The following is a 57,671-nucleotide window of genomic DNA, read 5'->3' on the forward strand; positions in this document are numbered from 1 at the left end:
CATTGTCTGGTGGTTACGGCGAAGAGGTCACACCCGTTCCCATCCCGAACACGGAAGTTAAGCTTTTCAGCGCCGATGGTAGTAGGGGGCTTCCCCCTGTGAGAGTAGGTCGTCGCCGGGCAATGTACATATTTTGAAAACACTAAACGATATAAGGTTTGGTGTTTTCTTTTTTTGAGAGCTAATTCTTTGCAATTAGGCTCTTTTTTTTAGTATAATTAAAGTCAAAAATAGTCAAAGTCAGTGCAATGAAAGGAGTGCATCCTTATGAAGAATATATCGGATATTATTGAGGCTTATTTGAAACAGGTTCTGGAGGCAAGTGAGGCTGTTGAGATTAAGCGGAGCGAGATGGCGGATCAGTTTCAATGTGTGCCTTCGCAGATTAATTATGTGATTAATACGCGCTTTACGATGGAACGTGGTTATTTGGTTGAGAGTAAGCGTGGTGGTGGTGGCTATATTAGGATTATTAAGGTGAAGATGAATGATAAATTACAGTTGTTAGATGCCATTATTGTGATGGTGCATGAGAAGAAGGTGTCGCAGAACTTTGCGGAGGATGTTTTACTCAGATTGTTGGAGGAAGAGGTTGTTTCGAAGAGAGAGGCGCGTTTGATGCTGGCTGCGATGGATCGGAATGTGATTGCATTACCTTTACCGGAGCGTGATATTATTCGAAGTCGGATGCTTGAGGCGATGCTTGAGGCATTGAAATACGAGTAGGAGGCGTTTTATGATTTGTCAGAGTTGTGGGGAGAATGAGGCGAATATTGAAATTAGGCATGAGTTTAATGGCCAGACTTTCTCGGTATTTTTGTGTAAGGGGTGTGCGGAGGCGCAGAGTATGGCTTATATGGAGGAGCAGGTGGCTGAGAATAGTGTGGACTTCTTGAGTTTATTGCAGAAGACGCCGGAAAAAGATGTCGAGATGCTGGAGTGTGAGTATTGTGGGATGTCTTTACAGGCGGTGATGGATTCTTCTAAATTAGGCTGTGAGCATTGTTATGGTAAGTTTGCGGAGAATGTGATGCAGATGGTGGAGCGGGCTCAAAATGGGAATAAGGGGCATGTTGGGAAGGTTCCGCTGGCTGAGAAGGAAGTTTTGGCGGTGGAGGAGCAGTTGCGGGTTTTGCAGGACCGGATTGTTTCACTGGTTGCTGAGGAGGCTTTTGAGGAGGCTGCGGTTGTTCGGGATCAGATTAGGGCTTTGAAAGAGGATGGAGCTGGTTTGGATGGGGAATGAGCATTTATTTGAGCCAGTGCTGAGTTCTTGGTTGAAGTCGGACGGGCCGGAGAGTGATGTTGTAATTAGTTCGCGAGTGAGGTTGGCTCGGAACTTTAAGGACTGGAATTTTTCTGGGGCTGGTTTGGAGCTTTTGGAGCGGGTTCGTGAGGTGTTTGGTGATGATGAATTTCCGCTTTTGGAGATGGGGGATTTGTCGTTGTTGCAGCGCGGGATGTTGGTGGAGCGGCACTTGATTAGTCCTGAGATGATGCGTCGGCATGAGTTTGGTGCGGTGATGATTAGCGAGGATGAAAAGGCGAGTGTGATGTTTAATGAGGAGGATCATATTCGGATTCAGTGTTTGGCGCCGGGGCTTCAGTTGGAGCAGGTGTTGGATGCGGCTTTTAAGTTGGATGATGCGTTTGAGGGGAAAATGCCTTATGCTTTTGATAAGCGGTTGGGGTATTTGACGACGTGTGTGACGAATGTTGGGACGGGTCTGAGGGCTTCTGTGATGGTGCATTTGCCGGGATTGGTTGCAACAAAACAGTTACAAAAAACGATAGAAGCGATTAGAAGGTACGGTTTTGTGGTAAGAGGAATGTATGGGGAGGGAAGTCGGCCTGCGAGCAGTATTTTTCAAATCTCAAACCAGGTGACATTGGGGAAGACGGAGCTGGAGATTGTGCAGGATTTGTCGGATGTGATGGAGCAGGTAATTATGCAGGAACGGGTTTGCCGAACCAAATTGAAACAAAAATTCCATATTGTGATGGAGGACAGAATTTTCAGAGCATATGGGATGTTGAAACATAGTCGGATATTGGCGCAGAAAGAGGCTGCGGACGCTATTTCTGATTTGCGGCTGGGTGTGCAGATGGGATATATTGAGCATATACCTAGTCAAAAGGTCAATGAACTGATATTATTTTCGCAACCAGCTTTTTTACGAAAGTTTGCGCAGCGGGATATGAATGAATTGGAAGAAAAAGTGATTCGGGCTGCGGCTATCCGAGAAATTTTGGATACATACTAGGCTTCGAAAATTAGAGGAGGAAACTACCATGATGTTTGGGAGATTTACACAAAGAGCGCAGAAGGTATTGGCTTTGTCACAGGAAGAGGCTATGAGATTGAAACATAGCAATTTGGGAACGGAACATATTTTGTTGGGATTGGTTCGTGAGGGTGAGGGTATCGCTGCGAAGGCGTTATATGAGCTTGGAATTAGTTCGGACAAGGTGCAAAAGGAAGTAGAGAGTTTGATCGGCGAGGGTGAGACTGCTGTTCAAACGATTCAATATACGCCGCGTGCGAAAAAAGTGATTGAGTTGTCGATGGATGAGGCGCGGAAACTTGGTCATACGTATGTTGGGACGGAGCATATCTTGCTTGGCCTGATTCGTGAGGGTGAGGGTATTGCGGCTCGTGTGCTTGGAAATCTGGGTGTGAGCTTGAATAAGGCGCGTCAACAGGTATTGCAATTGCTTGGTGGCGGGGACGGGGCGGCTTCTGGTCGTTCGACGAATACGCAAGCGACGCCGACTTTGGATAGCTTGGCGCGGGACTTGACGGTGATTGCACGGGAAGAGAATTTGGATCCTGTGATTGGGCGTTCGAAGGAGATTCAGCGTGTGATTGAGGTGCTCAGTCGCCGGACGAAGAATAATCCGGTTTTGATTGGGGAGCCTGGTGTTGGTAAAACGGCGATTGCGGAAGGGTTGGCGCAACAAATTGTGCATAATGAGGTGCCGGAGACGTTGCGCGGGAAACGTGTGATGACGCTCGATATGGGAACGGTTGTCGCTGGAACGAAATATCGTGGTGAATTTGAAGATCGCTTGAAAAAGGTGATGGACGAGATTCGCCAAGCTGGGAATGTTATTTTATTTATTGATGAATTGCATACGTTGATTGGTGCTGGTGGCGCGGAAGGTGCGATTGATGCGTCGAACATTTTGAAACCTTCGCTTGCTCGTGGTGAGTTGCAATGTATTGGTGCGACAACGCTTGATGAGTATCGGAAGTATATTGAAAAGGACGCAGCGCTTGAAAGACGTTTCCAACCGATTCGTGTCGAGGAGCCAACTGTGGATGAGTCGATTCAAATTTTGCGGGGGCTTCGGGATCGTTATGAGGCGCATCATCGGGTTGCGATTACGGATGCTGCGGTTGAGGCTGCGGTTAGATTGTCGGATCGTTATATTTCGGATCGGTTCTTGCCAGATAAAGCGATTGATGTGATTGATGAGGCGGGTTCGAAGGTACGTTTGAAGGCTTATACGACGCCGGCAAATGTGAAGGAAATGGAATCGAACTTGGCTGAATTGAAAAAAGAGAAGGATGCGGCGGTGCAAGGTCAAGAGTTCGAGAAAGCTGCGTCATTGCGTGATAAGGAACAGCGGTTAAGACGTGAGCTTACGGAGAAGAAGAAGGATTGGCATGCGAAACAAGGTCAGGATAATAGTGAGGTAACGGAGGAGATTGTTGCTGAGGTTGTGGCAAGTTGGACGGGTATTCCGGTTACGAAGCTAGGCGAGACGGAGACGGATAAATTGTTGAATATGGAGTCTTTACTTCATAAGCGTGTAATTGGTCAAGAGGAAGCTGTTAAGGCGGTTTCTCTAGCTGTGAGACGTGCGCGTGCGGGGCTTAAGGATCCGAAGCGTCCGATTGGTTCGTTTATCTTCTTAGGACCTACTGGTGTTGGTAAGACGGAATTGGCGCGAGCGGTTGCTGAATCGATGTTTGGTGATGAGGAAGCGATGATTCGGATTGATATGTCGGAGTATATGGAGAAATTTTCGACGGCGCGTCTTGTTGGGGCTCCTCCAGGCTATGTTGGTTACGAAGAGGGCGGCCAGTTAACGGAGAAAATTCGCCAAAAACCTTACTCGGTTGTACTTTTAGATGAGATTGAAAAAGCGCATCCTGATGTGTTTAATATGTTGTTGCAAGTGCTCGATGATGGGCGTTTGACGGATTCTAAGGGGCGGGTTGTGGATTTCCGAAATACGGTTATTATTATGACGTCGAATATTGGGGCTCAGGAGCTGAAGGATGATAAGTCGGTTGGCTTCAACGTTTCTGATATGACGAAGGACCATAAGGCGATGCAGCACCGGATGTTGCAGGAGCTTAAAAAGGCATTCCGTCCTGAGTTTATTAACCGGATTGATGAATCGATCGTTTTCCATTCGCTGGATGATAAGGAATTGAAACAAATCGTGACATTGCTTACGGAACAGTTGACGAAGCGTCTTGGCGAGCGCAATATCCATGTGAGTTTGACGGAGAGTGCGAAGGCTAAAATTGCGAAGGATGGTTATGATCCGGAGTATGGTGCGCGTCCGTTGAAACGGGCGATTCAGAAAAATGTCGAGGATCGTTTGTCGGAAGAGTTGTTGCGTGGAACGGTTAAAGTTGGTGATACGGTCGTGATTGGGACTAAAGCTGGTGAATTAACGGTTCAGGTGAAGGAGAAAAAGAAAGCAGCGATTCCTAAGAAGAAAACGACGACAACAGCTACGAAGGCAAAAGCGAAGGCGAAACCTAAAGCAAAGACGGCTAAGCCTGCTAAATCGGAGTGAGTGAAATTTTGAAAAGTGATGGGAATCTGAAACTGGGTTCTCATCGCTTTTTTATTCTTTTTGCTTGTGTTGGAGTGGACTTTAAGGTTTATACTTGATGAGATGAAATAACTTTTTTGGAGGGGAATATAGATGGAGTATGTGAAATTTGGTAATACGGGTATGGATGTTTCGCGGATTTGTTTGGGTGCGATGGGATTTGGTGATGTGGAGAAGTGGACGCATAAGTGGGTTTTGGATGAGGAGCGTAGTCGGCCGGTGATTAAGAAAGCGCTTGATTTAGGGATTAATTTTTTTGATACGGCGAATATTTATTCGATGGGTGAGAGTGAGAACATTCTTGGGCGTGCGCTGAGAGATTATGCGAATCGGGATGATATTGTGTTGGCGACGAAAGTGCATCAGATTATGCGTCCTGGGCAGCCGAATGGTGGCGGGCTTTCTCGGAAGGCAATTTTGAGTGAGATTGATCATAGTTTGGAGCGGTTGGGGACGGATTATGTGGATTTGTATATTATTCATCGTTGGGATTATGATACGCCGATTGAGGAGACGATGGAGACGCTGCATGATGTGGTGAAGTCGGGGAAGGTTCGGTATATTGGGGCGAGTGCGATGTATGCGTGGCAGTTCCAGAAGGCGCAGCGTGTGGCGGAGCGCAATGGTTGGACGAAATTCGTTTCGATGCAGAATCATTATAATATGATTTATCGGGAGGAGGAGCGTGAGATGGTGCCGTTTTGTCGGGATGAAAAAATTGCGTTGACGCCGTATAGTCCGCTTGCTTCTGGTCGTTTGACGCGTGATTGGTCGGAAACGAGTCTGCGTTCGGAGACGGATCAGGTGCAACATTCGAAATATGATGGGATGATGGAATCGGATCGTGGAATTGTGGAGCGATTGGCGGAAGTTGCGGTGAATCATGGTGTGACGCGGGATAAGATTGCGCTCGCTTGGTTGTTGAATAAGGATCAAGTCGTTGCGCCGATTGTTGGTGCACAAAAAGAAAGCCATCTCGAGAGTGTGGTGGCTGCGCTTGATATTGAGTTGACGCTTTCTGAGATGCGTTATTTGGAGGAATTGTATGTACCGCATCCTTTGGTTGGACTGATTCCAGATCCGAAAAGCGTTTTGTGACCTTTCCTTACTTTAATTATAGCATGAAAAAAAGTAATAATATAGACTGTTTATTCCTAAAAATTACTGCTAGAATGAAGCGTATAGTAACGGCGAGGAGAGATGTATGATGGGTGAATTGGTTCTCGGTTTTCAGGAGATAGAGGAGTCGCAGCTTTTTTTAGTTGGTGGAAAAGGATTGAATCTGAGTAAACTAGCAAAAATGGACGGGATTCGTGTGCCGGAAGGTTTTTGTGTTACAACGGTGGGATTTCAGAAGACTGTTGATGAAAATGAGCGGTATCATGATTTAGTGGGGCGTTTGGATTCGCTCCGTGTGGATGATCGAGAGCAAATTGGCGAAATCAGCGGCGAGATTCGGGAGCTTATTGTCGGGTTAGAGATTCCTCGGGATATTTCGCGAGCTGTGACGGATTACATTTCTAAGTTTGGCGCGGAGCATGCGTATGCGGTTCGTTCTAGTGCGACGGCGGAGGATTTGCCTTCTGCTTCTTTTGCGGGGCAGCAGGATACGTATTTGAATGTGATTGGTGTGGACGCGATTTTGCAGCATATTAGGAAGTGTTGGGCGTCTTTATTTACGGATCGGGCGGTTATTTATCGGATGCAAAATGGGTTTGATCATCGGGGTGTTTATTTGTCGGTGGTCGTTCAGCGGATGGTTTTTCCAGAGGCTTCGGGGATTTTGTTTACGGCTGATCCGATTACTGCTGACCGAAAAGTGGTGTCTATTGATGCGAGTTTTGGATTGGGGGAGGCGCTGGTTTCTGGATTGGTTTCGGCGGATTCTTACCGGGTGCGTGACGGTGCGGTTATTGAAAAGGTGATTGCGACTAAGAAGCTGGCTATTTATGGACTCGTGGCTGGTGGGACAAAGACGCTGGAATTGGATGTGGCGCAGCAGCGGATGCAAACGTTGACGGAGGCGCAGATTTTGGAATTGGCGCGGATTGGGCGGTTGGTTGAGGCTTATTTTGGGTGCCCGCAGGATATAGAGTGGTGTTTGGTCGGGGATGATTTTTATATCGTGCAAAGTCGTGCGATTACGACGCTTTATCCGATTCCGGAGGCGGGGGATCAGGGGAATCATGTGTACGTGTCTGTTGGGCATCAGCAAATGATGACGGATGCGATGAAGCCGCTAGGTTCGGATTTTTATTTGATGACGACGCCTGCGCCAATGTGTGTTGCTGGTGGACGATTGTTTGTTGATATTACGGGGATGTTGGCGACTTCGGCGGGGCGTGATAATTTGGTGAATAATTTGGGGCAGTCGGATCCGTTGATGAAAGATGCGTTTGAGACGATTATAGCGCGTGATTTTATTAAGGCTGTGCCGGGTGATGTGGCTGCGCCGAGTGTTGACGTGGAGGTTTCTGACGTGTTTGAGGCGCGGATGGAAAATGATCCGGAGGTTCCGGCGGCGTTGATGCGGGATAGCGAGGCTTCGATTGCGGAGTCGGCGCGTGAAATGGAGACGAAATCGGGGACGGATGTTTTTGATTTTATCGTGGCGGATTTTCAGGTGTTGAAGCAGTATTTGATGGATCCTCGGAGTAGCGCGGTTTTCATGACGGCGATGGAGGCTTCGGCTTGGCTGAATGAAAAAATGGAGGCGTGGCTGGGTGAGAAGAATGTGGCGGACGCGATTTCTCAGTCGGTGCCGAACAATATTACGTCGGAAATGGGATTGGCGTTGTTGGATGTTGCGGATAGGATTCGGCCGTTTCCGGAGATTGTTGCGTATTTGCGGGATGTGACGGAGGAGGACTTTTTGGCTGAATTGGAGCGTTTTGATGGTGGGTCGGAAGTCGTGGATACGATTCAGGATTATCTCCGTAAATATGGGATGCGTTGTGCGGGCGAGATTGATGTGACGAAAGCGCGCTGGATGGAGAAGCCGACGACGCTGATTCCGATGATTTTGAGTAATATTAAAAACTTTGAGGCTGGCGCGAGTGTGGAGAAATTTGAGCAAGGTCGGCGCGAGGCTTTGGACAAAGAGCGGAATGTTTTAGAGCGGTTACGCGTTTTGCCGGATGGTGCGTGGAAGGCGGGTGAGACGGAGCGTGTGATTGGTCTGATTCGGAATTTTATGGGCTATCGGGAGTATCCAAAATATGCGATGATTAGTCGGTATTTTATTTATAAGCAGGCGTTGATGCGGGAGGCTCGGAAGTTAGTGGAATTGGGGATTCTTCGTGATAAGGAGGATGCGTACTATCTTCATTTTGAGGAGTTTCGTGATGTGGTTGCGACGCGTGACGTGGAATATCGGGTAATTGAGGAGCGTAAGGTTGCACATGAAGTGTATGAAAAACTGACGCCGCCGCGGATTATTACGTCGGATGGAGAGGTTATTTCGGGTAGTTATGCGCGTGAAAATATGCCAGAGGACGCGATTGTTGGATTGCCGGTTTCGGCGGGGACTATTGAGGGGCGTGCGTGGGTTATTTTGAAGATGGAGGATGCGGATTTGGAGGCTGGCGATATTTTAGTCACGGCTTTCACGGATCCTAGTTGGACGCCGCTTTTTGTGTCGATTAAAGGACTGGTTACGGAAGTTGGCGGGGTCATGACGCACGGTGCGGTGATTGCGCGGGAGTACGGATTGCCGGCAGTTGTTGGCGTGGAAGGGGCTACAAAACTGATTCAAGATGGACAGTGGATTCGTGTGCATGGAACGGAAGGTTATATTGAGATATTGTAAAAATGGGAGGCGTGATTGCCTTCTTTTTTTGCGCGAAAACGGGAGAATCAGGCTTGGAAATGGAATTTTGATGTTGGGTGATTTTTGTGGTGGGAAGTGTGGTAGAATAGGGACAGATATGAAATTTGGAAGGTGATTTTTAAAATGGCAAAAGCGAAGCGTAGTGTGAAATTTATGTGTCAGGAATGTGGATATGAGTCGCCGAAATGGATGGGGAAATGCCCGAATTGTGGGGCTTGGAATCAGATGGTGGAGATGCTCGAGCCGACGAAAAAGGGGCGCTCATCGTTTACGCATACGGATGAAGCGGCTGCGGCTGTGCCTATTACGAAAATTACGAGCGATAATGAACCGCGGTTTTTGACGCAGATGCCGGAGCTTAATCGGGTGTTGGGTGGCGGGGTTGTGCAGGGTTCGATGGTGCTTGTTGGTGGGGATCCGGGAATCGGGAAATCGACGTTGTTGCTACAGGTTTCGGCGCAGTTGACGACGACGGGAAAACGGGTGCTTTATATTTCTGGTGAGGAATCGGTGAAACAGACGAAGTTGCGGGCGGAGCGGTTGCTTGTGACGGGGGATAATTTGTATGTGTACGCGGAGACGAATTTGGAGGCGATCCAGCAGACGATTCAGCATGTGAAGCCGGATTTCGTGATTATTGATTCGATTCAGACGGTGTATCATCCGGATGTGACGAGTGCGGCGGGAAGTGTGTCGCAGGTTCGAGAGTGTACGGCGGAGTTGATGCGAATCGCGAAGGGCGGCAATATCGCGGTATTTATCGTGGGACATGTGACGAAGGAAGGCGCGATTGCTGGGCCCAGGATGTTGGAGCATATGGTGGATACAGTGCTTTATTTTGAAGGCGAGCGGCATCATGCGTACCGAATTTTGCGGGCGGTGAAGAACCGGTTTGGATCGACGAATGAGATCGGGATTTTTGAAATGCGCGATATTGGATTGGTGGAAGTCGCGAATCCGTCGGAGGTTTTCTTGGAGGAACGGCTGGACGGGGCTTCGGGCTCGACGGTGGTTGTTTCGATGGAGGGCACGCGGCCGATTTTGGTGGAGATTCAGGCGCTTATTTCACCGACGATGTTTGGGAATGCGAAACGGATGGCGACGGGGATGGATCACAACAAGGTGTCGCTGATTATGGCGGTGCTTGAGAAGCGGGTCGGTTTGTTGTTGCAAAATCAGGATGCTTATTTGAAGGCGGCTGGCGGTGTGAAACTGGATGAGCCGGCGATTGATTTGGCGGTGGCGGTGAGTATTGCATCGAGTTGTAATGATAAGCCTACGAAAAGTACGGATTGTTTTATCGGTGAGATCGGCTTGACTGGTGAGATTAGACGGGTGTCGCGGATTGAACAACGCGTGCAAGAGGCTGCGAAATTAGGCTTTAAGCGGATCTTTATTCCGGCGAACAATCAAGGGGAGTGGAAGCTGCCGAAAGATGTGAGTATTATTGGGGTGACGACGCTTGGAGATGCTCTGAGTAAGGCGTTGCCGAAGTAATTTTAGCTGAAATTTAAATATATTATTATACTTCGAAATATGAAAAAGGCTCCTGTTGTTTACAGGTGTCTTTTTGTCGTGCATATAATTTATCAAAGTTCATGAAGTTGTCACAAAACTAGAGCCAGAAGTATAAATATAGAGAAAAGGGGTCGTAGTACTAAAAATATGTATATGTTATGTTTAAATTGTTACATAGAATAATTTATGGATGGAGCGAGCGATTATTATGGTTTTGATTAATGTAAAAGATATAGGCGCCGTTGGGGATGGGGTAGCAGACGATACAAGTAAAATTATAGAAGCGATAAGCATGCTACGTAAATCTTCGTGGACGGGTCTAGAGGGTGGAGGTACTCTGTTCTTTCCGGCAGGGAAATACAGAGTCACAAAAACGATACGATTTGTGAATCATGGTATAGAAATAATCGGAGAACAGGCGGTAAATACGTTAATAATTCCTAGTAATAATTTTGTTGGAGATACTGTATTTGATTTCGCTTTTAATGGTGATGAGACGGAATGGAATTGGAGCTATATACGAAATATTAGAATTCGCAATCTTGGTTTTTTGGGGAAAGAAAGTTCTGTATTAGCTAATCCGCCAGATATGATTCGAATGGATAAAGGCTATGACTTAAATAGGTTTGAGAGTTTATATTTTGAAGATATTTTTAGTACAGCTATAAAATTAATTAATACTATTGGTGTGTCCCCAACGGAAACTGTGGGGCAAGGAACTACTATTCAAGACCTAATGATAATCAATAAGACGGAGAAACTTTCTAAGGCTACAAAACCACTCATTTCAATGGAGAATCAGAATGAGTGTTATCTAAATACAATTAAAATATTAGCTGGTGATAAAAGCTGGTCTGAGTATCCTAAAAGAACAGGCCTACAATTAGCAGGTTGTCAAGGCATCACATTACAAGCCAACTCATTTTCAATCATGAGTTCTCCCGCCATTTTGATTACTACTGCTAAAACGAATTATCAAACGCAATGTAAAGGTATATTTATTGGATCAAATACATTTGAAGATATTAAGGAAGAGGCCATCAGCATACTGGGGGAGCCTGATATTACGACGAGTGGTGGAGAGATATTACGATACAATAAAATGGAGAATGTAGTTATATCTGAAAATAGGCATTATGGTCTGAGAGGAGAATATCCAATTAAGGTAAATTATGCCGTGGATATCATCATTCGTGACAGCGTTCCTATTACATTGGGAAGTGAGGCTAGGAAAACACTTATTTATAATAATCAGGCACAAAATATTTTAGATAAAGGAGTCGCTACAATTATTTACGGTGCTTTTGATGATGGTTCTTCTCAGAATTGGACGGTTCAAAATGATGTTTTATTAAATAAAGTGAATCCAGGCATTACACTTCAAGAAAAAGCGGCAAATCAAAAGTTTATATTAAAAACTGGCTATAAAGGCGTTGCAAAATATGGTTTCGACTTTAAACACATCCATAGTAATGGTCAAGAAGCTTCCATACTGGCTTGGAAAGATATTGTTTTGTCTATCGACTTCATGTTTAAGATGAATCCTAGAACTGCACTTCCAGCAGCAAAAGAAGATAAACAAGGCTCACTTTGTTTTATAAAAGCAGATGCTACAAAAGGTGAAACGAAAGATTCTTTATATATTTGTATGCAAGATGGTGGAGTAGGTATTTATAAATGGAACAAACTCATGTGAGGGAAGTGGAGTAATGGCTCAACGACTGACTTGGATAGATAATTTAAAAGCGTATGGGATAATTTTAGTTGTTATTGGTCATTCTATTGTACTGTCAGCAGATTATGCATACACGGGGTTACTGATGAAACTGATTTATTCTTTTCATATGCCATTGTTCTTTTTTATCTCAGGATTTTTATTCCGTGGGAAAGGGACTGGGAATTATTTTTATAAAAAATGGAAGACTTTACTTGTGCCATATTTTGTGTTTCAGATTATTTCTGTGGTTTTTATTAATAGTTTTTATTATGTTACAACGGGGCAATTGGAACGGGATCCTTTAAGTACATTGCTAAGTATTTTCTACTTGAATGGTAGTGTCGGGTGGAATGCGCCGTTATGGTTTTTAGTGGTTTTATTTATCCTAGATGTGTTGTATTATTTCTTTAGTAAGTGGAGTAAACGAACAGGGATACAAATGCTACTTGTTTTGTTGAGTTGTATAGTTGGCTGGTTGCTGAGTGAGACGGGTATCAAATTCCCATTTGGATTGCAGATTGTGTTTTCTTGTTTTCTGTTTTACTACTTAGGAAACATGACGAAGAAGTATAAAGTGTTAAAATTATTATCAAGAAACTTGGGCGTGTATACGTTGATTGTAACGTTAGCTGGTAGTTTTCTCGTTGGAAGTATGTTCTGGCTTAACGGGTCAAGGCTTGTCAGTATGTATGATAATTATTTTGGGACGAATTATGTGCTTTTTGTATTAACTGCTTTAAGCGGGATTGTGTTTTCTGTATTGCTTTTTCAAATGGTACAGGAAACGGGCATTTTTACGATATTTGGAAAAGAGGCTATTATTCTCCTTGGAACGCAGTATTTTGTTTTACTGGGGTTTGATACGGTTTGCAGAATGATTGGCATCTATTCGCCGGTAGTGTATTATTTGATTATAAAAGTAGTTTTTATTGTAGCGGGATATATGATGAGCTTATATATATGGGAGAGAATAAGGTCGAGGCGAGAAGTTGTGATGAAATAGAATACTGTTTCTTTAGTGATGCGGAATCTGGAAAATGATTTTGTGTCACTATTTTTGTGAACTTTACAGGGCCTTTTATTTTCTACTCGTTTTAATTGCCGTAGGGGCTTTAAGTAGTGTAGAATGAAGGGGTATGAACATAAATAGAAAGATGGGAAAGGAGGAGAAATAATGCTGAAATGGGTAATTAGAATTTGTTTTATGATTATTGGCGGTACGATCGGCGTGATTAGTTTGCCTGAACTTTGGGAAGCTGTTGGTGTGGATCATATTTTTGTCATTAATAATCCTTATACAGACGCTTTGGTTGGTGCACTTATATTTTATCTTATTACTTTTTGGGCGGTGAAGTATGTTGTTGCTGCTCTGAACTGGTTGGAGAATGGGCTTACGAGCACTTCTAACACAGTGATTATTTATGGCGGTCTGGGGCTTATGATTGGTTTAGTGCTTGCTTTTTTTGCGGGAAATGCATTGACGCAGACAAAAATTCCGATTTTGAATTCGGTTGTGCCGATTATTTTGACGCTGGTGCTTGGGTATTTGGGCTTCCGGGTTGGGATTAGTAGGCGCGCGGAATGGGGCAACTTATTTGCGAATCGTGGTGTGAAGAAGAAGACTCCTGAGGAAGTGAAGGAAGAGGCTACGGCAGCGCGTGAGTATAAGATTCTGGATACGAGTGTCATTATTGATGGCCGGATTGCGGACATTTTGGCAACAGGATTCCTTGACGGGACGATTGTGATTCCGTTGTTTGTTTTGGCGGAGTTGCAGCATATTGCGGATTCGTCGGATACATTGAAGCGGACGCGTGGTCGTCGTGGTTTGGATATTTTGAACCGATTGCAAAAAGAGGAATCGATCAAGGTCGAGATGTATGAGGGCGATTTTGAGGAGATTTCGGAAGTCGATAGCAAACTTGTGAAACTGGCAAAAGTGATGCAAGGGAAAGTCGTGACGAATGATTATAACTTGAATAAGGTTTGTGAGTTTCAGAATGTCGCGGTTTTAAATATTAATGACTTGGCGAATGCGGTGAAACCTGTCGTGTTGCCGGGTGAGAAGATGACGGTTCTCGTTGTGAAGGACGGTAAGGAGCACAATCAAGGTGTGGCTTATTTGGATGATGGCACGATGATTGTTGTTGAGGATGGTCGCAAGTTTATTAATGATACGATTCAGGTGGAAGTAACAAGTGTGTTGCAGACTTCTGCTGGTCGGATGATTTTTGCAAAACCGGCTTAATTTGGACTTTAGGAGTAATGCTAGATGAAATATGAATTGATTCTTTTGGCCGCGGGTCAGGGAAAACGGATGGAATTGGGACGGAATAAAATGTGGCTGGAACTTTCGGGGCATGTTTTGTTTTTGCATACGATTCGGACGTTTTTAGAGGATGATGCTTGTTGTCGAATTGTCGTTGTGGTCAAGGAAGATGAGCTTGCGTATGTGCAGGAAATGGTTAATGCGCTTCATGTGGAAAAGGAGATTTTGATTGTGATGGGAGGCTCGGAGCGACAGTATAGTGTGGCGAAGGGGCTTGCGGAATGTGGTCAAATGGCGGACGTTGTGTTGGTGCATGACGGGGCGCGGCCTTTTGTGGATCAGGCGATGATTGATCGGTTGTTGGCGGACGTTGCTGTGCATGGCGCGACGATTTGTGGGATGCCTGTGAAGGATACGATGAAACGGGTGCGTAATGGTATGGTGGAAGAGACGATTGACCGCTCGGTGTTATGGCAAGTGCAGACACCGCAAGCTTTTCGGACGGAAATTTTGAAGCAGGCGCACGAAATTGCGGCAGCCGCGGAATTTTTAGGAACGGATGAGGCGAGTTTGGTGGAACGGCTTGGTGTGACGGTTCATATGGTTGAGGGCAGTTACAATAATATGAAGGTGACGACGCCAGAGGATGTTGCTTTTGCGGAAGCGATTTTGCAGGAGAAATGGAGGAATCGGGTATGATTCGAGTGGGGCAAGGGTATGATGTGCACCAGTTAGTGGAAGGCCGCAAGTTGATTATTGGCGGGATTGAGATTCCGTATGAAAAAGGTTTGCTGGGGCACAGTGACGCGGACGTGTTGTTGCATACGGTGACGGACGCGGTGATTGGTGCGGTTGGCAAACGTGATATTGGTCATTTTTTCCCGGATACGGATATGGCTTATAAGGATGCGGATTCGGCGGAATTGTTGCGTGTTGTTTGGGCGGAGATTGAGGCGGATGGCTATAAGTTGGGCAATATTGATTGTACGATTATAGCGGAGAAACCGAAAATGGCGCCTTATGTGGACGCGATGAAAGCTCGGATTGCGGAGTTGCTGCACGCGACGCCGGAACAGGTGAACGTGAAGGCAACGACGTCTGAAAAATTAGGATTTACAGGGCGTGGCGAAGGAATCGCAAGCCTTGCTGTTGTACTTTTAGAAAAATAAAGGAGTGGTAAATATGAGTGGAGCTAAAAAAGTGCGTGTTCGTTATGCGCCAAGTCCAACGGGGCATTTGCATATTGGGAATGCGCGTACGGCGTTATTTAATTATTTGTTTGCAAGACATAATGATGGGGATTTCGTGATTCGCATTGAGGATACGGATTTAAAAAGAAACATCGAAAATGGTGAGTCGAGCCAGTTAGAGAATTTGGCGTGGCTTGGTATGGATTGGGATGAAGGCGTTGATAAGGGCGGCAAGTATGGTCCTTATCGTCAAAGTGAGCGTCAAGAATTATATAATCCGCTGATTGAGCAAATTGTTTCAGAAGGCAAGGCGTATAAGTGTTATTGTACGGCTGAGGAGTTGGAAGCAGAGCGCGAGGAGCAAAAAGCGAACAGTATGATGCCTCGTTATAGTGGGAAATGCCGTCATTTGAACGCGGAACAACGCGCGGAAAAAGAAGCGCAAGGTTTGGAGCCAAGTATTCGTTATGCGGTACAACCTGGCAAGACGTATACATTTAATGACATGGTGAAAGGCGATGTATCGTTTGAATCAGACGGTATTGGTGACTTTGTTATCGTGAAAAAAGACGGGATTCCGACGTATAATTTTGCGGTAGCGATTGATGATTATTTGATGAAAATGACGCACGTATTGCGCGGTGATGATCATATTTCGAATACGCCGAAGCAGTTGATGATTTATGAAGCGTTTGGTTGGGAGCCACCGGTATTTGGCCATATGACGCTAATTGTGAATGAAAGCAAGCGTAAATTGAGTAAGCGTGATGAGTCGATTATTCAATTTATCGAGCAGTATAAAGATTTGGGTTATTTGCCAGACGCGTTGTTTAACTTTGTGGCGATGCTTGGTTGGTCACCGGAGGGCGAAGAGGAAATTTTCACGAAAGACGAGTTTATCAAAATTTTCGATCCGAAGCGGTTGTCTAAATCGCCGGCGTTGTTTGATACGCATAAGTTGACGTGGGTGAATAACCAATATGTGAAAAAATTAGATTTGGATCAAGTGGTGAATTTGAGTTTGCCGCATTTAGTGAAGGCAGGCGTTGTTTCGGCGACTGCTGACGCGGATGAATTGGCTTGGGTTCGTAAACTTGTGGCACTTTATCATGAGCAAATGAGTTATGGCGCGGAAATCGTGGAGCTTTCGGCGATGTTCTTCACGGATGACGTGACGTTTGATGCGGAAGAGAAGGAAGTTTTGGCGGGAGAGCAGGTTCCGGAGGTTTTGGCGGCGTTTAAAGAAGAAATGGCAACGATTGAGCCGTTTGCTGCGGATGAAGTGAAGGCTGCGATTAAACGTGTGCAAAAAGCGACGGGCGCGAAAGGTAAGGGCTTGTTCATGCCGATTCGTATTGCGGTTACTGGCGAGATGCATGGTCCGGAATTACCACAATCGATTGAAGTTTTAGGTCGTGAAAAAGTCGTGAATCGCTTAGAAAATCGTTTGAATGAAGCGAAATAGTATTTTTGAGGGAGGCTTATCCATTTTTGTGGGTAGGTCTTTTTTGCCGGTGAGATAGCTGAAGATAGTGTATAATCAGATTGTTAGAAAATCAGCTTTGGGGGTATGGCGAATGACAGAGAGAATATTGGAATTTAGATATGCGGTGGAGCGGGATGTGCCGCTTATTTTGGAGTTTATTCGGGAATTGGCGGATTATGAGGAGATGCTGGATCAAGTCGTGGCGACGGAAGAGATGTTGCGGGAATGGCTTTTTGTGAAGGAGAAGGCGGAGGTTATTATCGGGGAATATGATGGGGAAGCGGTTGGATTTGCGTTGTTTTTCCACAATTTTTCGACATTTCTTGGGCGAGCGGGGATTTATTTGGAGGACTTGTATGTTCGACCTACTGTGCGCGGAAAGGGATTTGGGAAGGCTTTTTTGAAGCGGTTGGCGGAGATTGCGGTGGAGCGTGGATGCGGGCGGTTGGAATGGTGGTGCCTGGATTGGAATCAGCCGAGTATTGATTTTTATTTGGCGATGGGCGCGGAGCCGATGGAGGATTGGACGGTGTATCGGATTGCTGGGGGTACGCTTGTGGAATTGGCGAAATGAGGAATGATTTTAAAAGTAATTTTTGATGGCGGTGGGTGTGCTTCTGTGGTACAATGATTCTTAATAAGTTAAAATGTTGATGAGAAGAAGTAGGAAATATGGCGGCTTCATAGAGAGAGCTACGTTGGCTGGAAGTGGCTTAGCGCGCGTATTCTGAAATGCATCTCGGAATCTTTGCGGGAAAATTGGAGTATCGCAGAGCGGTGACTGACCGTTATTCAATTGAGATAGGTTTAGGTGATAGATTCTTAATGTGAAACATGGATGGGGCAGGGAACTTCTTTAAAGGGAAGGGAGCGCCGAATGATGTTTTCACGCAAATCGAGCGAAAGCGTTTGAAGTCAGTCAGCTTTTCGAAAGCCGGAAGCGGAGCGTACTTGCGTACGTGATAACTGAAAACAGGGAGGGGTAGTTTCCCCGACCATGTGAGAAGTTATGCGAAGCGCAGCGTAGAAGAACCGGAAGTTCGGAAAGCTGGCTGAGTGCGAACGCTTGTCGCCGATTACTAAGAACGGACCGCTAAACTTGAATCAGAGTGGAACCACGCGAAGACGTCTCTGTTGAGGGGTCTTTTTTTGCGTTTTAATTCGGAGTAGATGAGGGGGGATTACAATGGCTAGTCGCATGAAAGAGGATATGAAATCAGTGTTGGAGAATGACCCGGCGGCGCGCGGGTATGTGGATGCGTTTTTGAATTATCCGGGTTTGCACGCGATTTGGTGGCACCGGTTTGCGAACTTTTTTTATAGGCACGGGATGGTTGTGTTTTCGAAGTGGTTGTCGCAGGTGGCGCGTTTTTTGACAAATGTCGAGATTCATCCGGGGGCAACGATTGGACGGCGTTTATTTATCGATCATGGGGCTGGAATTGTAATCGGCGAAACGGCGGAGATTGGCGATGATGTGGTACTTTTTCATGGGGTGACGCTCGGTGGAACGGGGAAGCATAAGGGGAAACGCCATCCTACGGTGAAAAATGGGGCGCTGATTTCGGCTGGTGCGAAGATTCTGGGGCCAATCACGATTTGTGAGAATGCAAAAGTTGGTGCGGGCGCGGTGGTTATCAAGGATGTACCGCTGGGCGCAACGGTTGTGGGTGTTCCTGCAAAAGTGGTGCGGCTGAATGGGCGCGTGACGCAACATACGGAGCCGCAAGTCGCGGAATTGAAGCGCAGACTTACTGAAATAGAAGTGGAATTGGAGAAATTGAAAAATAATACACAAAAAGGAGAAGATGAACAATGACTTTGCAAATTTTTAATACATTGTCTCGTGAGAAGGAGGCATTCACGCCGCTGGAAGATGGGAAGGTCAAGATGTATGTTTGTGGGCCGACTGTTTATAATTATATTCATATCGGGAATGCGCGACCGATTATTGTGTTTGATACGGTGCGTCGTTATTTGACGTATCGCGGATTTGATGTGAATTTTGTGTCGAATTTTACGGATGTGGATGATAAGTTGATTCGCGCGGCGCATGAGTTGGAGCTTACGGTGCCTGAGGTTGCGGAGCGTTTTATTGGGGCTTATTTTGAGGATGTGCATCAGTTGAACGTGCGGGATGCGAATGTCCATCCGCGGGTGACGCAGGATATGGATGATATTATTGCGTTTATTGACGCGCTGATTGAGAAGGAATATGCGTATGAATCGGCTGGCGATGTGTATTTCCGAACAAAGCGGTTTAAGGAGTATGGCAAATTGTCACAGCAACCTTTGGACGAATTGCAGCACGGGATTCGTGTGGAGGCGAATGATCGCAAGGAGGATCAGCTTGATTTCACGTTGTGGAAGGCGGCTAAACCGGGCGAGATTTCGTGGGAAAGTCCGTGGGGAGCGGGACGTCCGGGCTGGCATATTGAGTGCTCGGCGATGGCGCGCAAATATCTCGGGGACACGATTGATATTCATGCAGGCGGGCAAGATTTGATTTTCCCGCATCATGAGGATGAGATTGCGCAGTCGGAGGCGCTTACGGGCAAGCCGTTTGCGAATTACTGGATGCATAATGGTTATATGAATATTGATGGGGAAAAAATGTCGAAGTCGCTGGGGAATTTTATTACGTTGCATGAGGTTCTGGAAAAGCATAATGCGAATGTGGTGCGGTTTTTCATGTTGTCTGTGCATTATCGCCGACCAATTTCTTATAGTGAGGCGTTGCTTTTGGACGCGGAAAATGGATTGGATCGGTTGCGGACGGCGTATCAGAATGTGGATCACCGAATTCAGGTGGCGGAAGAGGATTATTCTGGAACGCCGGAAGAGGATGATTGGCTGGAGCAATTGACGGAGTTGATGCACCAGTTTGAGGACGAGATGGATGATGATTTTAATACGGCAAACGCGATATCGGTCTTTTTCGAATTGGCAAAACGGGCGAATATTTATTTGACGAATGAGCGGATTTCGATTACGGTTCTGCGTGAATTTTTAGGGATGATGACATTGTTCGCGGATGTGCTCGGATTTAAGTTGGATGTGGACGCGGCGGATATTAGTTTGAGTGATGAAGAGATTGAGGATTTGATTGAGGAGCGGATTCAGGCGCGGAATGAGCGTGATTTTGCGAGATCGGATGAAATTCGCGATATGTTGAAGGAAAAGCAGATTATATTGGAAGATACGGCTCAAGGTACGCGCTGGAAAAGGGGTTAATGGATGGCGACTGTGAAGGATTATAAACAGCTAAATGGCCTGGCGCTTGCTTATATGGGTGACTCGGTATACGAGCGTCATATTCGCGAATTGTTGTTGGCAGAAGGTAAGACGAAGCCGAATCAGCTACACAAAACAGCGACGCAATACGTTTCGGCGAAAGCGCAGGCTTATATTTTGCAGGCGATGTACGCGAAGGCGTTTTTGACGGAGGAAGAGGACCGAATTGCGAAGCGTGGTCGGAATGCGAAGTCGAATAGTGTGCCGAAAAATACGGATTTACAGACATATAGTTTGTCATCGGCTTTTGAAGCGGTGATTGGTTATTTATATTTGGGCGGCGAATCGGAGCGCTTGAATGAGTGGCTGGATTTGGCGACGGAAATTATTAAAGCGAAATAAGGAGGCAATGGCAAAATGGAGCAAGATCAAGAGTGGATTGCTGGGCGGAATCCTGTGAGTGAGGTACTGAAATCAGAGCGTGATATCCATAAAATTCTCATTGCGGAAGGCTCGCAAAAAGGAAGTATGCAGCAAATTATTGGTGCGGCGAAGGAACGCAAAATTCAAGTGCAAATCGTGCCAAAATCGAAAATAGATAAAATAGTAGAAGGTTCGCATCAAGGTGTGGCGGCTCAAGTGGCGGCATATCAATATGCGGAATTAGATGATCTTTTTGCGAAAGCGGAAGAACGCGAGGAAATGCCATTTTTCATGATTTTGGATGAATTGGAGGATCCGCATAACTTGGGCTCTATTATGCGTACGGCGGATGCGGTTGGCGCGCACGGAATTATTATTCCAAAACGACGCGCGGTTGGCTTGACGCAAACGGTTGCGAAGGCTTCGACGGGTGCGATTGAGCATATTCCGGTGGTGCGTGTGACGAATATTACCCGTACAATGGAAGATTTGCAGAAGCGTGGTTTGTGGATTTTTGGTACGGATGCGAGCGGAAGTAGTGATTACCGGACGATGGATGCGAATATGCCGCTTGCCTTAGTAATTGGCAGTGAAGGTTTTGGTATGAGTCGCCTCGTTCGGGAGAAATGTGATTTTCTAGTACATTTGCCAATGTGTGGGGCGGTAACGTCGCTGAATGCATCGGTTGCTGCGAGTGTCTTAATGTACGAGATTTATCGTAAACGTCTGCCGCTCGGTGAATAAAGATGAATCGCGTTATGCTAGTGGATGGCTATAATGTCATTGGGGCATGGCCAGAACTAGCGCGTTTGAAAGCCGGAGATTTAGAGTCGGCGCGCAATCAACTGGTGGAGTGGATGGCGGAATACCAGAGTTACACTGGCTACCGAGTGATTGTCGTGTTCGATGCTCAATACGTCCGTGCCAAAGAGCGCAAATATAAGAAAAATAAAGTCGAAATTGTATTCACAAAAGAAGATGAAACGGCGGATGAATATATCGAGCAAAAAGCAATTGAATACAAAAATGTCAAAACGCAAGTCATGGTCGCGACGAGTGATTACACGGAACAGTGGGCGATTTTTGGGCAGGGCGCGTTACGGGTTTCGGCGCGTGAATTAGTTTTTGAAATTAAGGAAATGACCCATCAAATCACCCGCAAAGTGAAGCAAATCCAGGAAAATCAGCCTAAAACAGGTCTAAATATCGATTTTGAGACAATTCAGGCCTTGGAAAAGCTGCGAAGAGGCCGAAAATAGTCATTGACGAGCACTCGGAAACCCTTGTATAATGGGATTTACAAAGGAAATACGAAGCGTGACAAAGGAGGCTTTCTGAGAGTTCCATTGAAAACAAATGACAGTAAACAAGCAGAGATGAAAATGTTGCAGCTCGCGAGATCAGGCGATACGGAGGCCATTGAGCATTTTTTTAAGGCATATCAGTCTATCATTTATTGGAAAGCCACACAGTATTTTTTGCAAGGAGCAGAGCGCGATGACCTGATTCAAGAAGGTATGATTGGCCTGTTTAAAGCGATTCGGGATTACAAAGAAGATCGGGAAGCGTCTTTTCGTTCGTTTGCAGAGATTTGCATCAATCGGCAAATTTTATCAGCGGTCAAGCGGTCGATGCGACAGAAGAATTATGCGCTCAACAGTTCGGTGTCTATTGATACACCAGTAGAAGACGGTGATGCGATTGACTGGACATTGCTTGATGTCATTTCGGAAAAAGAAGCCATGACTCCAGAAGATTTCCTGATTCAGAATGAGAATTTAGCAGGCGTCGCACAAAAACTGGAAGAAGTAACAAGTGAGTTCGAGCGCGAAGTCCTCTATCAATATTTAGAAGGCAAAAGCTATCAAGAAATGGCCGCGCACTTCAATAAAAAAGAAAAAGCGATTGATAACGCGATTCAGCGGGTAAAGAAAAAGATGATGAAGCAAGTGGATGAATCGTTGTGATGCTAGTAACCGAATTGGGAATCCATTGGTTTGAGATAGACGCTTTTTTCAGTCTTGACTCTAATCAGCATTTAATGGTATATTATTATAGATGTAAAGTGTTGAATGGAGAGTTTGACGCTAAAAGCATAGAAATAAGCGGAGTTGATTGTGATTATGAAAAAGAAAACATCACTTGCCTGTTCAGAGTGTGGATCACGAAACTATTCCATTGGTGTCGGCGGCACAGCGCGAACAGAACGGTTAGAAGTGAAGAAATTTTGCAGACACTGTAATAAGCATACACTTCATCGCGAAACAAAATAGTGGATTTGGAGGGGTATAACATGTCAGCAGTTTCAAGGTTTTTCCGTAATGTAAAGTCTGAAATGAGCAAGGTTACGTGGCCAACTGGTAAAGAATTAAGAACGTATACGATTACTGTAATCATCGCTGTAGCTTGTATGGCTGTGTTCTTTATGGTTGTGGACTTTTTAATCGAAATGCTTATTCAGTTTATGCTATAATACTAGGCTTTTTTAACAAAGAATGCTATAATACAATTATTGAGATAGAACCCGGGACGTTTTTCGGGTTTTTTATTTTGGGTAGTTTTTATATCTGAAATTAATATCAAAGAGGAGGATGACCCCAATTTGGTGGCGGTCAAATGAGACAAATGGATAAAAGTTGGTATGTTGTACACACCTATTCTGGTTATGAAAATAAAGTCAAAGCAAACCTGGAGAAACGTGTGGAATCAATGGGGATGTCGGATAAGATTTTCCGCGTCATGGTTCCCGAAGAAGAAGAAACAGAAGTAAAGAACGGCAAAACAAAAACATTGAAGCGTAAAGTTTTCCCAGGTTACGTGTTAGTTGAAATTATTATGACGGACGATTCTTGGTACGTGGTTCGTAACACGCCCGGCGTAACAGGCTTCGTTGGTTCGGCAGGCGCTGGCTCAAAACCGACTGCGCTACTTCCGGAAGAAGCGGATCGGATTCTGAAGAGCATGGGCATGAACGAACGCCGTCAAGAAGCGGACTTCGAGCTTGGCGAAACAGTCATGGTCAAAGAAGGACCGTTTGCTGAATTCTCCGGTAAAGTAGAAGAAATCGACAACGATAAAGCAAAAGCGAAAGTCATGGTCAACATGTTCGGCCGCGAAACACCGGTTGAAGTTGATTTTGACCAAATCGAAAGACTGTAAAACAAGTGAGTTTCGGTCTAACTGCAGCTATTGTTTCAGCCCTAATTGTGGTCATTGGAGTTATCGCGATGTTTGTCTGCGGTTCTATCATATGGCGCGCGTTAAAAAAATAAACAAGAAAGACTTGGATCAAATGCGTCCAGGTCTTTCTTCGTCTCAAGGAGGTTCTGCGAATGCCAGACTACGCGAAGTCAATCTATCTACAACTAAAAAGTATCGCATCGCTTTATGACATTGATTTTCACCTTTATGTCAAAAGCTCTGGCGGTTTCGGTGAGCTTTGTATGGATTGGAACGAAGCGGAGGGTTATCTTTTATACGGCGACGAACGTGGCGAAAAGGTTAGTCTGTTTAAAACGCAGGATTTCGATACCTTCCAATACGAAGTTTTTCTACACCTCGCTTTTCGAATGGGACTAGAATATGAGCTAAAACACCGCGATCTTACTTATACCCGCAAAAACGACGACGACCTACAGGGCGATACAAGAAAAGTGGCGTTTGAAGAAACCATCAGGATACTAGCGACGATCAACACCGATTGGGCCAGAAAAGCAGCAATCCATTACGCCGAATACCTCAACATATGGCGCACCGAGAAAAACGTCCGATACGATTTTGACACCGCGACATTTACCACCAAGAAATTTTAAAAGAGAACAGACAAAAAAATCTTGCAATCCCGCGAGCTTAGTGTTATTCTATATGAGGTACAATTTGTGCTGTTTTAACGTGGGAGGGGAAATGATTAACCCCATTAAACCACATCACGGACTTAAGGAGGTGTGTCTCGTGGCTAAAAAAGTAATCAAAGAGGTAAAATTGCAAATTCCAGCAGGTAAAGCTAATCCAGCTCCACCAGTTGGTCCAGCACTAGGTCAAGCGGGTGTTAACATTATGGGATTCTGTAAGGAATTCAATGCGCGCACAAGCGATCAAGCTGGTCTAATTATTCCTGTTGTGATTTCTGTGTATGAAGATCGTTCTTTCACATTCATCACTAAAACTCCGCCAGCAGCAGTCTTGCTTAAAAAAGCAGCTAAAGTTGAAAAAGGATCAGGTGAACCAAACCGTAATAAAGTTGCGGTTGTGAAACGTGCTCAAGTACAAGAAATCGCTGAACTAAAAATGCCGGATCTAAACGCAGCAAGTGTTGAATCTGCAATGCGTATGGTTGAAGGTACTGCGCGCAGCATGGGTATTACGATCGAAGACTAATACCAATCATGTATTACGCGTATCAGGAATAAGAAAAAGAACAACTGAACGAAGCGGGTCGAACCGTTTATCATATTAGAGTAATACGTTCATCTTTTCTTATTTCAAATCAGATTTCGCATCTGATTTACGTGGGAGGAAATTCCGATATAACCACAGAATAGGAGGAAAAAAGAATGGCTAAGAAAGGTAAAAAGTATCAAGATGCTGTTAAGCTAATCGATACTGACAAAGCTTATTCCGTTGAAGAAGCTGTCGAACTTGCTCAAAAAGCAGACTTCGCTAAATTCGATGCAACTGTTGAAGTAGCATTTCGTTTAGGCGTTGACCCTAAAAAAGCAGATCAACAAATCCGCGGCGCTGTTGTACTTCCGAATGGAACAGGTAAAACACAACGCGTATTAGTATTTGCAAAAGGCGAAAAAGCAAAAGAAGCTGAGGCTGCTGGCGCTGATTACGTTGGAGAAGGCGATTACGTAACTAAAATTAACCAAGGTTGGTTTGATTTTGACGTTATCGTAGCAACACCTGATATGATGGGTGAAGTTGGTAAATTAGGCCGTGTCTTAGGACCAAAAGGTTTAATGCCAAACCCTAAAACAGGAACAGTAACAATGGACGTAACAAAAGCAGTGAACGAAATCAAAGCTGGTAAAGTAGAATACCGCGTTGACAAGTCTGGTAATGTCCACACTGCGATTGGTAAAGTATCATTTGATGCTGCTAAGCTTGTTGAGAACTTCCGTACTATTAACGATGTTCTTCAAAAAGCAAAACCTGCTGCGGCTAAAGGAGTATATGTAAAAAACGTAACCGTTACAACTACATTTGGTCCTGGTGTCAAAGTAGATCCATCTTCATTCTAAGTTTTTCTTAGATATGAGCTTGACGGCGTTGTTCTATTTTGGTAGAATAACAAAGTCGAAACAAAACAGAATATCCTAACCGTAGACAGCAGGCGCGTCTTGTACGCTTAATTTTGCCCGCCGAGGATTTTGAAAGTTAGTTCCATTGTGAAACTGGCTTGTGAACCCCTCACGTCTACGGTGTGAGGGGTTTCTTATATGCTTTGAAGTCGTTCGCGCGGCTTTGGAACAATCATGATGGAGGTGGAAAACAAAGATGAGTACAATTTTAGAATTGAAACAAGGTGCTGTTAATGAAATCACTACGAAATTCAAAGACAGTGCTTCTACAGTAATCGTTGACTATCGCGGTTTAACAGTTGCTGAAATCACCGAATTACGTAAACAATTACGTGAAGCTGGTATTGATTTTAAAGTATACAAGAACTCGTTAATGCGTCGTGCTGCTGAGGCTGCTGGCTTAGAAGGCTTGAACGAAGTATTGACAGGTCCTAGCGCTATCGCTTTCAGTAATGAAGACGTTGTTGCTCCTGCTAAAATCATTAATGAATTTGCAGAGAAACACGAAGCACTAGAAATTAAAGCTGGTATCATCGAAGGTAAAGTATCTTCTGTTGAAGATGTTAAAGCTCTTGCTTCTCTACCATCACGCGACGGCTTGCTATCTATGCTGCTTAGCGTACTTCAAGCTCCAGTTCGTAATTTGGCACTTGCAGCAAAAGCTGTTGCAACTCAAAAAGAAGAACAAGGCGCTTAATTTTCAAACCGGTGAATTTTCACCAACAACCAAATCGGCATAGTCCGAAAAAAATTATATTATAATGGAGGAATTTCAAAATGGCTTTAAACATTGAAGAAATCATTGCTTCCGTAAAAGAAGCAACTGTATTAGAATTAAACGATTTAGTAAAAGCAATCGAAGAAGAATTTGGCGTAACTGCTGCTGCTCCTGTAGCTGCTGGTGCTGCTGTTGGTGGCGCTGCTGCCGCTGAACAAACTGAATTTACAGTAGAACTAGCTTCTGCTGGAGATCAAAAAATCAAAGTTATCAAAGTGGTTCGTGAAATCACTGGTCTTGGCTTGAAAGAAGCTAAAGAAGTTGTAGATAACGCTCCTAAAGCTCTTAAAGAAGGCGTTACTAAAGAAGAAGCAGACGAAATCGTTGCTAAACTTGAAGAAGTTGGCGCTAACGTAGCTGTGAAATAAAAACGAAAAGTGAAATACGCTCGTTCAGCCTCGAAAGAAATTGTTAGGGGGCGCAGTAAAAGTCCTCGTTTGACTTTTGTGGAGGCCACGAAATTTCCGAGAGGCTAGCGTATGTAACTAGACAGGAAGAGCACCAAATTAGCCTAATGCTGATCTGGCGCTCTTCCTTTTTTTATACATAGAAAGGTGGTGGGAAATGTGAGCAATAAACATTACTATACGAAGAATAGCGATTTAGATCATAAACGCAAAACATGGACTTTTGAATTACGCGGGACCTCGATTAAATTCATCAGTGACGCCGGTGTTTTCTCAAAGACTACCGTTGATTTCGGTTCGCGGCTTTTGATCGAGAGTTTTGAAGCGAGTGATGCGGCTGGTAAAATACTTGACGTTGGTTGTGGCTATGGCCCGATTGGACTTGCATTTGCGAAAAGTTATCCCGAGGCGCAGGTCGATATGATCGATGTGAACGATCGCGCGCTGGAATTATCTGCAGAAAACGCGGCGAATAATGGTCTGACGAACGTTCGTGTTTTTGAAAGCTCGGTATATGACGGTGTGGCGGATCGCGATTATACGGATATTATTAGTAATCCTCCAATTCGGGCAGGTAAAAAAATCGTGCATGAGATTCTGACGGGGAGCTTTGACCGGTTAGAAACTGGCGGTAGTTTATGGATTGTGATTCAGAAAAAACAAGGCGGACCTTCTGCTGCTGCGAAAATGGAAGAAGTTTTCGGGAATGTGGAAGTCGTTGCGAAGGATAAGGGATATTTTATTTATCGGAGTATGAAGGAGATATAGAAAAGCGAAGTCCTAATCATTGACGCCATCTTTTCACTATGATATTATAATAAGATGCCAAAAGAATCGATATCGCCATATTTTAGCGGTGAGTATTGAAGAATTGCAGTTTTAGCCTGTTTGGTTCACATAGCAAGAAAATAGTGGTTTTCTTTGAGGAACCCGCTTTCTTTTTGTCTTTTTTAGGTATTTTTGCCAAGTTCCATTGTACTATTTTTGCTGCAATGTGCTTAATAAATTTAGTTTATTTGAGAGGGTGAATGAGTTGTCAGGTCAACTAGTTCAGTACGGAAGACATCGCCAACGTAGAAGTTTCGCTCGTATTAGTGAAGTGTTGGAGCTACCAAACTTAATCGAGATTCAATCGAAGTCCTACCAATGGTTTTTGGATGAGGGATTACGTGAAATGTTCCGCGATATTTCTCCAATTGAGGATTTTGCTGGGAATTTGTCACTAGAATTTATCGACTACAATTTGGGAGATCCGAAATATTCAGTAGAAGAGTCGAAAAACCGTGATGCGAATTATGCAGCACCATTGCGTGTAAAGTTACGTCTTATCAATAAAGAGACGGGCGAAGTGAAAGACCAAGAAGTATTTATGGGTGATTTCCCGCTTATGACCGAGATGGGTACGTTTGTTATCAATGGCGCCGAGCGTGTTATTGTATCGCAATTAGTACGTTCTCCGGGTGTTTATTTTAACGGAAAACTCGACAAAAACGGTAAAAAAGGTTTTGGTTCTACTGTCATCCCTAACCGTGGGGCATGGCTTGAGTATGAAACAGACGCGAAAGATGTTGTTCATGTAAGGATCGACCGGACGCGTAAATTACCAGTTACTGTTCTTTTACGTGCGCTTGGATTCGGCTCCGATAGCGAAATTTTAGAATTAATCGGGGAGAATGACTACTTACGCAACACACTTGAGAAAGATAATACCGATAATGCGGACAAAGCATTGCTTGAAATTTATGAGCGCTTACGTCCTGGTGAACCACCAACAGTTGAAAATGCGAAGAGCTTGCTAGTATCGCGCTTTTTCGATCCAAAACGTTATGATTTAGCGAATGTTGGTCGTTACAAAATCAACAAAAAAGTGCATTTGAAGAATCGTTTATTTAACCAAACACTTGCCGAAACGTTAGTTGATCCAGAAACTGGTGAAATTATCGCGTCCAAAGGTGAAATTTTAGATCGTCGTAAATTGGATTCTATTATTGAGAATCTTGAAAATGGCGTTGGTTTCCGTACACTCCGTCCAACTGATGGCGTGATGGAAGATAGCGTTGTTGTTCAATCTATCAAAATTTACGCACCAAATAGCGAAGAGGAAAAAATTATCAATGTCATTGGTAATGCTTATATTGATGCGAGCGTGAAACATATTACGCCGGCTGATATTATTTCTTCTATTAGTTATTTCTTCAACCTACTTCATGGAGTAGGCGACACAGACGATATTGACCATCTTGGTAACCGTCGTTTGCGCTCAGTTGGAGAACTTTTACAAAATCAATTCCGCATCGGTTTATCCCGTATGGAGCGTGTAGTTCGTGAGCGTATGTCGATTCAAGACATGAGCACCGTGACACCGCAACAATTGATTAATATTCGCCCAGTTGTGGCATCTATTAAAGAATTCTTTGGTAGCTCGCAGTTATCACAGTTTATGGATCAGACCAACCCGCTGGCCGAATTGACGCATAAACGTCGTCTTTCAGCGCTTGGACCCGGTGGTTTGACGCGTGAACGTGCTGGTTATGAAGTACGTGACGTGCATTACTCTCACTATGGTCGCATGTGTCCGATTGAAACGCCTGAGGGACCGAATATTGGACTGATTAACTCCTTGTCCTCCTTTGCAAAAGTGAACAAGTTTGGCTTTATCGAAACACCATATCGTCGCGTTGATCCTGAGACGAACCGCGTAACAGATAAGATTGACTATCTGACTGCGGATGAAGAGGATAACTATGTAGTGGCGCAAGCGAACTCCAAATTGGATGAGCTTGGTACTTTTACAGAAGAAGAAGTTATGGCTCGTTTCCGTTCTGCCAATTTAGCTGTTGAAAAAGAACGCATCGATTACATGGACGTATCGCCAAAACAAGTTGTTTCGGTTGCGACGGCATGTATTCCCTTCCTTGAAAATGATGACTCCAACCGTGCGCTAATGGGAGCCAACATGCAACGTCAAGCTGTACCGCTTCTTAATCCTGAAGCGCCAATCATCGGAACAGGTATGGAACACGTTTCTGCCCGTGACTCTGGTGCTGCTGTCGTTTGTAAGCATGACGGTCTTGTAGAACACGTGGAAGCAAAAGAAATCTGGGTTCGCCGTATTTCTGAAGTGGATGGCAAAGAAGTTAGCGGTGGTATCGATAAATATACACTGCGCAAATTTGTTCGTTCGAATCATGGTACGTGTTATAACCAATCTCCAAACGTTGCAGAAGGAGACCGCGTAACAAAAGGCGAAATCCTTGGTAACGGACCTTCGATGGACTCTGGAGAACTTGCTCTAGGTCGTAATGTTCTTGTAGCATTCATGACTTGGGACGGTTACAACTATGAGGATGCGATTATCATGAGTGAACGTCTTGTAAAAGATGATGTTTACACGTCGATTCATATTGAAGAATTTGAATCAGAAGCACGTGATACAAAACTTGGACCTGAGGAAATGACGCGCGATATTCCAAACGTTGGGGAAGACGCATTGCGCGACCTTGACGAACGTGGAGTTATCCGTGTCGGAGCGGAAGTAAAAGACGGTGATTTGCTCGTTGGTAAAGTAACGCCAAAAGGTGTAACCGAACTAACAGCAGAAGAACGTTTACTGCACGCTATCTTTGGTGAAAAAGCCCGTGAAGTTCGCGATACTTCACTACGCGTACCACATGGCGGCGACGGCATTGTCCTTGACGTAAAAATCTTTACACGTGAAGCAGGCGATGAGTTACCACCAGGCGTTAACCAACTCGTTCGTGTTTACATCGTTCAAAAACGTAAAATTCATGAAGGCGATAAAATGGCCGGACGTCACGGAAATAAAGGGGTTATCTCTCGTATTTTACCAGAAGAAGATATGCCATTTATGCCAGACGGAACGCCAGTTGATATCATGCTTAACCCACTAGGTGTACCATCACGGATGAACATCGGACAAGTACTTGAGCTTCATTTAGGTATGGCGGCTCGTTACCTCGGCATTCACATCGCGACACCAGTATTTGATGGCGCGAACGATGACGACGTTTGGAGTACAGTTGCCGAATCCGGTATGGCGCCAGATGCGAAGACCACGCTTTACGATGGACGCACAGGTGAACCTTTTGATAACCGTATTTCTGTCGGTATTATGTATATGATTAAACTTGCCCACATGGTTGATGATAAATTGCATGCTCGTTCAACTGGACCTTACTCACTAGTAACGCAACAACCACTAGGCGGTAAAGCACAGTTTGGTGGACAACGTTTCGGGGAGATGGAAGTATGGGCACTAGAAGCATACGGTGCCGCTTACACGCTTCAAGAAATCCTAACGATTAAATCCGATGACGTGGTAGGACGTGTGAAAACATACGAAGCCATCGTTAAAGGAGAAAGCATTCCAGAACCAGGCGTACCAGAATCCTTCAAGGTATTAATTAAAGAGCTTCAAAGTCTAGGAATGGACGTAAAAATCCTCTCAGCAGACAAAGAAGAAATCGAATTACGCGACCTAGAAGACGAAGAATTCGGCGCTCAAAACGACGCTTTCAACATCGTATCCGAACCAGTGAAACCAGCAGGAATTATAGATTCGAATCAATAATATAAAGCTGAAAGAGCCCGTTTAGCCTCGACAGAAATTGTTAGGGGGCGCAGTGAAAACCCTCTTTTGTTTTTTGCGGAGGCCACGAAATTTCCGAGAGGCTGGCTCTTGAAGCTGGATTCAATAATATAAAGCTGAAAGCGCCGTTTTCCTCAAGAAGGTGGTGCAAGATGCTGAAAATAGAACATGAGTAACAAAAACATTAGACGAGTAAAAAGCGCCTAACCGTCTTTTGAACTTTCGGGTAAGACGTAAATTCTGCTTCACACAAATCGAGCGAAAGCGATTGTATTTCGTCAATTTTGTGGAAGCCGGAAGCGGAGTGTACTCGTGTACATGAGAACCGGAAGTCCGCAAAATTGGCGGAGTGCGATCGCTTGTCGCCGATTTATTTGGGATAGGCTACTCATCAAAAGTAGGAGGTAGACCACTAGTGTTAGATGTGAAAAATTTTGAGTATATGAAAATAGGTCTTGCGTCTCCAGATAAAATTCGTTCATGGTCACACGGAGAAGTTAAAAAACCAGAAACAATCAACTACCGTACGCTGAAACCTGAGCGCGATGGTTTGTTCTGTGAAAGAATCTTCGGACCAATGAAAGACTGGGAATGTTCTTGTGGGAAATACAAACGTGTTCGCTATAAAGGCGTAGTTTGTGACCGTTGTGGCGTTGAAGTTACGAAGTCCAAAGTTCGTCGTGAACGTATGGGACACATTGAACTTGCTGCACCAGTAACACATATTTGGTATTTTAAAGGTATTCCAAGCCGTATGGGACTTGCACTTGACATGTCACCGCGTGCGTTGGAAGAAGTCATCTATTTTGCTTCCTATGTTGTAACAGAACCAGGCGATACACCGCTTGAAAAGAAACAGTTGCTTTCAGAAAAAGAATACCGCGTTTACCGTGAGAAATATAGCCAATCGTTCCAAGCAGGAATGGGCGCTGAAGCAATCAAAAAACTTCTCTCAGACATCCAACTTGAAAAAGAAGTAAATGGCTTGAAAGAAGAATTGAAATCGGCGCAAGGACAACGTAGAACTCGTGCGATTCGTCGTTTAGAAGTTCTAGAAGCGTTCCGTCATTCCGGCAATGATCCAAGTTGGATGGTGCTTGACGTGCTTCCAGTTATCCCGCCAGAAATCCGCCCAATGGTTCAACTTGAAGGTGGACGTTTTGCGACAAGTGATTTGAATGACCTTTATCGCCGTGTTATTAACCGGAATAACCGTCTGAAACGCTTGCTTGATTTAGGTGCGCCTAACATCATCGTGCAAAATGAAAAACGGATGCTCCAAGAAGCAGTCGATGCTTTGATTGATAATGGTCGTCGTGGCCGTCCAGTAACAGGACCAGGTAACCGTCCACTTAAATCACTGTCTCACATGCTAAAAGGTAAACAAGGTCGTTTCCGTCAAAACTTACTAGGTAAACGTGTCGATTATTCTGGTCGTTCCGTTATCGTCGTAGGTCCGAACCTTAAAATGTACCAATGTGGACTTCCAAAAGAAATGGCACTCGAACTATTCAAGCCTTTCGTTATGAAAGAATTGGTTGGTCGTGGCCTTGCGCATAACATTAAGAGTGCAAAACGCAAAATCGAACGCTCTTCACCTGAAATTTGGGATGTATTAGAAGAAGTTATTCGTGAGCATCCAGTACTTCTTAACCGCGCACCTACTCTTCATAGACTAGGTATCCAAGCTTTCGAACCAACACTTGTTGAAGGCCGTGCGATTCGTCTGCATCCGCTAGTATGTACAGCTTATAACGCCGATTTTGATGGTGACCAAATGGCTGTCCATGTTCCACTATCTGCAGAAGCACAAGCAGAAGCGCGTATTTTGATGCTTGCTGCCCAAAACATTTTGAACCCGAAAGATGGTAAACCGGTTGTAACACCTTCTCAAGATATGGTACTCGGTAACTACTACTTGACGCTTGAACGTGAAGGTACAGTTGGTGAAGGTACGGTATTTACGGATATTAACGAAGCACAATTAGCATACCAAAACGGTTATGTTCATTTGCATTCGCGTATCGCCGTTGTTGCAGGCTCGATTGACAACGAAAGATTTACCGACGAACAACGCAAACAACTATTAATTACGACTGTTGGTAAACTGATTTTCAATACCATTTTGCCGACGACCTTCCCATATATTAACGAACCGACAGATTACAATCTGGAAGTGGAAACGCCTAAGAAATATTTCGTGGATACAAACGTTGACGTAAAGAAACACATTCAAGAACAAGAAATCGTTGACCCATTCAAGAAAAAAATCCTAGGAAACATCATCGCAGAAGTATTCAAAAAGTTCCATATCACAGAAACGTCTCGCATGCTCGATCGCATGAAAGATCTAGGTTTCAAAATCTCTACAAAAGCCGGTATGACAGTTGGTATCGCGGACATCTTGACGCTTGAAGAAAAGCATGACATTCTTGAAGAAGCGCATGATAAAGTAGAGAAAATCACCAAAACATTCCGTCGTGGTTTGATTACCGATGACGAAAGATATGAACGTGTTATTGCTGTCTGGAATGAAGCGAAAGACGTTATCCAAGGCAAACTGATCTTGAGTTTGGATCGCTTAAACCCGATCTTCATGATGCAAGATTCCGGAGCTCGTGGTAACATCTCCAACTTTACACAGCTAGCAGGTATGCGTGGTCTGATGGCCGATCCATCTGGACGTATCGTAGAACTTCCAATCACATCGAATTTCCGTGAAGGACTAACTGTCTTGGAATACTTCATCTCGACCCATGGTGCGCGTAAAGGTCTTACCGATACAGCCCTTAAAACAGCCGATTCAGGTTACCTTACTCGTCGTTTGGTTGACGTGGCGCAAGATGTTATCATTCGTGAATATGATTGTGGCACTGACCGCGGTCTTGAAATTGAAGCTATCCGTGAGGGTACTGAAATTATCGAGCCGTTGGAAGAGCGTTTGGAAGGTCGTTATGCACGTAAATCAATCAGACATCCAGAAACAGGCGAAGTTATCGTCGCTGAAAATGACTTGATCACAGAGGCTAAGTCTCGTCTTGTTATTGAAGCTGGCATTGAAAAAGTAACCATCCGTTCTGCATTCACATGTAATACAAGACATGGTGTATGTAAGAAATGTTATGGTAAAAACTTGGCAACAGGAACAGAAGTCGAAGTCGGAGAAGCCGTTGGTATTATCGCCGCGCAATCTATCGGGGAACCAGGTACACAGCTTACAATGCGTACGTTCCATACAGGTGGGGTAGCCGGAGACGATATCACGCAAGGTCTTCCACGTATCCAAGAGATTTTTGAAGCACGTAATCCTAAAGGTCAAGCGATTATTACCGAGGTGGAAGGTGAAGTTGTTTCTATTGAAGAAGCACGCGATCGCCAACAAGAAATCGTGATACAAGGTAAAGATGAAGACCGTCGTAGCTACAGTATTCCTTATACTGCACGCCTTCGCGTTAAAATCGGAGACATTGTTGACCGTGGGGAAGCACTGACTGAAGGTTCGATCGATCCGAAAGCATTGATCCGCGTTCGTGACGTCCTTTCCGTACAAGAATATCTACTTGCCGAGGTACAAAAAGTTTACCGGATGCAAGGGGTTGAAATCGGCGATAAACACGTGGAAGTTATGGTTCGTCAAATGTTACGTAAAATCCGTGTAATGGACACTGGTGATACAAACATCTTGCCAGGAACATTAATGGATGTACACACATTTACCGAGTCTAACCGTGACGCATTACTTGCCGGCAAACAACCAGCAACTGGACGCCCAGTCTTGCTAGGTATTACAAAAGCATCCCTTGAAACAGATTCCTTCCTGTCCGCAGCATCCTTCCAAGAAACAACCCGCGTTCTTACAGATGCAGCAATCAAAGGTAAAACCGATGAATTGCTCGGCTTGAAAGAAAATGTTATCCTAGGAAAACTGATCCCAGCCGGTACAGGTATCCACCATTACCGCAAACTGAAATCATCCGTACTAGGAAAAGAACAAGAAGTAGCAGAATTAGAAGAATCGAAACATATTTAAAAATTAGATGCTAAGCGTGCCCGTCAGGACTGAAAGAACTTGGAGTCGCCGCAATAAAAATCCTCTTTTGATTTTTGTGGAGGGGATGAAAGTTCCGAAGGCCTGGCACGCGAAGCTCGATAGAAAACATAAAGAGTCACCTCCGAATTATTATTTCGCAGGTGGCTCTTTAATTATGAGTAACCAGAGCGGAAAACTACATACCATAAAGGAACGCCCCTAGAATATTATTTTAGATTCTGCGACCACCCCGGCTTTTTAATTCCTAATACATAGTGTAAAATAGATAACGATAATAAAAAAGAGGTGAAAGGCTTTGAAAATTGGATTGCGCACGGTGAAAACAGCTGTTGGCGCGACGCTTGCTATCCTGATCGCTGAATGGTGGGGTCTTGAATACGCCGTCTCAGCAGGTTTAATCACAGTTCTAAGCATTCAAAATACGAAAAAAGGATCGATACAACTCGCGATGCAGCGGGTATACTCGACGGTAATTGCGCTAACGATATCCGCGATTTTCTTCTTGATATTAGGCTTTAACGCGATCGCATTTGGCCTTTACTTACTCGTGTTTATCCCAATCGCAGTGCGGCTCAAAGTGACAGACGGCATCGTTGTAAGCTCGGTACTCGTGACGCACATTTTAGTGGAGCAGTCGTTATCACTCTTCTGGTTTACGAACGAGATGCTACTCATGACTGTCGGCGCGGGGATTGGTATATTACTGAATTTATACATGCCAAAAATGGATACAGAAATGAAACAGCAACGCCAAAAAATTGAATCTGCGATGCGCCAAATTTTCTTTTGTTTTGCGCAGGATTTGAAGCGAGAACCGCTCTATTTGGATGAGAAAAGGCTGATTAAGCAGTTGGCAGCGTACTTGGCGGAGGCCAATGAGCAGTCGCGGCGGCATGTGGATAATCAGTTATTTGCGGATTCGCGGTATTATATTAAGTATATTGATATGCGAACGGTACAATTACGCGTGATGCGGCAGATGAGTCAGTCGGTGCGCGAAATTAGTATTTTGACAGAGCACGCGGGAAAAATGGCGAGTTTGGTTGAGAAAACAGCGCTATCCCTCTCAGAGCAAAACCCGGCGGAAGATTTAGTAGCAGATGTGAATCAGATGCTTGCTGATTTTCGCAAAAGTGAGTTACCGAAGACGAGAGAAGAGTTTGAAGGGCGCGCGTTGTTGTTTCAATTTCTCAATGATTTGCGCTATTTGTTAGAATTAAAACGCGATTTCGCGAAGCAATTTGGAGAAGGTAAAGAATTAGTAAAGATTAGTGCTGGTTGAGCCATCCTTTGCTATAATAAAGAGGCAGTCAAAACGAGGTACAAAATGGAGGGAACAAGGTGCGTAGACAAAAAAAGAGTAACAAGAAATGGATTTGGATCAGCCTTATTGTTGTGTTAGTTCTTGCTATTGGCGGGGGCGCGACCTATTATTTCATGAACAGCAGTGCGAAGAATGAGAAAATGGCCAACGAAGCCGCGGAAAGTTTTACGACCAATGTTAAAAAACAGAATTTCACGAAGCTGTCGGATGATGTGACGAAAAAATCATTGAAGACGAGCGGTTTCACAGCGAAGGAAATGGAAGCGAAATATAAAACTGTTTTTACGGGCATCGACGCGCGTGATATCAAGGTTTCCGACTTGAAAGTGACGCCTGATGATGCGAAAAATAATTATAAATTGACGTATAGTCTGGAAATGACGACGACGCTTGGTGAGATGGCGAAGCAGAAATATAGTGCGACCATTTCGAGTGAGGATGACGCTTGGAAAGTGGACTGGCAGCCGAATTTAATTTTTCCAGGGATGGTGAAATCGGATAAGGTTCGCTTGACGACGGATGAGGCGAAGCGTGGTCAGATTCAAGATGTGAACGGCAAAGGGCTCGCGATTAACAAGAACGTGAGCGAGGCTGGAATTGTTCCGAATGATCTTGGTGAGGGCGAGGCTAAGACGAAAAACTTGGAGGCCATCAGTAAGAAATTCGATATTCCTGTCGCTGATTTGGAGAAGAAATTGTCGCAAAGCTGGGTGCATCCGGATACGTTTGTGCCGATTAAGGTGTTGACGACGGGCTCTCCTGTGCAGATGACGGGTGTCAGTTACGCCACGATTGAAACGCGGTACTACCCTCTAAGTCAAGCGGCAGCGCATTTAATCGGCTATGTTGGCGAAGTGAGCGCGGAGGATATCGAGAAAAATAAATTGCTAAACGCTGGCGATCTGATTGGAAAAGCTGGATTGGAGCGTTATTATGACAAAGCATTGCGTGGTGTGAACGGCGGCCGTATCTTGATCGTGAATGACGAGACGAAAGAGGAAACTGTTCTGCAACAAAATGAGAAGAAGGATGGCGACACGATTAAGCTGACGATTGATAGCCAAATCCAGCAAAATGCGTTTAACGCGCTAAAAGGTGAGGCTGGTTCTGCGACGATTATCAACCCTACAAATGGGAATCTCGCGGCACTTGTGAGTTCGCCGTCCTATGATACGAATCAGATGGTAGCGGGAATTTCTAGTGAGGATTATAAGAAATATACCGACGATAAAAAACTGCCATTCCTAGCTCGTTATGCGACGCGTTACGCACCGGGTTCTACTTTTAAAACAATTACGGCAGCAGTTGGGCTTGAAAATGGCACGACAAAACCGGATAAAGTTCGTGAAATCTCTGGTTTACAGTGGCAAAAAGATAAATCGTGGGGCAAGTATTTTGTGACACGTGTGCATGATATTCCAAAAGTGAGCATGGTGGATGCGCTCGTAAACTCGGATAATATTTATTTTGCACAAGAAGGTTTGGAAATGGGAGAAACGAAATTCCAAGATGGCCTGAAAAAATTCGATTTTGGCGAAGAATTTGATTTACCATTCAACATGGAATCAGCGCAAGTTTCCAATGACGGCATCAAATCGGACATTTTACTCGCGGATACGGCTTATGGGCAAGGGGAATTATTGATGTCTCCAATCCAGCAAGCAGTGGCCTACACGCCATTCGCAAACAACGGCAAAATGGTTTATCCGAAGTTGACGGCAACACAGGAGACGAAGGCAGCGAAAGATTCGATGAGTGCGGGGACAGCGAATGCCGTCAAATCAGCGCTCGTTCAAGCTGTTTCGAAACCTGAGGGAACCGCGCATAAACTCCAAATCGCAGGGCATAATATCGCTGCGAAAACGGGAACGGCGGAATTGAAGCAAAAACAAGGCGAAAGTGGTCTGGAAAATGGTTTCTTGCTCGCGTTTGATAGCGACAAACCGGATTACCTCGTGTTAGCGATGATCGAAGACGTAAATGGTCGCGGTGGTAGTGGGCTCGTGATTGATAAGATGAAACCGGTGATTGAATCGTTTTATAAGTAATGCTAGGGAAGCTTGAGAGGTCTTTGTGACTTTTCAGGCTTTTTTGTGTAATCACTTTACTTTACTATTTGAACGAGGTATAATAAGTGAAATATTAATTCCGAGTAAATAGATGCGAATTAAAAAAAGGAGGGTGAAGCGAATGACGGCGATTATTGGTATTTCGGCAGCACAATTGACAGAACAAGTCCCGAATACGATTTCGCGTAACGGCACGTACGTTGGCGGGGATTACGTATCGGTTGTTGCGAAGAGCGGGGCGGCCCCATTTGTTATTCCGGTGACGGATACGCGATTGGTGACGACTTTTGTGGATCAGATTGATGGGCTCATTTTGTCAGGCGGTCAGGATGTTTCACCGGCTTTATACGGCGCGGATTCCCAAGCGAAACTTGGCGCTATATGCCCAACGCGCGACCTATTCGAGTTGGCGCTTTTGAAAGAGGCATTGCTACAAAAAAAGCCGATTCTGGCGATTTGTCGTGGTGCGCAGTTGTTGAACGTAGCGCTTGGTGGGACGCTGCATCAAGATACGAGCTATATTGAAAACGCGAATTTAGCGCATATGCAGCAGGACGGGGCCACGCGAGCGACGCATGACATTCAGATTGCCAAGGCATCGCGACTCCATAACATTCTCGGAAACACAGCGCGCGTCAATTCGTTTCATCATCAAGCGGTTGATAAACTAGGAACAGGTTTGAAAATCACGGCTACTGCCCCTGACGGCGTTGTGGAAGCGATTGAAAAGGAAGGCGCGCCATTCGTTGTCGGTGTTCAGTGGCACCCAGAGCTGATCGCGGAACGGGACGCATCGATGCAACACCTTTTTCGAGACTTTGTGAAAAACGCGGAGCTGGGCGCGCTAAAGCAGTTTTACAATGCACCGGCTAATTTTAAAAAGAGAGCTACTTTACGTTAGCAAAAGGGAGGAAACAACATGAAAAATGGGATACTTATCGCGATGATAGCGCTAATCGGTGTTGTCATCGCAGCGTGTGGCGGGGGAAATACGTACAAAGAGAAGGCCAGCGGGGATGCCGGACAGTCGATCAAAGTCACGTCCGCAGGCGAAATCGCTACGCTTGATAGCGCGCTATATAGTGACACGTTCAGCTCGGATGCAATCGGTCAAATTTCGGAAGGCTTATATCGCGTCAATCCAGACAATGACGCCGAACTAGGCATTGCCAGCGCGGAACCAACTGTGAGTGCCGATAAAAAAACCTACACATTCCAACTGCGCGATGACGCCAAATGGTCGAACGGTGATCCAGTCACAGCCGCCGATTTCGTTTTTGCATTCCAAAAAGTAGTTGATCCAAAAACGGCATCACCGAGCTCGAATCAACTGGACGTCATCAAAAACGCGAACCAAATCCGCAATGAGAAAGCATCACCAGACACACTAGGCGTCAAAGCAATCAACGACAAAACACTCGAAATTACACTCGAAAACCCAATTCCATACTTGCCAAAACTACTTACAGGAACGCCATTTTTGCCACAAAATGAGAAATTCGTGACATCCGCAGGCTCGAAATACGGCACATCCGCCGACACAGTCCTATCCAACGGTCCCTTCTTATTAAAAGACTGGTCAGGAATCGGCACATCATGGACCTACATCAAAAATAAAGACTACTGGGACGCGAAAAACGTAAAATTAGACAAAGTCGCTGTCCAAGTCGCTAAAGACACCGGAGCAGGCGTAAACCTCTATAAAACCGGTGACGTCCAATACACCGCACTAACCGACGAATTCGTCCAACAATACAAAGACGACAAAGCCTACCATTCCAAAGAAAAATCGCTCATCGGCTATTTAGGATTCAATGAAGACCGCAAAGCAACGGCTAACGTCCACTTGCGCAAAGCCCTCTCGATGGCGTTTGACAAAGAAGCCTACACAAACACTGTTCTAGGCGATGGCTCCAAAGCACTGAACGGCTACATCCCATCCGGTTTTGCCAAAGATCCGAAAACCAACCAAGATTTCCGGGCAGAAAATGGCGATTTCGTCACGTTCGACCCTGAAAAAGCGAAATCAGAATGGGCGACAGCCAAACAAGAGCTCGGCGTCGACAAACTCACCCTAGAAGTCCTATCCTCCGACACAGAAGTCTCCAAGAAAACCGTCGAATTCCTACAAAGCGAAATCGAAAAGAACCTACCAGGCGTGACGATCAAACTAAAAAGTGTCCCGCTAAAAAATCGCTTAGCACTCACGACAGCAGGAGATTACGATGTTTTCTACGGCACATGGACGCCGGATTACAGCGACCCCATCAACTTTTTGGAAGTATACCAATCAGATGGCGGTTTAAATTTTTCGAAATATAACAACGCGACCTATGATGCAGGGTTGAATGATGTCAAACAGGCCTACGCAACAGATCCTGAAAAGCGTTGGGACAAGATGCTCGAACTGGAAAAACAATTAATTCAAACAGATGCCGTTGTCGCACCATTCTATCAAGGAGCCTCGGCGTACCTGTTAGATCCAGCTGTCAAAAATGTACAAATCTACCCGTTTGGCAGAAACATCTCTTACAGGCTCGCATACGTCGCGAAATAAGCCATAAGCATAATAGCTGAAACCAACGATTCTGTCGCTGTTTTCGGCTATTATTTTCTATCTAAACAAACATAGTCGAAATGCTTGACAATCCCCCACGAAGAATGGTACTATATCCAAGGTGCCTCTTCCTTCGTGACGAGGTATAGAGAATAGAAACTGTTGCTAGGAAATATCCTGTCAGCAATTTTATTTTAAAGAAAAAATGAACCACCTGGATGTGTGGCTCTAGAAAAATCGGAAGGAGGAAACCAAAAAATGCCTACAATTAATCAATTAGTTCGCAAACCGCGTCAATCTAAATCTAAGAAATCTGATTCTCCAGCACTTAACAAAGGCCTAAATACTTTCAGAAGATCATTAACAGACGTATCATCTCCACAGAAACGTGGTGTATGTACTCGTGTTGGTACAATGACTCCGAAGAAACCTAACTCGGCGCTTCGTAAGTACGCTCGTGTACGTTTGACTAACGGACTTGAAGTAACTGCTTATATCCCAGGTATCGGACATAACCTACAAGAACATAGTGTTGTACTTATTCGCGGAGGACGTGTTAAAGATTTACCGGGGGTACGTTACCATATCGTACGTGGTGCTCTAGATACAGCTGGTGTTGAAAATAGAGGACAAAGCCGTTCTAAATACGGAACGAAAAAACCTAAAAAATAAACTAAACTTAGATGAAAGGAGGATATCCAATGCCTCGTAAAGGTCCTGTTGCTAAACGTGACGTATTACCAGATCCGATGTACAATTCGAAATTGGTAACACGTCTAATCAATAAACTTATGATTGATGGTAAACGCGGAAAAGCGCAAACTATCATTTATTCTGCTTTTGATATCATCGCGCAAGAAAGTGGAAAAGACCCTATGGAAGTATTTGACGAAGCAATCAAAAACATCATGCCAGTTCTTGAAGTAAAAGCTCGCCGTGTCGGTGGTGCTAACTATCAAGTTCCGATTGAAGTTCGTGCTGATCGTCGTACAACTCTAGGTCTACGTTGGTTAGTTAACTATTCACGTCTTCGTGGAGAGAAAACTATGGTAGAACGTCTTGCACACGAAATTCTTGATGCATCTAACAATGCTGGAGCTTCCGTTAAGAAACGTGAAGATACACATAAAATGGCAGATGCAAACAGAGCATTCGCTCACTATCGCTGGTAAGATTCGTCTTATCCGCGCGACTAGGTCAACGCTTGTTGCCTAACTAAATCGTTAATAATGGAAGGAGAAATACCCATGGCTAGAGAGTTCTCCTTAGAAAAGACGCGTAATATTGGTATTATGGCTCATATTGATGCTGGTAAAACCACTACTACAGAGCGTATCCTTTTCTATACAGGGCGTATTCATAAAATTGGTGAAACACATGAAGGTGCATCACAAATGGACTGGATGGAACAAGAACAAGAACGTGGTATTACGATCACATCCGCTGCGACAACTGCGCAATGGAAAGGTCACCGCGTAAACATTATCGATACACCAGGACACGTAGATTTCACTGTTGAAGTTGAACGTTCCCTTCGTGTATTAGATGGTGCTGTTGCAGTTCTAGATGCACAATCAGGTGTTGAACCACAAACCGAAACAGTTTGGCGCCAAGCAACTACTTACGGGGTTCCTCGTGTAGTATTTGTTAACAAAATGGATAAAATTGGTGCTGACTTCTTGTACTCAGTAGGTACATTACATGACCGTCTGGATGCAAATGCACACCCAATCCAATTACCAATCGGTGCGGAAGATACTTTTGAAGGTATCATTGACTTAGTTGAGATGAACGCTTTGTATTATCTTGATGATGTAGGAAATGATCCTGAAATTCGTGAAATCCCAGCTGACTTAAAAGAGCTTGCTGACGAATATCGTGGCAAACTTATCGAAGCTGTTGCTGATTTAGATGAAGATCTAATGATGAAATACCTTGAAGGTGAAGAGCCTACAAAAGAAGAGTTGAAAGCTGCAATCCGTAAAGGAACGCTAGCTGTAGACTTCTACCCTGTTGTATGTGGTACAGCATTCAAAAACAAAGGTGTTCAACCGATGCTTGATGCAGTACTAGATTACCTTCCAGCGCCAACTGATGTTGCTGCTATTAAAGGTATTTTACCAGATACAGAAGAAGAAGCAGAACGTCATCCTGATGATAACGAACCATTCTCTTCTCTTGCGTTTAAAGTTATGACTGACCCTTATGTTGGTCGTCTTACTTTCTTCCGCGTTTACTCAGGTACTTTGAACTCAGGTTCTTACGTTCAAAACTCATCTAAAGGTAAACGTGAACGTGTTGGACGTATCCTTCAAATGCACGCTAATCACCGTGAAGAGATTTCGATTGTATATTGTGGTGATATCGCTGCTGCTGTTGGTTTGAAAGACACAACTACTGGGGACACGCTATGTGATGAAAAGAATCAAATTATCTTAGAATCCATGGAATTCCCAGAACCAGTTATCTCGGTTGCTATTGAGCCTAAATCAAAAGCCGATCAAGATAAAATGGGTCAAGCTCTTGCAAAACTTGCAGAAGAAGATCCAACATTCCGTACAGAGACTGACCAAGAAACTGGTCAAACAATCATCTCTGGTATGGGTGAGCTTCACTTAGATATCCTTGTAGACCGTATGCGTCGTGAGTTCAAGGTAGAAGCTAACGTGGGTGATCCACAAGTTTCTTACCGTGAAACATTCCGCCAAACTGCCCAAGTCGAAGGTAAATTCGTTCGTCAATCCGGTGGTCGTGGACAATATGGTCACGTTTGGATCGAATTCGGTCCTAACGAAGAAGGAAAAGGCTTTGAGTTCGAGAACGCTATCGTTGGTGGTGTTGTTCCACGTGAATACATCCCAGCAGTACAAGCAGGTCTTGAAGGCGCACTAGGAAATGGTGTGCTTGCAGGATACCCGCTAATCGATATTAAAGCGAAATTATATGACGGATCTTACCATGATGTCGATTCCAATGAAATGGCCTTTAAAGTGGCTGCTTCTATGGCTCTTCGTAACGCGGCTAAGAAATGTAGTCCTGTCATCTTGGAACCAATGATGAATGTTGAAGTAATTGTACCTGAGGATTACCTTGGAGACATTATGGGTAACATCACATCTCGTCGTGGTCGCGTAGATGGTATGGAAGCACGCGGTAACGCTCAAGTTGTTCGTGCCTTCGTTCCACTTGCAAACATGTTTGGTTACGCTACGTACCTGCGTTCAAGTACGCAAGGTCGCGGAGTTTATACGATGCAGTTTGACCATTACGAAGAAGTTCCAAAATCCGTTGGTGAAGAAATCATCAAAGCTAATGGCGGAAATAACAAAGAAGACTAAGATCAGCGAATCGACAAACGCTCATCTCCGTCGTTAATTCCTGCGTTCCGGTGCTCACGTACCGATGTACGCTCCGCTCCGGTACTCGAAATTGCCTAGAATCTAAGCATTTGTCGATCCGCTGAGGTGTAGCGTTACAGGCAAGTTTGGCGTATGAAATGAACGGTTAGCCGATTGGATTGATTGCAAACTTTTGTTGTATCCTGTATAACTATAGTAACAAGATTCGCGCGGATTTGTTTCCGCGTGTTATCAATAATTTTTTTAAACATTAAGGAGGAAATATTAAAATGGCTAAAGAAAAATTTGACCGCTCAAAACCCCATGTTAACGTTGGTACTATCGGACACGTCGATCATGGTAAAACTACTTTAACAGCTGCAATCACTACTGTACTATCTAAAAAAGGTTTTGCAGAAGCTTCTGCATACGACCAAATCGATGGTGCTCCAGAAGAAAGAGAACGTGGTATCACAATCTCTACTGCTCACGTTGAGTATGAAACTGAAAACCGTCACTACGCACACGTAGATTGCCCAGGACATGCCGATTATGTTAAAAACATGATCACTGGTGCTGCGCAAATGGATGGTGGTATCTTAGTAGTATCTGCTGCTGATGGTCCAATGCCACAAACTCGTGAGCACATCTTGCTTTCACGTCAAGTTGGTGTTCCTTACCTTGTTGTCTTCATGAACAAATGTGACATGGTGGATGACGAAGAATTACTAGAATTAGTTGAAATGGAAATCCGTGATCTATTAACTGAATACGAATTCCCTGGTGACGATATTCCAGTAATCAAAGGTTCTGCTCTTAAAGCTCTTCAAGGTGAGCCAGAGTGGGAAGAAAAAGTTAACGAACTTATGGACGCTGTGGATAGCTATATCCCAACTCCAACTCGTGACACTGACAAACCATTCATGATGCCAGTTGAGGATGTATTCTCAATCACTGGTCGTGGAACTGTTGCTACAGGTCGTGTTGAACGTGGACAAGTTAAAGTCGGTGACGAAGTTGAAGTTATCGGTCTTGTTGAAGACACTAAGAAAATCGTTGTAACTGGAGTAGAAATGTTCCGTAAGTTACTTGATTACGCTGAAGCAGGCGACAACATTGGCGCACTTTTACGTGGTGTAGCTCGTGAAGATATCCAACGTGGCCAAGTATTAGCTAAGCCAGGTTCGATTACTCCTCATACAGTTTTCAAAGCTGAAACTTATGTTCTATCAAAAGAAGAGGGTGGACGTCACACTCCATTCTTCAATAACTACCGTCCGCAATTCTATTTCCGTACTACTGACGTAACAGGTGTTGTTACACTTCCAGAAGGTACTGAAATGGTTATGCCTGGCGATAACGTTGAAATTTCAGTAGAACTAATTGCACCAGTTGCGATTGAAGAAGGTACTAAATTCTCTATCCGTGAGGGTGGACGTACTGTAGGCGCTGGAGTAGTAGCGACTATCTCTAAATAATATCCATTTAAAAATCCGGTTCCTCGTTTGGGGAGCCGGATTTTTTTGCCATAAAAAGAAACATTTAATCCGCGTGGACTAAATGTTTCTTTTTAAAATAGAAGATGTGAGGCCGTACATTTGATCACGATAATCGCCAGCTGGGAGTTGCTTGATTTCCCGGAGCGCTTTTTTGGTGTATTTATCGGCTAGTGTGAAGGCTTGCTCCACGCCTTTGTATTTTGTGATGAGTGCGAGTAGTTGTTCCAAGTCTGCATCGGACATATCAAGCTGTTTTTCGAGTAGTGGCTGGAATTCCGATTGGTGTTTCTGCATGGCGTAGATGAGTGGAAGTGTGTAGACGCCTTGTTTGACGTCGTTTAACACAGGTTTTCCGAGCCCGTCATCGGAGCTTGTATAATCCAGCACATCGTCGATAATCTGAAAAGCCATGCCTAGATAGTGGCCGATATTCCAGGCGTTGCGTACTTGAAAACGAGTGGCTTTACTTTGAGATGCGCCGGAAAAAGTACTCAGCGCGAAAAGTTGCGCCGTTTTCCCGGAAATGCGCGACAAGTATTGGCGCACCGTCACATCGATATCATAGCGCATCCGCATTTGATCAAGTTCGCCCATCAGGATTTTTTCGATGTTTTTGCTGTTAAATTCGATGTTTTCAACCGAGCTAGCGTGACTCGATAAAATTTTAAAACAGATGCAAAATAAATAATCACCGGTATAAACTGCGTAATTGCGTCCGTATTTCGAGTGAATCGTCGGAATGCCGCGTCTAGTCGGCGCATCATCCACGACATCATCATGGATCAGCGTCGCCATATGTAGAACTTCTAGGGCGCCGGCAACAGCGATAGCGCGATCACGATCCCAGTCAGGACCAATCTGAGCCGCGAGCATAGCGTAAGCAGGGCGTAGCAGTTTGCCGCCAGCGTGAATCAAATCTTTCACGTTTTTCTCGACTTGCTTATCTCTGATTTGGATACTTTTTTCGATAGTTGTGAGTACATCTTTCAAATCGGTTTGCAGATTTGGATAGGCGTCCCACATCGGGTGAAGTTGCATAATTCATCCTCATTTCGCTTAGTTTTGAATAGGTTCATTCGTTTTATTGAAAGCACGTAGCGTCTGTACATTTTTAATTAAATAATTGGCCGCGATTCCGACCGCAATCCCTGATAGTATCCCGATAAACGAGAGGACAGGCAGGTAGAGCATGACGTTCCAACTGCCAGCGATCCAACTTGCAATCACGAGCTGACCGACATTATGTAGAATCCCGCCAGTCGTACTGACACCGATAATGCTGACACGCTTAGGCCCCAGTTTCTTCACCAACCACATACCGCCAAAACTCAAAATCGCTCCGGCCGCGCTATACATAAACGTCGAAATCGTCCCGCCGAGCAAGGTAGCGAGTACCAGCCGAATACAAACAATCATAAAAGCGTCTTTCGTGGATAGCGTGTACAAGGAAATACACGTAATAATATTCGCCAAACCGAGCTTGGCACCAGGCGCGAAGGCGAACGGGAATGGTATCGCGCGCTCCAACAAGCTAATGACAACCGCCTGAGCGGCCAGTAAAGCAATATAAACTAAACGCTTATTTTTAGTCATGCACACACCTCCCATTTTTCAAAATTAATCTTAAGACGGAATAACAATCCCATCGTCCGGCTCCGTCTCACCAGTTGTGGACTGCACTTCAATCACGACCTTATGTGGCAAACAAACGATGGTCTCGCCGAGTTTCCCAATCGCGCCAACACGGACGCAAACTTGGTCATTACAATTCGCCGCACTAATCCGAATCCGCTCATCCTTCACTTCAATCTCGTTGTAATCCCCATCATCCGCCGTCACCTTAAACGTATCAACGCCTGTATGACCGGTCAAATCGACGCGCTTAAACTCTTTGCCATCGACTTTAATCACCGCGACCAACTTCGACTCCGAGCCAGCTGGTGGGGCAGGTTCTTGAGATTTCGCGTAAGTAAAAATAGCTAGAGGCAGAAAAGAAAGCACGGTCAAAAGCACAATGATAATAACATCCCAACGCTTCACCATATGTAAATATTCCTTCACGTTTCTTTTCCCCCTCTAACTAGCTTTATGTTCATTGTAATACACTAAGCCAAAAATATATAGCGAAAGGCAGTTTTTTTCGGCTGCCTTTCGCTATGAATGAATCGTATAAAATTACTTGTCGCGGTAGATGGAACTTTCCTTGCCGTACCACCAGCGCCCAAGATGTTTCTGTAACCAAGGCATAGCCCAATAATCTAAACCAAATGTACGTCCAGCGCCATTTAGTAAAGCGATCGAAGCAGGTAACGCCCAGAATTTGTCCCAACCAAGCATAGCGCAGAGTGTGAACATAACTAGGAATCCAGCGCTTCCGATACTAGCTAACCAAGTGAATAGACCAACAACAAGCGCAAGACCGATTGCAAGTTCTACAAACGGAACGACTTTTTGCATGAAAAGAGCAACGTCGAGGTTTGGCATGATAAGTTTCATGATCCATTCAAACCAACCAGGCATATGCGCAAAAATTGGTGTTGTTACGTTTGTTGCAGCAGCACCAGCAGCATCGCCGGCCGCTTGTGACGCGCCAGATGTTGCGTCTGTTTGTAACCACTCGAATGGCATTTTTGAAGTTGTCGCAGTTAACCATGAATCAGGTCCGAGTCCTTGGAATAACGGTTTTAAGTTCGTCAGGCTAACTTTATCCCACGTCGTTTCACCGTAAATCTTAGAAAGAGCCTCGTCAACCCAGAACCAACCGACATAAATACGAAGCGGCAATGTCCAAAGTACGTTACCATAACGAGAAGTCCAACCGCGGAAAATATTCCGATTATCTCGAATATGGAAAAATTCATGGGAAACGTATTGCGCCATATAATAACCACTACGGATTCCAAAGAAGTAGTAAAGGTTAACCATGTGTTTCATGAAAATCGCGAACCAACCGTGCAAGCGTAATCCACCTAGGTTAGCGACGCCATATTTGGAGCCAATCGAAACCATGACACCGTGATATTTCCCTTTATACGCTTCTTTTTCCGTCCCGCTGATTTCTGAGATGATACTTTTAGCAGCAGTCATCCCGGTTTGTTCAGCAGCTTCAACGATTTGAGGAGTCGGTTTGCCTTCTTCCTCTTCATAATAAGCCAAGTCACCTATAACGTACGTGTTTTCGAACTTCTCAGCTTCCATGTATTCATTAACTTTCAAACGACCAGCACGCGCTGTTTCCATACCGTAATCTTTCGTATCAGAATTCGCACGAACCCCAGCAGTCCAAATTAATGTATGCGTTGGAATTTCTTCGCCAGATTTCAAAACGATGCTTTCCGCTTTAACTTCAACGATCGCAGCATCTTTCAGAATCTTGATGCCTTTTTTCAGCATGAAGTCTTCCGCTTTTTGAGCATCTTTCCGATCTAGCATGTTCAGAATCGTTGGTGCCGCTTCGACAACAATCAATTCAATCTCAGAAACATCGACCTTATTATCTTTCGCAAGACGCGTTTTCCAGTCAAGCAATTCTCCAACCATTTCGATCCCAGTAAAACCAGAACCACAAATAGCAAAAGTAAGCATGGCTTTGCGTTTCGCCACATCTTGTTCTTCCGATGCGTCATGCACAACCGTTTCGATATGTTCGCGCAACTTCACCGCGTTTTCCCAAGACCAAAGCGTGAATCCGTGTTCGCTAACACCAGGCGTTCCGAAGTCATTAGGCTCGCCACCCATACCAAGAACGAGGTAATCAAACGGATAGCTACCATTTTCGGTCGTTACCGTTTTCGTTTCGTGATCAACGTGCGTTACGTTGTCCGTCACTAATTTGACTTTCGTACGATTAAACAAATGACGCAAATCATACTGTATCGCTGTTGGCTCAACACGTCCCCCAGCTACTTCGTGCAACTCAGTCATCATCGTATGATAGGAATGTCTATCAATCAACGTGATGGTTACTGATTCGTCTCTCTTGTACTTTTTCGCTAATTTCTTAGCCGCATGTACACCTGCATATCCCGCCCCTATTAAAACAATATTCTTTTCAGGCATATGCTTTCTCAACTCCTTGTAAGTATATTCACAAAAATTATAAGTCCTGCGTTCCAAAACATTATAGTAATAACCTAACCCAGTTTAACAGATAGAACAAAGGCTGTCTAGGGTCTTTACCCTCAAAAAATGAGAAACAAACGCGAATTAATAGGTGAAAACCTTCACAGGGCAACAAACCCCATTTGAGTGGGAAAAATTTAAAAAAATCATTGCAAAATAAGAACGTAATCGCTTTCTGAAAATTCTTGGTTTTCGAATCATGCATACTGTGTGTAGACAAATTGAGACAATAATGTTATATTTAAGTGGAATTAAGGTGAGCTTGTTGATTTCGTGTCAATTTTATTGTTCATGTCATCACAAGTAATATTTTAAAAGGTGGGAGCAAATTTTATGAAGAAGAAAAAGTTGGTAATGGCCCTGACGGCAGTAATGGCTTCAAGCATGTTGTTAGTAGCGTGTGGTAACGACAATAGTAGCGATGGTGACAGTAAATCCAGCGACACGAAACAAACAGATACAAAGAAAGCGGACGCTAAAACAGATGGTACAATGACAGACGGTACTTACAAATTGCAAGAAAAGAACTTTGACGACAAAGGTTGGAAAGCCTTCATGACGATCACAGTTAAAGATAATAAAATCACAGAATCTGATTACAACTACAAAGATAAAGACGGCAAGCTAAAAACAGACGATGCTGACTATGAGAAAAACATGAAAGCTAAAGTAGGCACAGGCCCACAAGAATACATCCCAGCTTTGAATGATTCTCTAGTTTCTAAACAATCAGCTGCAGATGTAGAAGTAGTAACAGGAGCAACACATTCTTCTGATACATTCATCAACTACTCTAACCAATTGATTCAAGCGGCGCAACGTGCTGACACAGCGACAATTGAAATCAACAATGGTGCAGATTTACAAGATGGTAAATACTCATTAGAAGAGCAAAACTATGCTAACAACTACCGTGTCGTGTTCAACATGGAAGTAAAAGATGGCAAAATCACGACATCTGACTACAACTATGTGGACAAAGATGGCAAGTTAAAAACAGACGACGCTGACTACGAGAAAAACATGAAAGCAAAAACTGGCGTAGGTCCACAAGAATACATCCCGACATTGAACAAAGAGTTGGTTTCTAAACAAAATCCAGCAGACGTTGCGGTAGTAACTGGTGCGACACATTCATCTGACGCATTCAGAATCTACGCAGCACAACTTTACAATGCAGCGCAATCTGGTAACACAGATATGATTAAAGTTTTCAATAAAGTTGACTCTGAATAAGTAAAATAGCAAGGAACGAAGAAGGGCTTCAGGGCGAAAACTCTGGAGCCTTTTTTGTTGGGGTTACTCGACTTCCTTGACAATGATGCGAATCACCGATACATTAAAATAGCGACAAAGCCATATTATATTTCATTCCAAACAAGGAAAGGTGCAATCCAAATGAAGAAATTTTATATTTTAATCACGCTCATGCTTTTAGCGGTCGTTGTTACAGCATGTGGGAACGACGATACGAAGAAAAGCAGCGCATCAGAAGATAATGATTCAGAAATACTTGCCCAACCATATACAAAAACCGATTTTTTAATGGGGACAATCAATGTAGTTAAAATTTACGACAAAGGAAAAGAGGACGTCCTTCTCAAAGCCTTTGACCGAATCAAGGAGCTAGATAAGCAGATTACGACGAGCGATAGCGGTAAAACTTCTGAAGTAGACAAGGTGAACTTGGCTGCCGGTAAAAACCCTGTGAAGGTGAACGATGATGTTTACTATCTTATTAAAGAAGGCTTGAAATATAGCGCGAGCTCAGGTGGTAGCTTCGACATCACGATTGGCCCGCTGACTTCTCTATGGCACATCGGTTTTGATGACGCGAGAAAACCGAGCCAAGCAGAAATCGACGCAGTTTTGCCACTAATTGATTATAAAAAAGTGAAGTTAGACGATGCTAAAAAGACGGTTTACCTAGAAGAAAAGGGCATGGAGCTTGATCTCGGCGCTATTGCTAAAGGTTACATTGCAGATGAAGTAGCCGATGTGTTAGATGAAAACAAAGTAACGACAGCGATTATTGATCTCGGCGGAAATATCATCGTGAAAGGTGACAGTCCTAAAGGTGGCGACTGGGTTGTGGGTATTCAAGATCCATTCGAATCACGCGGTACAGTCATTGGTACGATTCCAGAAGCCAACAAATCCATCGTTACATCAGGGATTTACGAGCGTTTCCTAGAAGTAGATGGAGTGAAATACCACCATTTACTCGATCCGAAAACAGGTTATCCATTCGACAACGACATTGCAGGTGTGTCCATTGTCTCTAAGAAATCGATTGACGGCGACGGCTTGTCCACAGCGACATTCTCCAAAGGCATCCAAGGCGGTATGGACTTCATCGAGACATACAAAGGCGTCGAAGCGATTTTTGTAAGTAAAGAGAAAAAGGTATACATCACGTCTGGCTTGCAAGGGAAGTTCAAATTAACAGATAAGAATTTCAAAATGGCGAATTAAAAAGGAGTGTCAGAAGTGTCGATACCAGCATTTTTGAAATTGGTAGAAATCCAGACGAAGATTGCGAGTGTTTTTCCATTTATCATTGGTACGTTATTCGCGGTATATCAATATGATTTATTTAATTGGGAGAACACGCTGATTTTCTTTGGTTCGATGTTGATTTTCGATTTAACGACAACGGCAATTAATAACTATATGGACTACCGGAAAGCGACGAACAATCACGATTATGACTACAGGACGACGAGTAATGTCATCGGTCAAGAACGAATATCGGAAAAAACAGTGATCATCACGATTTTTGTCATGTTTTTAATCGCGACAGGACTCGGTGTCTGGCTTGTTGTAGAAACGGATTTACTAGTCCTGCTGGTCGGATTCGTCTGTTTTTGCATCGGGATTCTATACACGTTCGGCCCAGTCCCATTGTCGCGCATGCCGCTTGGAGAAATTTTTTCTGGCGTGACGATGGGGTTTGGTATCGTGTTTCTAGCGATTTACGTGAATGCCTACGATGCAGGAATCGCAAACTTGATTTGGTCAGGCGAATGGGTTACTGTGAAAGTGAATATAATAGAAGTTATCCGAATCGCCGTCGTGTCCTTGCCGTGCATTTTCACGATAGCCAACATCATGCTAGCCAATAACATTTGCGATTTAGAGGAAGATATCCGGAACCACCGTTACACGTTGCCATACTACATCAGCAAAAAATACGCGGTAATCTTGTTTAATGCGCTGTACTATGCCTCTTTTGCGGCGATCATCGTTTCCGTCATCATCGGATTCCTTAGCCCAATCATGCTAGTAACGCTACTCGCGATTATCCCGGTATTTAAAAATTTACAGAAATTCAACGCCGAGCAAATCAAAGCGAAAACATTCGTCATCTCCATCAAAAATTTCGTTGTCATGAACAGCGCAATTGTCGTTTGTCTCGCCGCAAGTTTAATCTTCAAATATATATAATGAGAAAAGAGGGGATTTCTGATGCTTGATAAATTAATATTTGGGCGCTTTATGCCTGGGGAATCCCTTATCCATCATTTAGACGCAAGAACAAAACTGATCGCCGGTTTTTACTTCATCGGCATTCTATTTCTAGCGAACAACTGGCAAACCTACGCGCTACTAACGCTTTTCTCGTTTTTAGTGATTTTCATGACCGGCATATCGTATCGCTTTTTCATTAAAGGAGTGAAACCGCTAATCTGGCTAATCCTTTTCACGGTATTACTACAAGCTCTATTCACGAGCGGCGGAACGATCTATTTTAGCTGGGGACCATTTGCCATCTCCTCATTCGGCATAATCAACGGCATATACGTGTTCGTCCGGTTCGTGCTGATAATCTTCATCTCGACGGTAATCACGCTGACAACGACACCTATGGACCTGACAGACGCCATCGCTTACATACTACGGCCATTCAAAATTTTCAAGATGCCAGTCCAAGATATTGCCCTAATGATCTCCGTAGCTTTGCGATTCATTCCAACTTTAATGGAAGAAACCGATAAAATCATGAAAGCCCAGCGAGCAAGAGGCGTTGATTTTGGCGAAGGGAACCTATTCGAACAAATGAAAGTCGTCGTGCCCATCTTCATCCCGCTATTCGTCAGCTCCTTCAACCGAGCCGAAGACCTAGCAGATGCAATGGAAGCAAGAGGATACCAAGGCGATAAAAAAAGAACCCGATTCCGTATCCTGCATTGGCACTGGTGCGATTTAGTAGCAGCTCTCGTATTGGTTGTCCTAACCACGGCGCTTGTGACGCTAAGAATTTCATAATAAGCAATGACAAAAAGGCTATGAATCAACCCGACGATTTGCAGCCTTTTTGCATGCCTAAAAATCACAAAATCAGCAATAAAAAAGTTTTTTCACAAAATCGTTGAAATTACTAGGGCGGACGTGTATAATAGATAAAGTGCAAATGAACAGGCATTGCTCTGTCTATTTCGTGCAACACCCCCACTAGTTGGGGCTGTAGATGTGATGAAGTGAGAGGTTGCTGACACACCCGGCCGCTTTGCCATGGCGAGTGTCCAGGAGATTTTCACGGAGAATGTCTATTTTAAAAGTAGGCGAGAAGGAGGGAAAATAATGGCAAAACAAAAAATTCGTATTCGTTTAAAAGCGTATGATCACCGTATCTTGGATCAATCGGCTGAGAAAATTGTAGAAACTGCGAAACGTTCTGGTGCTTCTGTATCTGGTCCGATTCCACTTCCAACAGAGAAGTCAATCTACACAATCTTGCGTGCGGTTCATAAATACAAAGATTCACGTGAGCAATTCGAAATGCGTACACACAAACGTTTAATCGATATCGTTAATCCAACACCACAAACTGTTGATAGCCTTATGCGTTTAGACTTACCAAGCGGTGTGGACATCGAAATCAAACTATAATAAAAATCCAAAATAACAGGAGGTGTGACTCATGACCAAAGGAATCTTAGGTAGAAAAGTAGGGATGACACAAGTTTTCACTGAAAACGGCGAACTTATTCCAGTAACAGTTATCGAAGCAGGTGCTAACGTAGTACTTCAAAAGAAAACAGTTGATACGGACGGATATGAAGCAATTCAAATCGGTTTCGAGGATAAACGCGAAAAATTGTCAAACAAACCCGAAAAAGGTCATGTAGAAAAAGCCAATACTACTCCTAAGCGCTTCATTCGCGAATTACGCGATGTAAACTTAGACGAGTATGAGATTGGTGCAGAAATTAAAGTAGACGTATTCGCAGAAGGTGACATCGTTGACGCGACAGGCGTATCGAAAGGTAAAGGTTTCCAAGGTGTTATTAAACGTCACGGACAATCCCGTGGCCCAATGTCCCATGGTTCTCGTTACCATCGTCGCCCAGGTTCAATGGGTCCCGTAGCACCTAACCGTGTATTCAAAAATAAATTACTTCCAGGTCGTATGGGTGGAGATCAAATCACTATCCAAAACCTAGAAATCGTCAAAGTTGATGTTGAGAAAAATGTTCTTTTAGTTAAAGGAAACGTTCCAGGAGCTAAAAAAGCACTTATCCAAATCAAAACAGCTAACAAATCAAGATAATTTAATTGGAAAGGAGGACTAACAAAATGCCCAACGTAGCTTTATTGAAACAAGATGGAACAAAAGCTGGCGAAATTACACTTAACGATACTATTTTCGGTATTGAACCAAATGAAAAAGTGGTTGTTGATGTAATTTTGAGTCAACGAGCTTCCTTACGTCAAGGAACTCATAAAGTAAAAGGCCGCTCAGAAGTACGCGGCGGTGGACGTAAACCATGGCGTCAAAAAGGTACTGGTCGTGCCCGTCAAGGTTCGATTCGTTCCCCACAATGGCGTGGAGGTGGAGTCGTATTCGGCCCAACACCACGTAGCTATGCTTACAAATTACCTAAGAAAGTTCGTCGTTTAGCGATCAAATCGATCCTTTCTTCTAAAGTAAAAGAAGAGAGCCTAGTAGTATTAGAAGGTTTAACTTTCTCTGCTCCTAAGACTAAAGAATTCACGGCTTTCCTTAAAAATATCTCTGTAGATACAAAAGCATTGGTAGTAGTAGCCGATGAAAGTGAAAATGTAGAACTATCTGCACGTAACTTACAAGGCATTAAAGTTATTCCAGCTCAAAGTATCTCAGTACTAGATGTTGCTAAACATGATAAGTTAATTATCACGAAAGCAGCTCTTGAACAAGTAGAGGAGGTGCTTGCATAATGGATGCACGCGACATCATTAAGCGCCCAATTATCACTGAGCAATCAACAAGTGTTTTAGACGACAAGAAATATACATTTGAAGTTGATACACGCGCTACTAAAACGCACGTAAAAAAAGCTATCGAAGAAATTTTCGAAGTGAAAGTTGCGAAAGTAAACGTAATGAACTACAAAGGTAAAATGAAACGTATGGGCCGTTACGCTGGCTATACAAACAAGCGTCGTAAAGCTATCGTGACACTTACTGGCGATAGCAAAGAAATCCAATTTTTCGAAGTTTAATACTTCCATGAATTGAACTAATAGAGGAGGGAATACAATGGCGATTAAAAAGTATAAACCTACCACAAACGGCCGTCGTCACATGACGAGTTCAGATTTTGCTGAGATTACTACAAGTACTCCAGAAAAAGCTTTACTACGTCCTCTGAAAAAGAAGGCTGGTCGTAATAACCAAGGTAAGTTAACTGTTCGTCATCACGGTGGAGGACATAAACGTCAATACCGCGTGATCGATTTTAAACGTAATAAAGATGGTATTCCAGGACGCGTTGCTACGATCGAATATGATCCTAACCGTTCTGCAAACATCGCATTAATTCACTACGTTGATGGAGAAAAACGCTATATCATCGCAGCGAAAGGCTTAGAAGTAGGCCAAACAATTTATTCAGGTTCAGAGGCGGATATCAAAGTTGGTAACGCGCTAGAACTTAAAGATATTCCAGTGGGTACTGTTATCCACAATATCGAAATGAAACCTGGTAAAGGTGGACAATTAGTACGTTCAGCTGGAACAAGTGCTCAAGTACTTGGTAAAGAAGGCAAATACGTATTAATCCGTCTTAACTCTGGTGAGGTTCGTATGATTCTTTCTACTTGTCG

At 44.2% G+C, this 57,671-nt stretch carries 52 protein-coding genes, 1 rRNA gene and 1 other annotated feature (1 of these 54 running past the window's edge); of the genes, 49 read left to right on the forward strand and 4 right to left on the reverse strand.

Annotated features, from left to right (window positions below; translation table 11 throughout):
- The first annotated feature begins 5 nt into the window (after positions 1-5).
- From rrf to tuf, 40 genes are all read left to right on the forward strand, one after another.
- A 5S ribosomal RNA gene (rrf, locus tag DUK53_RS15160) occupies positions 6-121 on the forward strand.
- Between the two features lie 146 nt (positions 122-267).
- Positions 268-726, forward strand: coding sequence for a CtsR family transcriptional regulator (locus DUK53_RS15165; protein WP_036094421.1), 459 nt, complete (start codon positions 268-270; stop codon positions 724-726).
- Between the two features lie 10 nt (positions 727-736).
- Positions 737-1,246 carry a UvrB/UvrC motif-containing protein gene (locus DUK53_RS15170; protein WP_036094418.1) on the forward strand — a complete coding sequence of 170 codons (510 nt, stop codon included), beginning with the start codon at positions 737-739 and terminating at the stop codon, positions 1,244-1,246.
- Positions 1,236-2,264: a protein arginine kinase gene (locus DUK53_RS15175; RefSeq protein WP_036094417.1), complete on the forward strand. Its 1,029-nt coding sequence runs from the start codon at positions 1,236-1,238 to the stop codon at positions 2,262-2,264. Before DUK53_RS15170 ends, DUK53_RS15175 begins: the two co-directional genes overlap by 11 nt.
- A gap of 28 nt (positions 2,265-2,292) precedes the next feature.
- The gene (locus DUK53_RS15180) at positions 2,293-4,818 is read left to right on the forward strand and encodes an ATP-dependent Clp protease ATP-binding subunit (protein WP_052165061.1); all 2,526 of its coding nucleotides are present in this window, start codon (positions 2,293-2,295) and stop codon (positions 4,816-4,818) included.
- A 132-nt stretch (positions 4,819-4,950) separates the two neighbouring features.
- Positions 4,951-5,955 (forward strand): aldo/keto reductase, encoded by a 1,005-nt coding sequence (locus tag DUK53_RS15185; RefSeq protein WP_036133340.1) that lies wholly within the window; start codon positions 4,951-4,953, stop codon positions 5,953-5,955.
- 109 nt (positions 5,956-6,064) lie between these two features.
- Entirely contained in the window at positions 6,065-8,665 is a 2,601-nt protein-coding gene (gene ppsA, locus DUK53_RS15190) for a phosphoenolpyruvate synthase (protein ID WP_036133343.1), read from the forward strand.
- Between the two features lie 144 nt (positions 8,666-8,809).
- Positions 8,810-10,183, forward strand: coding sequence for a DNA repair protein RadA (gene radA, locus DUK53_RS15195; RefSeq protein ID WP_036133346.1), 1,374 nt, complete (start codon positions 8,810-8,812; stop codon positions 10,181-10,183).
- A 211-nt stretch (positions 10,184-10,394) separates the two neighbouring features.
- Entirely contained in the window at positions 10,395-11,900 is a 1,506-nt protein-coding gene (locus tag DUK53_RS15200; protein WP_077917931.1) for a glycosyl hydrolase family 28-related protein, read from the forward strand.
- A gap of 13 nt (positions 11,901-11,913) precedes the next feature.
- A complete protein-coding gene (locus tag DUK53_RS15205) occupies positions 11,914-12,924 on the forward strand; it encodes an acyltransferase family protein (RefSeq protein WP_052165062.1) in 1,011 nt (336 codons plus the stop codon).
- A 171-nt stretch (positions 12,925-13,095) separates the two neighbouring features.
- Positions 13,096-14,169: a PIN/TRAM domain-containing protein gene (locus DUK53_RS15210; RefSeq protein WP_036094407.1), complete on the forward strand. Its 1,074-nt coding sequence runs from the start codon at positions 13,096-13,098 to the stop codon at positions 14,167-14,169.
- Positions 14,170-14,193: 24 nt separating this feature from the next.
- Complete coding sequence (gene ispD / locus DUK53_RS15215) at positions 14,194-14,889, forward strand: 2-C-methyl-D-erythritol 4-phosphate cytidylyltransferase (RefSeq protein WP_036094406.1); 696 nt, start codon at positions 14,194-14,196, stop codon at positions 14,887-14,889.
- Entirely contained in the window at positions 14,886-15,359 is a 474-nt protein-coding gene (gene ispF, locus DUK53_RS15220) for a 2-C-methyl-D-erythritol 2,4-cyclodiphosphate synthase (RefSeq protein WP_036094404.1), read from the forward strand. Before ispD ends, ispF begins: the two co-directional genes overlap by 4 nt.
- A 13-nt stretch (positions 15,360-15,372) precedes the next feature.
- Positions 15,373-16,845: a glutamate--tRNA ligase gene (gene gltX / locus DUK53_RS15225; protein ID WP_036133349.1), complete on the forward strand. Its 1,473-nt coding sequence runs from the start codon at positions 15,373-15,375 to the stop codon at positions 16,843-16,845.
- A gap of 112 nt (positions 16,846-16,957) precedes the next feature.
- On the forward strand, positions 16,958-17,440 hold the full coding sequence (locus DUK53_RS15230) for a GNAT family N-acetyltransferase (protein ID WP_077917930.1): 483 nt from the start codon (positions 16,958-16,960) through the stop codon (positions 17,438-17,440).
- A 612-nt stretch (positions 17,441-18,052) separates the two neighbouring features.
- Positions 18,053-18,685: a serine O-acetyltransferase gene (gene cysE, locus DUK53_RS15235; protein ID WP_052165064.1), complete on the forward strand. Its 633-nt coding sequence runs from the start codon at positions 18,053-18,055 to the stop codon at positions 18,683-18,685.
- Positions 18,682-20,100, forward strand: a complete 1,419-nt coding sequence (gene cysS / locus DUK53_RS15240; protein ID WP_036094401.1) for a cysteine--tRNA ligase — start codon at positions 18,682-18,684, stop codon at positions 20,098-20,100. The genes cysE and cysS overlap by 4 nt, the downstream gene beginning before the upstream one ends.
- A 3-nt stretch (positions 20,101-20,103) precedes the next feature.
- Positions 20,104-20,502, forward strand: a complete 399-nt coding sequence (locus DUK53_RS15245) for a Mini-ribonuclease 3 (RefSeq protein WP_036094400.1) — start codon at positions 20,104-20,106, stop codon at positions 20,500-20,502.
- Positions 20,503-20,517: 15 nt separating this feature from the next.
- Positions 20,518-21,267 (forward strand): 23S rRNA (guanosine(2251)-2'-O)-methyltransferase RlmB, encoded by a 750-nt coding sequence (gene rlmB / locus DUK53_RS15250; RefSeq protein ID WP_036094398.1) that lies wholly within the window; start codon positions 20,518-20,520, stop codon positions 21,265-21,267.
- A gap of 2 nt (positions 21,268-21,269) precedes the next feature.
- Positions 21,270-21,782: an NYN domain-containing protein gene (locus DUK53_RS15255; RefSeq protein WP_036094397.1), complete on the forward strand. Its 513-nt coding sequence runs from the start codon at positions 21,270-21,272 to the stop codon at positions 21,780-21,782.
- An 87-nt stretch (positions 21,783-21,869) separates the two neighbouring features.
- The gene (locus DUK53_RS15260) at positions 21,870-22,490 is read left to right on the forward strand and encodes an RNA polymerase factor sigma-70 (protein WP_255309571.1); all 621 of its coding nucleotides are present in this window, start codon (positions 21,870-21,872) and stop codon (positions 22,488-22,490) included.
- A 156-nt stretch (positions 22,491-22,646) separates the two neighbouring features.
- Positions 22,647-22,796, forward strand: a complete 150-nt coding sequence (gene rpmG / locus DUK53_RS15265; protein ID WP_077912489.1) for a 50S ribosomal protein L33 — start codon at positions 22,647-22,649, stop codon at positions 22,794-22,796.
- A 20-nt stretch (positions 22,797-22,816) separates the two neighbouring features.
- Positions 22,817-22,996 carry a preprotein translocase subunit SecE gene (gene secE / locus DUK53_RS15270; protein WP_036071365.1) on the forward strand — a complete coding sequence of 60 codons (180 nt, stop codon included), beginning with the start codon at positions 22,817-22,819 and terminating at the stop codon, positions 22,994-22,996.
- Positions 22,997-23,148: 152 nt separating this feature from the next.
- Entirely contained in the window at positions 23,149-23,682 is a 534-nt protein-coding gene (gene nusG, locus DUK53_RS15275; RefSeq protein ID WP_036094394.1) for a transcription termination/antitermination protein NusG, read from the forward strand.
- 173 nt (positions 23,683-23,855) lie between these two features.
- Positions 23,856-24,335 (forward strand): Imm63 family immunity protein, encoded by a 480-nt coding sequence (locus DUK53_RS15280; RefSeq protein ID WP_036094393.1) that lies wholly within the window; start codon positions 23,856-23,858, stop codon positions 24,333-24,335.
- Between the two features lie 139 nt (positions 24,336-24,474).
- Complete coding sequence (gene rplK, locus DUK53_RS15285; protein ID WP_036060221.1) at positions 24,475-24,900, forward strand: 50S ribosomal protein L11; 426 nt, start codon at positions 24,475-24,477, stop codon at positions 24,898-24,900.
- A gap of 176 nt (positions 24,901-25,076) precedes the next feature.
- Positions 25,077-25,766 carry a 50S ribosomal protein L1 gene (gene rplA, locus DUK53_RS15290; RefSeq protein ID WP_036094391.1) on the forward strand — a complete coding sequence of 230 codons (690 nt, stop codon included), beginning with the start codon at positions 25,077-25,079 and terminating at the stop codon, positions 25,764-25,766.
- Positions 25,767-25,827: 61 nt separating this feature from the next.
- Positions 25,828-25,971: a sequence feature (ribosomal protein L10 leader region), on the forward strand.
- 51 nt (positions 25,972-26,022) lie between these two features.
- Entirely contained in the window at positions 26,023-26,523 is a 501-nt protein-coding gene (rplJ, locus tag DUK53_RS15295) for a 50S ribosomal protein L10 (protein ID WP_036094390.1), read from the forward strand.
- A gap of 80 nt (positions 26,524-26,603) precedes the next feature.
- Positions 26,604-26,972 carry a 50S ribosomal protein L7/L12 gene (gene rplL, locus DUK53_RS15300; RefSeq protein ID WP_036094389.1) on the forward strand — a complete coding sequence of 123 codons (369 nt, stop codon included), beginning with the start codon at positions 26,604-26,606 and terminating at the stop codon, positions 26,970-26,972.
- Between the two features lie 198 nt (positions 26,973-27,170).
- Positions 27,171-27,779: a class I SAM-dependent methyltransferase gene (locus DUK53_RS15305; protein WP_036133353.1), complete on the forward strand. Its 609-nt coding sequence runs from the start codon at positions 27,171-27,173 to the stop codon at positions 27,777-27,779.
- A 265-nt stretch (positions 27,780-28,044) separates the two neighbouring features.
- Positions 28,045-31,602: a DNA-directed RNA polymerase subunit beta gene (gene rpoB, locus DUK53_RS15310; protein ID WP_036094384.1), complete on the forward strand. Its 3,558-nt coding sequence runs from the start codon at positions 28,045-28,047 to the stop codon at positions 31,600-31,602.
- Positions 31,603-32,035: 433 nt separating this feature from the next.
- Positions 32,036-35,650: a DNA-directed RNA polymerase subunit beta' gene (gene rpoC, locus DUK53_RS15315; protein WP_036094382.1), complete on the forward strand. Its 3,615-nt coding sequence runs from the start codon at positions 32,036-32,038 to the stop codon at positions 35,648-35,650.
- Positions 35,651-35,966: 316 nt separating this feature from the next.
- Entirely contained in the window at positions 35,967-36,953 is a 987-nt protein-coding gene (locus DUK53_RS15320; RefSeq protein ID WP_036133356.1) for an aromatic acid exporter family protein, read from the forward strand.
- 59 nt (positions 36,954-37,012) lie between these two features.
- A complete protein-coding gene (gene pbp4 / locus DUK53_RS15325) occupies positions 37,013-39,043 on the forward strand; it encodes a penicillin-binding protein PBP4(5) (RefSeq protein ID WP_036094380.1) in 2,031 nt (676 codons plus the stop codon).
- 142 nt (positions 39,044-39,185) lie between these two features.
- Positions 39,186-39,965, forward strand: a complete 780-nt coding sequence (locus DUK53_RS15330) for a gamma-glutamyl-gamma-aminobutyrate hydrolase family protein (RefSeq protein ID WP_036094378.1) — start codon at positions 39,186-39,188, stop codon at positions 39,963-39,965.
- A gap of 18 nt (positions 39,966-39,983) precedes the next feature.
- The gene (locus DUK53_RS15335; protein ID WP_036133360.1) at positions 39,984-41,621 is read left to right on the forward strand and encodes a peptide ABC transporter substrate-binding protein; all 1,638 of its coding nucleotides are present in this window, start codon (positions 39,984-39,986) and stop codon (positions 41,619-41,621) included.
- Between the two features lie 258 nt (positions 41,622-41,879).
- Positions 41,880-42,293, forward strand: coding sequence for a 30S ribosomal protein S12 (gene rpsL / locus DUK53_RS15340; protein WP_036094375.1), 414 nt, complete (start codon positions 41,880-41,882; stop codon positions 42,291-42,293).
- A gap of 29 nt (positions 42,294-42,322) precedes the next feature.
- Complete coding sequence (gene rpsG, locus DUK53_RS15345) at positions 42,323-42,793, forward strand: 30S ribosomal protein S7 (RefSeq protein ID WP_036065477.1); 471 nt, start codon at positions 42,323-42,325, stop codon at positions 42,791-42,793.
- A 75-nt stretch (positions 42,794-42,868) separates the two neighbouring features.
- A complete protein-coding gene (fusA, locus tag DUK53_RS15350) occupies positions 42,869-44,959 on the forward strand; it encodes an elongation factor G (protein ID WP_036094373.1) in 2,091 nt (696 codons plus the stop codon).
- Positions 44,960-45,249: 290 nt separating this feature from the next.
- Entirely contained in the window at positions 45,250-46,437 is a 1,188-nt protein-coding gene (gene tuf, locus DUK53_RS15355) for an elongation factor Tu (protein WP_036094372.1), read from the forward strand.
- Positions 46,438-46,515: 78 nt separating this feature from the next.
- Here the strand turns inward: tuf and DUK53_RS15360 are convergent, their stop codons facing one another.
- The 4 genes from DUK53_RS15360 to DUK53_RS15375 all read right to left on the reverse strand — a co-directional run bounded on the left by DUK53_RS15360 (position 46,516) and on the right by DUK53_RS15375 (position 50,517).
- A complete protein-coding gene (locus DUK53_RS15360; protein ID WP_036133364.1) occupies positions 46,516-47,496 on the reverse strand; it encodes a polyprenyl synthetase family protein in 981 nt (326 codons plus the stop codon).
- Between the two features lie 18 nt (positions 47,497-47,514).
- Positions 47,515-48,051 carry a flavinylation system FAD exporter subunit EetB gene (gene eetB, locus DUK53_RS15365; RefSeq protein WP_036060247.1) on the reverse strand — a complete coding sequence of 179 codons (537 nt, stop codon included), beginning with the start codon at positions 48,049-48,051 and terminating at the stop codon, positions 47,515-47,517.
- A 30-nt stretch (positions 48,052-48,081) separates the two neighbouring features.
- Positions 48,082-48,519, reverse strand: coding sequence for a NusG domain II-containing protein (locus DUK53_RS15370; RefSeq protein WP_036094369.1), 438 nt, complete (start codon positions 48,517-48,519; stop codon positions 48,082-48,084).
- A gap of 114 nt (positions 48,520-48,633) precedes the next feature.
- Positions 48,634-50,517 (reverse strand): FAD-dependent oxidoreductase, encoded by a 1,884-nt coding sequence (locus DUK53_RS15375; protein WP_036094368.1) that lies wholly within the window; start codon positions 50,515-50,517, stop codon positions 48,634-48,636.
- A 396-nt stretch (positions 50,518-50,913) separates the two neighbouring features.
- On the opposite strand from DUK53_RS15375, the gene pplA reads away from it, so the two are divergent.
- The 9 genes from pplA to rplB form a co-directional block, all read left to right on the forward strand.
- Positions 50,914-51,816: an extracellular electron transfer flavoprotein PplA gene (gene pplA, locus DUK53_RS15380; RefSeq protein WP_036094366.1), complete on the forward strand. Its 903-nt coding sequence runs from the start codon at positions 50,914-50,916 to the stop codon at positions 51,814-51,816.
- 162 nt (positions 51,817-51,978) lie between these two features.
- Entirely contained in the window at positions 51,979-53,055 is a 1,077-nt protein-coding gene (locus tag DUK53_RS15385) for an FAD:protein FMN transferase (protein WP_036094456.1), read from the forward strand.
- A 15-nt stretch (positions 53,056-53,070) separates the two neighbouring features.
- A complete protein-coding gene (menA, locus tag DUK53_RS15390) occupies positions 53,071-54,027 on the forward strand; it encodes a 1,4-dihydroxy-2-naphthoate polyprenyltransferase (RefSeq protein ID WP_036094365.1) in 957 nt (318 codons plus the stop codon).
- A 21-nt stretch (positions 54,028-54,048) separates the two neighbouring features.
- Complete coding sequence (gene fmnA, locus DUK53_RS15395) at positions 54,049-54,849, forward strand: FAD export ECF transporter transmembrane subunit FmnA (protein ID WP_036133367.1); 801 nt, start codon at positions 54,049-54,051, stop codon at positions 54,847-54,849.
- A 315-nt stretch (positions 54,850-55,164) separates the two neighbouring features.
- Entirely contained in the window at positions 55,165-55,473 is a 309-nt protein-coding gene (gene rpsJ / locus DUK53_RS15400) for a 30S ribosomal protein S10 (protein WP_036065498.1), read from the forward strand.
- A 31-nt stretch (positions 55,474-55,504) separates the two neighbouring features.
- Complete coding sequence (gene rplC / locus DUK53_RS15405; RefSeq protein WP_036080292.1) at positions 55,505-56,134, forward strand: 50S ribosomal protein L3; 630 nt, start codon at positions 55,505-55,507, stop codon at positions 56,132-56,134.
- Between the two features lie 26 nt (positions 56,135-56,160).
- Positions 56,161-56,784 (forward strand): 50S ribosomal protein L4, encoded by a 624-nt coding sequence (rplD, locus tag DUK53_RS15410; RefSeq protein WP_036080294.1) that lies wholly within the window; start codon positions 56,161-56,163, stop codon positions 56,782-56,784.
- Entirely contained in the window at positions 56,784-57,068 is a 285-nt protein-coding gene (gene rplW, locus DUK53_RS15415) for a 50S ribosomal protein L23 (protein WP_036094361.1), read from the forward strand. The genes rplD and rplW overlap by 1 nt, the downstream gene beginning before the upstream one ends.
- Before the next feature lie 37 nt (positions 57,069-57,105).
- On the forward strand, positions 57,106-57,671 hold the 5' portion of the coding sequence (gene rplB / locus DUK53_RS15420; RefSeq protein ID WP_036060259.1) for a 50S ribosomal protein L2. Its footprint extends 268 nt past the window's final position; 566 of the gene's 834 nt are visible here — the first part of the coding sequence; its start codon is at positions 57,106-57,108; its stop codon lies off the right edge, out of view.

Source organism: Listeria sp. SHR_NRA_18, assembly GCF_003856515.1.
Classification (GTDB): Bacteria; Bacillota; Bacilli; order Lactobacillales; family Listeriaceae; genus Listeria_A; species Listeria_A newyorkensis.

What these genes read in the sequence shown, in the direction of transcription:
- DUK53_RS15165 (WP_036094421.1), top strand. Translation starts at nt 268, where the DNA reads ATGAAGAATATATCGGATATTATTGAGGCTTATTTGAAACAGGTTCTG.
- DUK53_RS15170 (WP_036094418.1), top strand. Translation starts at nt 737, where the DNA reads ATGATTTGTCAGAGTTGTGGGGAGAATGAGGCGAATATTGAAATTAGG.
- DUK53_RS15175 (WP_036094417.1), top strand. Translation starts at nt 1,236, where the DNA reads ATGGGGAATGAGCATTTATTTGAGCCAGTGCTGAGTTCTTGGTTGAAG.
- DUK53_RS15180 (WP_052165061.1), top strand. Translation starts at nt 2,293, where the DNA reads ATGATGTTTGGGAGATTTACACAAAGAGCGCAGAAGGTATTGGCTTTG.
- DUK53_RS15185 (WP_036133340.1), top strand. Translation starts at nt 4,951, where the DNA reads ATGGAGTATGTGAAATTTGGTAATACGGGTATGGATGTTTCGCGGATT.
- ppsA (WP_036133343.1), top strand. Translation starts at nt 6,065, where the DNA reads ATGGGTGAATTGGTTCTCGGTTTTCAGGAGATAGAGGAGTCGCAGCTT.
- radA (WP_036133346.1), top strand. Translation starts at nt 8,810, where the DNA reads ATGGCAAAAGCGAAGCGTAGTGTGAAATTTATGTGTCAGGAATGTGGA.
- DUK53_RS15200 (WP_077917931.1), top strand. Translation starts at nt 10,395, where the DNA reads ATGGAGCGAGCGATTATTATGGTTTTGATTAATGTAAAAGATATAGGC.
- DUK53_RS15205 (WP_052165062.1), top strand. Translation starts at nt 11,914, where the DNA reads ATGGCTCAACGACTGACTTGGATAGATAATTTAAAAGCGTATGGGATA.
- DUK53_RS15210 (WP_036094407.1), top strand. Translation starts at nt 13,096, where the DNA reads ATGCTGAAATGGGTAATTAGAATTTGTTTTATGATTATTGGCGGTACG.
- ispD (WP_036094406.1), top strand. Translation starts at nt 14,194, where the DNA reads ATGAAATATGAATTGATTCTTTTGGCCGCGGGTCAGGGAAAACGGATG.
- ispF (WP_036094404.1), top strand. Translation starts at nt 14,886, where the DNA reads ATGATTCGAGTGGGGCAAGGGTATGATGTGCACCAGTTAGTGGAAGGC.
- gltX (WP_036133349.1), top strand. Translation starts at nt 15,373, where the DNA reads ATGAGTGGAGCTAAAAAAGTGCGTGTTCGTTATGCGCCAAGTCCAACG.
- DUK53_RS15230 (WP_077917930.1), top strand. Translation starts at nt 16,958, where the DNA reads ATGACAGAGAGAATATTGGAATTTAGATATGCGGTGGAGCGGGATGTG.
- cysE (WP_052165064.1), top strand. Translation starts at nt 18,053, where the DNA reads ATGGCTAGTCGCATGAAAGAGGATATGAAATCAGTGTTGGAGAATGAC.
- cysS (WP_036094401.1), top strand. Translation starts at nt 18,682, where the DNA reads ATGACTTTGCAAATTTTTAATACATTGTCTCGTGAGAAGGAGGCATTC.
- DUK53_RS15245 (WP_036094400.1), top strand. Translation starts at nt 20,104, where the DNA reads ATGGCGACTGTGAAGGATTATAAACAGCTAAATGGCCTGGCGCTTGCT.
- rlmB (WP_036094398.1), top strand. Translation starts at nt 20,518, where the DNA reads ATGGAGCAAGATCAAGAGTGGATTGCTGGGCGGAATCCTGTGAGTGAG.
- DUK53_RS15255 (WP_036094397.1), top strand. Translation starts at nt 21,270, where the DNA reads ATGAATCGCGTTATGCTAGTGGATGGCTATAATGTCATTGGGGCATGG.
- rpmG (WP_077912489.1), top strand. Translation starts at nt 22,647, where the DNA reads ATGAAAAAGAAAACATCACTTGCCTGTTCAGAGTGTGGATCACGAAAC.
- secE (WP_036071365.1), top strand. Translation starts at nt 22,817, where the DNA reads ATGTCAGCAGTTTCAAGGTTTTTCCGTAATGTAAAGTCTGAAATGAGC.
- nusG (WP_036094394.1), top strand. Translation starts at nt 23,149, where the DNA reads ATGGATAAAAGTTGGTATGTTGTACACACCTATTCTGGTTATGAAAAT.
- DUK53_RS15280 (WP_036094393.1), top strand. Translation starts at nt 23,856, where the DNA reads ATGCCAGACTACGCGAAGTCAATCTATCTACAACTAAAAAGTATCGCA.
- rplA (WP_036094391.1), top strand. Translation starts at nt 25,077, where the DNA reads ATGGCTAAGAAAGGTAAAAAGTATCAAGATGCTGTTAAGCTAATCGAT.
- rplJ (WP_036094390.1), top strand. Translation starts at nt 26,023, where the DNA reads ATGAGTACAATTTTAGAATTGAAACAAGGTGCTGTTAATGAAATCACT.
- rplL (WP_036094389.1), top strand. Translation starts at nt 26,604, where the DNA reads ATGGCTTTAAACATTGAAGAAATCATTGCTTCCGTAAAAGAAGCAACT.
- DUK53_RS15330 (WP_036094378.1), top strand. Translation starts at nt 39,186, where the DNA reads ATGACGGCGATTATTGGTATTTCGGCAGCACAATTGACAGAACAAGTC.
- DUK53_RS15335 (WP_036133360.1), top strand. Translation starts at nt 39,984, where the DNA reads ATGAAAAATGGGATACTTATCGCGATGATAGCGCTAATCGGTGTTGTC.
- rpsL (WP_036094375.1), top strand. Translation starts at nt 41,880, where the DNA reads ATGCCTACAATTAATCAATTAGTTCGCAAACCGCGTCAATCTAAATCT.
- rpsG (WP_036065477.1), top strand. Translation starts at nt 42,323, where the DNA reads ATGCCTCGTAAAGGTCCTGTTGCTAAACGTGACGTATTACCAGATCCG.
- fusA (WP_036094373.1), top strand. Translation starts at nt 42,869, where the DNA reads ATGGCTAGAGAGTTCTCCTTAGAAAAGACGCGTAATATTGGTATTATG.
- tuf (WP_036094372.1), top strand. Translation starts at nt 45,250, where the DNA reads ATGGCTAAAGAAAAATTTGACCGCTCAAAACCCCATGTTAACGTTGGT.
- DUK53_RS15360 (WP_036133364.1), bottom strand. Translation starts at nt 47,496, where the DNA reads ATGCAACTTCACCCGATGTGGGACGCCTATCCAAATCTGCAAACCGAT.
- eetB (WP_036060247.1), bottom strand. Translation starts at nt 48,051, where the DNA reads ATGACTAAAAATAAGCGTTTAGTTTATATTGCTTTACTGGCCGCTCAG.
- DUK53_RS15375 (WP_036094368.1), bottom strand. Translation starts at nt 50,517, where the DNA reads ATGCCTGAAAAGAATATTGTTTTAATAGGGGCGGGATATGCAGGTGTA.
- pplA (WP_036094366.1), top strand. Translation starts at nt 50,914, where the DNA reads ATGAAGAAGAAAAAGTTGGTAATGGCCCTGACGGCAGTAATGGCTTCA.
- DUK53_RS15385 (WP_036094456.1), top strand. Translation starts at nt 51,979, where the DNA reads ATGAAGAAATTTTATATTTTAATCACGCTCATGCTTTTAGCGGTCGTT.
- fmnA (WP_036133367.1), top strand. Translation starts at nt 54,049, where the DNA reads ATGCTTGATAAATTAATATTTGGGCGCTTTATGCCTGGGGAATCCCTT.
- rpsJ (WP_036065498.1), top strand. Translation starts at nt 55,165, where the DNA reads ATGGCAAAACAAAAAATTCGTATTCGTTTAAAAGCGTATGATCACCGT.
- rplC (WP_036080292.1), top strand. Translation starts at nt 55,505, where the DNA reads ATGACCAAAGGAATCTTAGGTAGAAAAGTAGGGATGACACAAGTTTTC.
- rplD (WP_036080294.1), top strand. Translation starts at nt 56,161, where the DNA reads ATGCCCAACGTAGCTTTATTGAAACAAGATGGAACAAAAGCTGGCGAA.
- rplW (WP_036094361.1), top strand. Translation starts at nt 56,784, where the DNA reads ATGGATGCACGCGACATCATTAAGCGCCCAATTATCACTGAGCAATCA.